The following is a 57,671-nucleotide window of genomic DNA, read 5'->3' as shown; positions in this document are numbered from 1 at the left end:
CAGCAACCGATAATTTTACATTAGGCTTTATAGCATATGTACTAGAAAAATTAAGCATTGTATATTCTTTTACTGGTACTTCTCTGTAATTGTAAGAGTATACTCCTGCATTCTCTTTAGGATTAAAGCGATTACGATTACCCGTATAGATTAAGCGTAATGAGGAGGTTAAGTTTTTAATTGGTTGAATATTAATATAAGCTGTAGTTTTAGGAGGAGAAACAACATCACCACCAATGTAGCTTAAATTATTAGGGTTTTCTGGTGTATGTTTTAATCCTTCAACAATAGAATATGAACCACCAAATTGTAGTTTATCTTCTAAAAAAGTAAAATCAGTAGATATTTCAGCTCCATATATTTTTTGTGGATTTTTAGATTGTTCAAACCTATTTATATCGTCATTAAAAACAAGCCCTAATCCATAATTTGAAGTGCTATAAAAACCTACAGCTTCAAAACGAATATGCTTAAATTTTGATGAAAACCCAAATTCGTAATTGTTTGTTTTGATTGCGTTTATATCTAAATCATTTACGTTATCTGCTTTTGCAGTTCTTAATGTTCTACCTAGATCTGGTAAAGAGAAGCCTTGAGAATAACTTATATAAGGTATAAATTCATCATTTTTAATATACCTAAGACCTAGGTTTATTGAGGTGTTTTTAAAATCTAAATCACCACCAATAACATCAATAGGAGCTGTAAAATTACCATCAGAGAGAGACGAATAAGGTAGTGTTGTAAAGTTTTTAATTTTAAGATTCATTGCATCGTAACGTAAACCAGCCTTAAAAACCCAATCCTGATTATATTTTAACTTAGCTTGTAAGTATGGGGCATAACTAAATAAATCTAAATTAGGAACCCATAAGCGTCCATCTAATAAGCCTTGGTTAGTCTTATCTTTTAAAATATCAATACCATAGGTAAAAGACATGTTCACTGGTGAATTAGTGTTTAAAATAGTGTGGAAATTTGGTCTAAGTCCTAATTTTTCAGAATTTACTACAGATTGTCCACCATCAACAAATTTATCAGAATAGAAAAATATGTTTTTACTTTTCTGATAAAATAAATCAGTATCTAAACTTGTTGTACCGTTAAAAATATCAGATAATTCGTGCTTTAATTGTGCATTTGTGGTTGTTACTCCTGTAGCGCTCCCTAATAAAGGATTAGTAGCAGTTGGTAATACTCCTGTTCCTGGAGTAATTATATAATCTCCAAATTCATTTAATACAGATATTGATCCTAATGTAGGAATAAAAGGAGAGTTTTGACGAGTTTGATAACGATTGACCATTAAGCTTAACTTTTGATTGTCATTAAGTTGATACCCTAATTTTAATAAACCACTAAATATTTTTGTATTATCTAAGCCATATGTTGGTAGCAATACTTCTCCATTAGCATCGTATTTATTACCAGTTTGTTCAAAACTTCCAGAAGCATAGTATGAAAAATCATTAACAACACCTGAAAAAGATTGGTATACTCCCCAGCCTAAAGCATCTTTAACTCTTTTTAAATTTGTTGTTTGCCATAAGTTAGTTCTACCACTTATTTTTTTATATTTATTTGGTTTTTTAGTAATATAGTTTACGATACCACCATCTCCACCATTACCATAAATAGCAGTAGCTCCTTTTATAACTTCAACTCTAGAAATATCATTTGGATTTAAAGATTTTAAACCCACTTTAGCATTTCGTAAAGGAGTAGATTGTGGTATACCGTCTACCATTACCAATAACTGTCTACCACGAAGTGTTTGTCCCCAATTAGAATAGGTTCCTGTGCTAGAGGCTAATCCTGGAACAGAAAATTCTAAAATATCATTAATATTAGTTGTTGTAGTTCCTAATTTCTCTAACTGCTTTGTTCCTACGATTGTTATAGAAGCAGGTACCTCTGATATTTTTTCAGAAGTTCTTCCTGCAGAAATAACAACTTCATCTAATTGACTTAAGTCCTCCTCTAAAATTATATTTAAAGTAGTAATATTAGTGTTGATGTTTATTTTTTTAACCTGTTTTTTATATCCTAAGTATTGAAAAGTAACTAGATAAGTATCTTTTTTTAATTTTTTAAGTTCGTATTTACCATTAAAGTCTGTTGTTGTTCCTCTCTCTATTTTTTTTATAAAAATAGAGCTTCCTACTATTTTCTCTCCATGTTTGTCTGTAATAGTTCCGGTTAATATACTCTGTGAATACGCACTAAATATTGAGAAAAGTGCTATAAATATAATTTTATATAATTTCATTTGGATTATTTTGAGTGCAAAAATATAAATTATTTTTATTTAGAGTTAATAAAAATAAGGTAAATTTAAAAGTTTTAGTATCTATGAAATTACTATAAATAAGTATTCGATTTTTAAAGGATATAAAAAGGTGTAGAAAAGGAGTTAAGATTTAACATCTAAAGCATCACGAAGCGTATTTCCAATCAACATAAAAACCATAACTAAACTCATAATTGCCAAGCCAGGAATTATTGCTAAAAATGGTTTTCCTAAAATAATATAGTTATAATGATTTTTAATCATTGCGCCCCAAGACGGAGTAGGAGGTTGCGCGCCGATTCCTAAAAAGCTCAAGCCACTTTCTATTAAAATTGCTGCAGCAAAATTAGCTGCAGATATTACAATTATAGGTGCCAAAATATTCGGTAAAATATGTTTAAAAATAATTCTGAAATCAGAAAAACCTAACGCTTTTGCTGCTTCAACATATTGTTGCTGTTTGGTGGTAATTACCTGCCCGCGTACCACACGAGCAACTTCTACCCACATGGTTAAACCAACAGCTATAAACACTTGCCAAAAGCCTTTTCCTAATGCTAAAGTGATGGCGATTACTAATAATAACGTAGGTATAGACCAGGTGATATTAATAATCCACATAATAAAATTATCAACCTTTCCACCAAAATAACCCGCGATTGCTCCAATCGGAATTCCGATTAATAGCGAAATAAACACAGCTATAAACCCGATAAAAAATGAAATTCTGGCTCCGATTAATAACCTACTTAATAAATCGCGCCCATATTTATCGGTTCCAAACCAAAAAGTTTTTTGTTGAATATATGCTGTAGGTTGATTTTTAAATAATGATAGTGAATAGGTCTTTGCCAGCCCATCTGAATATTTTAAAACCTCTAATTGACTATCGATTATTTTATATGATTTTATAGGTATTTCGGTAGGCGAATTTTGTTTTCCATCCATAAAAACAGAAAACCAAGATTGATGTGCTGTGGATTTTGACGGAATACTAAGCATCATCACAGAAAATCCTGGTGATTTAGAATGAATTTCTAAATGCATTTGATTAGCAGAATTGGTATTGTCTGGAGCAATGGTATAACAAAAAACAGCTGTTAAACCACAAAAAACGATAAACAAAAAGCTAAAAACACCAATTTTACTTTGCTTAAATTTTTGGATAGCTAATCGCCATAAAGAGGTTGATTTTATCGTTGTCAATGCTTATTTTTTAATGGTTAAAATATCTGTTCCAGTAGGGTTTTCGAAAACCTCTAAGTTAAAATATTTTATGCTCGCTAAAATATGATCAAAAATATCAGCCATGTCTTTTTCGTATGCCAACCAAGATTTGTTTTTGCAAAAAGCATACACTTCTAAAGGAATTCCGTTTGCAGTTGGTTGTAATTGGCGAGACATAAACAATAACTCTTGATTTATTTTAGGATGTTGTTTTAAATATTCATCTAAATATTTTCTAAACAATCCAAAATTAGTCAAATTTCTTCCGTTAATTAAAAGCGATTTATCAATATTGTGTTCTGAATTATGCTGTTTTACATCGTTGTAAGCATTTGTAACATAATCGGTAAGTAACGCTATTTTTTTATAATGCTCAATATCTTTATCTGTTAAAAAGTCAATACTATTTATTTTAATTAAGATTGATCGTTTTATTCTACGTCCGCCAGAATTATCCATGGCCCTCCAATTTTTAAAGGAATCGGAAATCAATGAATAAGTAGGAATGCTAGTTACTGTATTGTCGAAGTTTTTTACAATTACCGAGGCTAAATTAATTGCAGTTATGTTTCCATCGGCATTGTATTTATCCATCGTAATCCAATCATTTAAACGTACCGTATCGTTTACAGATATTTGAATACTAGCAACAAAACCTAATATGGTGTCTTTAAAAATAAGAAGTAACACGGCAGAAAAAGCTCCCAAAGCTGTAAGAAATCTGATAAGTGGCTTACCGGTAAGTATTGAGAATGAAATTATAAAGCTAATAATCCACAAAATCATCATAAAAGTTTGCACATAACTGTCTAAAGGTTTGTCTTTAAAAGCAGTGAAGTTTCTTAAGAAATCTTTTATGGTTAATAGAATACTTTTAATAAACCAGATGATTGAAAATAAAATAGCAATATTAATAATTCGATCTGCGTATTTTAAAAACTCAGGAAAATCTATTAAAATTAAAGATAAGAGCGCGTAAAGAATTACAAAGATTACAATTCTCGAGATATTTAAAAATACGCGGTTCTTAATTAGTAAATCATCAAAGTCGGTTTTTGTTTTTGCAGCTACTTTCTTTATAAAGTTACTACCAAAATAACGAAATGTTTTAAAAAATAGATATCCTAAAAAAGCAATTACAAGTAGGTTTACTATCAAATTAAGATAGATTGCTGTTTGATCTGATAAAGAAAATTGGTTTTTGAAGATGTGATAAAAAAACTTAGTAGTCATAAATTTTGTTTAAAAGGTAAAAATAGGTGTTTTATCGTCAACTTTTAAGTCGAATTTTTCTAAATTCCAGCAGCCAATCTGTAAAATAGAGTTGCCTATAAACAATGTAGTTTGTGCTACATATAAGGATTGTACGATATTTTTAGGTTTTACCTGATTTTGGAAGATAGACTTAGCCCTGATTGTAGCGGCATCCTTTTTTGTTATAAATAAGCTTTTTAACAAAGGAATATGCTATTACGATAATTAGTTACGACATAAAGATTGTAAGGGCAGCAGCAAAAAAGATATAGCGAAAAGCAGGAAAGAGCTTCTAATAAAAATGATTATTTTCGCAACATATTACATCGTTAAACAAATTAACAATTAAATAATTTAGCATGAAAGCATATATTTTTCCAGGTCAGGGAGCGCAGTTTACAGGAATGGGATTAGATTTATATGAAAAATCACCTTTAGCTCAAGAACTTTTTGAGAAAGCAAATGAAATATTAGGTTTTAGTATTACAGATATAATGTTTGAAGGTACGTCAGAAGCATTAAAAGAAACAAAAGTAACGCAGCCAGCAATATTTTTACATTCAGTAATTTTAGCAAAAGTATTGGGTGATGATTTTAAACCTGAAATGGTTGCGGGACATTCATTAGGAGAATTGTCGGCTTTGGTTGCAAACGGAGTTTTGTCTTTTGAAGACGGATTAACATTGGTTTCAAAGAGAGCTTTGGCAATGCAAAAGGCTTGTGAAATTAAGTCGTCTACAATGGCAGCGGTTTTAGGTTTAGAAGATAAAATAGTGGAAGATACATGCGCTGAAATAAACGGCGTAGTAGTTGCTGCAAATTATAACTGCCCAGGGCAATTAGTAATTTCAGGAGAAATTGAGGCTATTGAAAAGGCTTGTGAAGTATTAACTGAAAAAGGAGCACGTAGAGCATTGGTTTTACCTGTTGGAGGCGCGTTTCACTCACCAATGATGGAGCCGGCTCGTGAGGAGTTAGCAAAAGCAATAGCAGAAACTACGTTTAGTGAGCCAACATGCCCAGTATACCAAAATGTAGTTGCAAAAGCTGTTACAAGTCCCGATGAAATTAAAGAAAATTTAATAGCACAATTAACAGCTCCTGTAAAATGGACGCAGTGTATTCAAGCAATGATTGCTGATGGTGGAACTGAATTTATTGAGGTTGGGCCAGGTAAAGTTTTACAAGGGTTAATGCGTAAGATTGATAGAAGTGTAGCAGCGAGTGGTGCTAGTATTGAGGCTTAGAAGTATTTTTAGTATAAAATTAAAATCCCGCTAAATTTTAGCGGGATTTTTTTGTAAAGTTTATTTCTGACTTTCTTGCCATTTCCAAGCAGAGAGCAAAGCGTCTTCTAAACTTCTTTCTGTTTTCCAGTTTAATTCTTTATTAGCTATCGTAGTGTCAGCGTAAGCGGCAGTAATGTCACCAGCGCGACGATCTACAATTTTATAATTTAATTTTTTGCCTGTTACTTTTTCAAAAGAATTGATGACATCTAAAACAGAACTCCCTGTTCCTGTACCTACATTGTAAAACTCAAAATTAGTAGTGTTCTTTTTTTCTAATAAACGATTTAAGGCTGCAATATGTGCTTTTGCTAAATCAACAACGTGAATATAATCACGAATAGCAGTTCCGTCGTGAGTATTATAATCGTTACCAAAAACAGAAAGTTGTTCTCTTATTCCTGCTGCTGTTTGAGTTACAAACGGAATTAAATTTTGTGGAACTCCTAGTGGTAATTCGCCAATTTTAATACTATCGTGAGCTCCTACAGGGTTAAAATAGCGTAATGCTATTGCGTTTAAATTATGAGCGTTACAACTTTCTTTTATAATTTCTTCGCCAATTTGTTTGGTGTTTCCGTAAGGAGACTCTGCTGGTTTTGTTGGTGCATTTTCTGTAATTGGTAATTCATCTGCTTGACCATATACTGTACATGATGAGCTAAAGATAAAATTATCAATTTTTCTGTTTCGTATTTCTTGTAATAAATATACTAAGCTTCCAATGTTATTTTCGTAATAATCTAGCGGATTTGTAACACTTTCTCCAACAGCTTTAAAGGCTGCGAAATGTATAATTCCGTCAACTGTATTGTTTTTAAAGAAATTTATAACATTAGATTTTATACGTAAATCTAGTTGATGAAAAGCTGGTTTTATTCCTGTGATAGAAGTTATCTTATCTAAAACTTCTATTTTAGAATTTGATAAATCATCAATAATAAGAACTTCAAAACCTTTGTTTTGTAACTCAACTACAGTGTGTGAACCTATAAAACCTAAGCCACCGGTTACTACTATTTTTTTCATATTTATAGATTTGAATTCCTTATTCCTAAAAGTTGAAATATTTTATCGTCTTTAGGGGCTAAAAGAATCATATAGAATAAAAGAATAACACCGAAAAGAAGAAAGTCTGGTTTTAAAAAGAGAATTAAAAAACAAGCGCCTTCTAATATTGCCCACTTAATAATTGAAGCGGTTTGATAAATAGCAAATTTTTCATCGTCACTATCACCTTCTTTTATTTTGTTTAAAGTGTTTTTGAAAACAAAATTACTCAAGACATAGGCTACCGCAGGAATAAAAGAATAAACAAGGGATGCATTGTCTATTTCTAAATTCAAAATATTTTTAAAATCACCGATTAAAAAATAAGCCAGAGTTACACCTGCTATTAAAGCTAGGTGAATTATTTTAAGTGTTTTAATTTTTTGATTCATAACTATTTATTATTGCACAAATTCTAAAATTGTTTTGGTAATAAAAGCTAATTGATCTTCGTCTAACTCGGTATGCATTGGTAGTGAAATTACTTCGTCAATTAACTGATTGGTAATTTTAAAATCACCTTCGTTGTAACGCTCATCTTTATATGCTTTTTGGGCATGCAAAGGAACGGGGTAATAAATTGCATTCGGAATATTGTTGTCTAATAAATGTTGATGTAACTCATCTCGTTTTCCATTCGTAATTCTTAAAGTATATTGATGAAAAACATGTGTAGAAAAAACACTAATTGCAGGAGTAATAATATTAGGATTACTTGAAAAAGCTTCTGTATAATTCATTGCGGCTTCTCTACGAGCATCACAAAAACCATCTAATAAAGGTAGTTTTATTTGTAAAACCGCAGCTTGTAAACTATCTAAACGAGAATTTACACCTACAACATCGTGGTAGTAACGTTTGTACATTCCGTGATTTACAATTCCTCTAATGGTATGTGCTAAATCATCATCATTGGTGAAAATTGCGCCACCATCACCATAACAACCTAAGTTTTTAGACGGAAAAAATGAAGTTGTTCCTACATTTCCAATCGTTCCTGATTTCTTTTTTGTTCCGTCAGAAAAAGTGTAATCTGCACCAATTGCTTGTGCATTGTCTTCAATAACAAATAAGTTATGTTCTTTCGCAACTTTCATAATTGCTTCCATATTGGCACATTGACCAAATAAATGAACGGGAACAATCGCTTTGGTTTTTGGTGTAATAGCTTCTTTTAAAGCTTCAATATCAATATTAAATGTATCTGGTTCAACATCAACTAAAACAGGCGTTAATTTTAGTAAAGCAATTACTTCTACAGTTGCTGCAAAAGTAAAATCAGCAGTAATAACTTCATCACCTTGCTCTAAACCTAAGCCCATCATTGCAATTTGCAACGCGTCGGTTCCGTTAGCGCAGGGTATTACGTGTTTTACATCTAAATAATTTTCTAAATCACTTCCAAAGCCTTTAACTTCCGGGCCTCCGATATAATAAGCGGTGTCTAAAATGCTTTCGAAAGCTTTATTTACTTGAGGTTTTATTTTTGCATATTGACCTTGCAAGTCAACCATTTGAATTTTTTTCATCAGATAAATGAATTTTTTTTGAACTCCAAAAATACGAATTATATTTCTGTTATCTTTGAGCAAAATCAATCCCAAATGAAACTATTTAAAAAGCTGTTAAAAATAATTTTTGTTGTCCTTTTATTATTAGTTATTGGTATTTGGATGTTTACGAAAACATTACATCCAACATATAACGGAGAACTAGAATTAATGGCTATATCAGGTAAAGTAACGGTGTATTATGATGAGGTTGGTGTGCCGCATATTAATGCACAAAATCAACAGGATGCCTATACTGCTTTGGGATATGTGCACGCGCAAGATAGATTATGGCAAATGGAATTGATTCGGCGAATTTCGGCAGGAAGGTTAGCGGAGGTTTTTGGGAAAGATTTGGTAAGAACAGATAAGTTTTTCTCTGGCTTAGGAATTGAGGAAGCTGCTGAGAAAACGATACAAAATTTAGATAAGAATTCGGAAGCTTATAAACTAACCGAAGCGTATTTAAACGGAATCAATCAATTTATTGATGAGGGAGCAACTCCGTTAGAATTTTATTTGGTGGGACTTGATAAAGAAAAATATACCGTAAAAGATGTATATAATGTATTCGGATATATGGCTTTTAGTTTTGCGGTTGCACATAAAACAGATCCATTATTAACAGAGATAAAAGAAAAATTAGGAGACACTTATTTTGAGGAATTAAACGGAGCTAATTTTAAAAATCTTACTTTGATTAAGAATGAGAAAAACGCTGAAATTAAAGGGGAGTTTGCGCAAGCAATGAGTACGTTGCTAGAAAAATTACCGATTTCTCCATTTATAGGAAGTAACGCATGGGTTTTAGGACCAGAAAAAACGAAAAACGGAAAAGTAATTTTTGCAAACGATCCACATATTGGGTTTTCACAACCTTCAGTTTGGTATCAATCGCATATTAAAACGCCAGATTATGAAATTTACGGGTTCAATTTAGCATTAACACCATTTCCTTTATTAGGTCATAATAAAGAGTATGCCTACGGATTAACAATGTTTGAGAATGATGATATTGATTTTTATCACGAAAAAAATAACCCGAATAATCCGATGGAATATAAAACTCCAACTGGATATCAGAAGTATAAGTTAATCGATAAAAAAATAAAAATTAAAGGTGATGTTGATACTACTTTTCAAGTAAAAGTTTCTAAGCACGGGCCTGTAATGAATGGTTTAATTGATTTTATTGATGATGAGCGTCCAATTGCAATGCAGTGGATTTATACCAAATTAAACAATCAGTTATTAGAAGTTGGTTACGAAATGTCGCACGCAAAATCATTATCAGAATTTAAAAAAGGTGCTAGTAAATTACACGCACCAGGATTAAATATTATGTATGGTGATGCAAAAGATAATATTGCTTGGTTTGCTTCTGGAAAGTTGTATAAGTACCGAGATAGTTTAAATACAAAATTGATTTTAGACGGAGCTTCTGGTAATGATGAAATTAAAGAATGGATCGATTTTAAAGAGAATCCGCAAGCGATAAATCCGAGTTGGAATTATGTGTATTCAGCAAATAATCAACCAGATTCTATTGCAGGAATTTTATATCCTGGATATTATTTATCAGAAGATAGAGGGCGTAGAATTGTTGATTTAATAGCACCTAAAAATGATTGGATAAAAGAAGATGTAGTAGCAATGATTTATGATGTAACTTCACCAACAGCTCCAGAAATTGCTAAAGACTTAATTAAATCATTAACGATTTCTGATTTTTCGGCAAGCGAAAAAAAAGCAATTAAAATTCTTGAAGATTGGAATGGGTTTTATGGAGAAAATAAAGTTGGGCCTGTAATTTATAATCGAGTGATTTATGAATTTCAAAAAAATACTTTCGAGGATGAAATGGGAAAAGTCTATGCTCAATTTGAAAATACACCATTCATAGAAAAAGTGTTACCAGTTCAGGCTAAAAGAGAAAAATCAGTTTGGTGGGATGATATTTCAACAAAAGAGAAAGTTGAAACTAGAGAAGATATTGTTGCTAAATCGTTTAAAAGCACCTTTTCTTTTTTACAAAATCAGTTAGGAGAAAATGTTGATGATTGGAAGTGGTATAGAGTTGCTTCGGTAGAATATGAGCATCCGATAGGAAAAGCAGGTGGATTATTACGTAAATTATTTAATGTTGGGCCATTTAAAACCCGAGGTGGAGATCAGGTAATTAACAATCAAATTTATAGTCTTGATAGTACTGGGGTGTACAAAATTACCGCTGGGCCTTCTACACGTAGAATTGTTGATTTTTCGGATGTAGAAAATAGTATTGCAATTTTACCAACGGGGCAATCAGGAAATGTGTTTAGTGAGCATTATAAAGATCAAGCTCAGAAATATATAGACGGTAAGTTTGTGAAAATGAAACTGAATCCGTCAGAAATTAAAAAGAGTAAAAATAAATTAGTGTTTTTGCCGAAGTAAAATAAAGATAAGAAGCTGAATTTAATTCAGCTTCTTATCTTTGTTTTGTGTTAATTGAAGTAAACTATCTTGTTTTTTTAAAAGTTGTAATTCTATTTTAATAAGAGAATCTCTTCGTTTACGGGTTTTAATAGCAATGGTATCTGATAATTGAATAACTCCATTTACCCACTTTTTTTGTTGCTCTATAATATTTTCGGTTTTGTTAAATGTAACTTCTTTAAAGCTAGATAAAACTTTATAAGAAACCACCGAGAATACAATTATGGCAACTGTAATTATACTAAGTATAAGTTTCGTTTTATTACGGTTCATTTTAGTTAACTTCTTTATAAACTTCATCAAAAGGAATTCTAAAACGGTCACCATAAACTCCTTTTTCGTCTCTAATTCCGCAACTAATAATCATGTTTATTTCTGCACTTCTCGGAATGTTTAATAAGCGTTTTACGCGCCAAGTATCAGAACCTTCCATTGGGCAAGTATCATAACCTTCTGCCGCCATTGATAGCATAAATGTTTGTGCTGCTAATCCTGTAGTTTTTTGCGCTACGATTCGCATATCACTACTACGAACTTCTCTGTAAATAGGTCTAAATAATCCTGTTATTAAAGTTATTAGATATTTTAAAAAACCAACAATACCTAAAAAATCGAAATAAGCAAAAGGGATGATTTTTTGATAATAATTACGGGCAAATTTTTCTCTGCTAGTTTGCTCGGACTTTGGATTGTCTTTGCCAAAAGTTGTATCCATATAAGATAAATTTGCTTTTGCACGTTTGCGCCATAAATCTTTTCTGGTCACAAAAACAACTAATTGTTGCGCTGTTTTTGCGGCATTTTGATTAAAACACATTGGGCTAATTTTAGCAATTTTTTCTTTAGAGATGATATGATAAAACTCCCACAGCTGCATATTACTACTGGTTGGAGCTAAACTTGCTTGTTCAATACATTTTTTTACGATATTGGTATCAATCGCTTTTTTTGCATCAAATATTCTTACAGAACGACGATGATTTATTGCTTCTGAAACTGTTTTTTCTGTCATCTTTTATATGATTTCTTATTTTAAATAGCGGGTAATTAATTTATCTTCATTAAGAATTTTAGTTGTTTTAGTTTTCCTTTGTAAGGTGCGTAACGTGTAGGAACATCTAGCCAGTTACCTCTTGTAACTACCCCTTTTTTATGAGAAAACGTATCAAATGTTTTTTTACCATGATAACCTCCAATTCCGCTTTCACCAACACCTCCAAACGGTAAACGATGGTTTGCAAAGTGAACAGTGGTGTCGTTAATTGTTCCGCCACCAAAAGAATATTTAGCAATCATTTTTTTAGCGAAATTATTTCGAGTGGTAAAAACATATAAAGCTAACGGTTTGTCGTATTTTGCAATAATAGCATCGAATTCTTCTTCTGTTTCGTAAGAAATTAAAGGAAGTATAGGGCCAAAAATTTCACCCTTCATTACTTCACTATCTAAGCTAGGTTCATCAATTAAAGTAGGAGCAATATAATTTTCGGTTCTGTTAGTTTGTCCACCGATAACACAGTTTTCGTTTTCAAGCATTAAAGCTAGCCTGTCGAAATTTTTGGTGTTTACAATTCTAGGATAATCTGTCGAAGCTTCTGGATTTTCACCATAAGCATTTATGATTTCCTGTTTAAAATAATTTATAAATTTTTCTTTTACAGATGTATGAATCAATAAATAATCAGGAGCAATACAAGTTTGCCCTCCGTTAATAAATTTACCCCAAACTAAACGTTTAGCGGCCAATTTTATATTAGCGGTTTCATCTATAATACAGGGGCTTTTTCCTCCTAATTCTAATGTAACAGGCGTAAGGTATTCTGCGGCAGCTTTAGCTACAATTTTACCTACAGGTACACTTCCTGTAAAAAATATATAATCCCAACGTTGTGCTAATAATTTTTGAGAAACAGCAACGCCGCCTTCTACTATTGCAACATGATTTTTATCAAAAACAGCTTCAATAATTTCTTTGGTTATTTTACTTACATGAGGTGTTAATTCAGATGGTTTTAAAACAACATTGTTTCCTGCTGCAATTGCTCCTAAAAGAGGTGCGAAAGCTAATTGATGTGGATAATTCCATGGTGCAATAATTAATACTGTTCCGTAAGGTTCGCTATGAATTTTTGCAGAAGAAGGAAAGTTTAATAAAGAGGGTAAAACACGTTTTGGTTTGCTCCAAGAATAAATGTTTTTTATAGTCATTTTTAGCTCGGCTAAAACAATAGATGTTTCTGTCATCAACGCCTCGTATTCTGATTTTTTAAAATCATTATAAAGTGCCGAAACGATGTCTTTTTCTCTTTTTATGAGCTCTTTTTGAAGTTTTTTTAAAGCATTCCTTCTAAAAGAAATGTCTTTAGTTTGTTGCGTTTTAAAAAAGTTTTTTTGGGATTTAACCAATTGTGATATATCCATAAATTAAATTTCTTGTAGTTTTTTATGCATTACTAAAAACCATAAAGGCGGAATCAAAGAAAGTAGCATCATACCAGGATAACCAGTTGGCATTTGCGGACTTTCAGGAACTGTTTTTAGTAATTGATAATGTTTAGATCCGTTATAATGATGGTCCGAATGACGCGATAAATTAAATAATAATACTTGCCCGATTACATGATCAGAGTTCCAAGAATGTATTCTTTTTACACGCTCGTATCTTCCGTTTTCAAGTTGTTTCCTTAATAAACCATAATGTTCAATATAATTTATTGTTTCTAGTAATATTATTCCGAAAACGGCAGCGCCTATGAAAGAAAAAAATACAAACGGATTAAAGAGTAAGTATATCAATCCGAGAAATAATAGGTTGCAAATAGTATAAACAACCATTCTGTTTTGGTAATGAAACCAATTCCTATCACTAGCTTTTAAACGTTGGTTTTCGCTTTGCCAAGCTTGGTAATAACTTGTAATGTGTGAGCGCATCCAAAATAAATACAAAACTTCATTTTTTCTAGCAGTTGCAGCATCTTTAGGTGTGGCTACATTTAAGTGATGCCCAGCATTATGGTAAGGTAAAAAATGTGTGTTTAAAGACGTTAATAGTAAGAGTTCTCCTAAAAATTCATCCAAGCGATTATTGCGATGGCCTAATTCATGACCAACATTTATGCCTATAACTCCGCACATAACTCCTAAGGCAAGAATACGACCTGTAATTTCTGTAGTTGTTAAATTTATTTCTTGAATTACATAAAAAAACCATCCAACAAATAGTAATTGAATAGGTATTGTTGCGTATAAAATTAGTGTATATAATTTATTCTCTTTTTCAATTAGCGCTTCTTCTTTGTTTAGGTTTTTTTTATCTGTTTTAAAAAAAAGTTCGGCAAAAGGAACTGCAACAAAAAAAGTGAGTATAGGTAAGAAAGTAATCCACCCTTTATTGGTAAAAGCTAAAAATACCGTAATTGGTAAAATTAATATTGATAAATATTTAAGGGGTTTCATATTTGAAATTTCCCTAAAGATACAACTTACAAACAAGCATCCCAAATAGCTTCTTTTGGGGTTGGGGCGGTAATTTTAACTAACTCTTTGCTTACTGGATGAATGAATTCAATTTTACGAGCATGTAAATGAATACTACCGTCTTTATTGCTTCTTTTAGCACCGTATTTTAAATCACCTTTTATGGTAGCACCAATATTTGATAGCTGTACACGAATTTGGTGATGACGACCCGTTTCTAAATCAATTTCTAATAAAGAATAATTGTCTAGTTTTTTAAGAGTTTTATAATGAAGAATAGCCTTTTTACTACCGTCAATTTCTTTCGGATACGCAGTAGATTTATTATTTTTTGGGTTTTTCTTTAAGAAATTAATAAGGGTGTCTTCACTTTTCTTAGGTTCGTTTTTTACAACAGCCCAATATGTTTTTTTGATTGTTTTTTCACGTAGCATTTTGTTTAAACGCTCTAAAGCTTTTGAAGTACGTGCGTAAATTACAACGCCAGAAGTTGGTCTGTCTAGTCGATGAACTGTTCCTAAATAAACAGCACCAGGCTTGTTGTATTTGTCTTTAATATATTCTTTAACAACGTCAGAAAGTGGTTTGTCACCTGTTTTATCACCCTGAACAATATCGCCAGCTCTTTTGTTGATAACTACCAAATGGTTGTCTTCGTGTAAAACCTGTAAATTGTCTTTGTTAGAATGCATTTTTAAAGTGTCACTTCGAGGATAATCGAGAAATTATTTAAAATCTTTAACTATAGTTTCATTGGTTTCTTCAATGAATTTTAAAAATTCATCACGACCTAATCCGGTTTCAGAAGAGGTAAGAAACGATGTTGGAAGTGTTTCCCAGTGTTGTAATAATTTCTTTTTATAAGAAGCTATTTGTTGATTTATTTTAGAGCTTCCTAGTTTATCGGCTTTTGTGAAAACAATTCCAAAAGGAATTTGATTTTCGCCTAAAAACTGCATGAATTCTAAATCTATTTTTTGTGGATCATGGCGAGAATCTATTAAAACGAAAGTAAAAACAAGTTGTTCTCTTTCCTTAAAATAGTTTTCAATAAAATACTGAAAAATAGTTCTTTTCTTCTTTGAAATTCGAGCGTAACCATAACCAGGTAAATCAACCAAAAACCATTCTTGATTTATTTTAAAATGATTAATCAATTGTGTTTTCCCAGGTTTTCCTGATGTTTTTGCTAAGTCTTTACGCTCCATTAACATGTTGATTAACGAAGATTTTCCAACATTAGAACGACCTATAAAAGCATATTCAGGTATTCTATCCTTAGGTGCTTTCATAACATTACTGTTACTCATCACAAAATCGGCAGATCTTATTTTCATAAATACTAAGTTGTGCTATTATATATTTCGTTTAGAAAGCCAGCTCTCTAATATTTCATTAAATTCTTTAGGAGTCTCCATCATTGCTGCGTGTCCACATTTATCAATCCAAAATAAATCAGAATCTGGTAGTAACTTATGAAAATCATCAGCTACTTCTGGCGGAGTTACACCATCTTGTTTTCCCCAAATAAGACACGTAGGTTGGTGCATGTTGGGCAAGTCATTTGCCATATTATGACGAATGGCACTTTTAGCGATAGAGAGTGTTTTTAAAGCTTTAACTCTGTCATTTACAATTTCGTAAATATCATCTACTAGTTCTTTTGTAGCAACTTTTGGGTCGTAAAAAACTTCTTGTGCTTTTGTTTCAATGTACTCGTAATTACCTCTTTTAGGATAGCTATCTCCCATTGATTTTTCGTACAGACCAGAGCTTCCTGTTAAAACTAAGGCACCAACATCTTTAGGGTAGTGTTTTGTGTAATATAAAGCAATATGGCCACCTAGAGAATTTCCTAAAAGAACAACGTCTTTAAGGTTTTTGTATTCAATGAAGTCATGTAAAAAACTTGCTAAGCTTTTTACATTTGTTTTTAGTAATGGTAACGTGTATAAGGGCAATTCGGGAATTAAAACGTGATAGCCTTTTTTTGAAAAATGTTTAAAAGTTTCATCAAAATTACTAAGAGCTCCCATTAAGCCATGTAGTACGATTAACGTTCTTCCTTCTCCTGCTTCTGCATATGTAAAATCGCCTTCTTTTTTTAAAAAATTAGTCATTAATGTATCGGATTTGACTCAACCACAAATGTAGTCCTTTTTTGTTAAATCTTCATTTTTATTATTTAGTGACCATTCGCGCTGTTAAATGCACTTAGGCTCAGTTTTTTAACGTAAAAATCAAAACTTATCAACAAAGTGGTTAAAAGTGGTAAAAAGTGGTAAATATTCTTTATTTTTGATGCAAACTACGAGTGCTTAACGTGATAAATTTAACAGGAACATACGAATGTAAGGCAGATGCTAAGGGGAGGTTGATGATTTCATCAGCTTTTAAGAAGCAATTGTCTGCTGTGTTACAAGATGGTTTTGTAGTTAAGCGGTCTGTTTTTCAGTCTTGTTTGGAGTTGTATCCAATTGCGGAGTGGAATTTAATGATGCAAAAGATTAATAAATTAAATCGATTTGTAAAGAAGAATAATGATTTTATTAGAAGGTTTACGGCTGGTGTGAAAACAGTAGAAATAGATGCTTCAGGTAGAATATTAATACCTAAAGATTTGTGTCAATTTGCAGGTATAGGGAAGCAAGTGGTGCTTTCTTCGGCTGTGAATATTATTGAAATTTGGGATAAAGAAGAGTACGAAAAAGTAATTGATGATGCTGTTGTTGACTTTGCTGAATTAGCAGAAGAGGTAATGGGTAATACAGATGTAGATGAACTATCATAATCCGGTTTTATTAAAGGAAAGTATAGATGCTCTTAATATAAAAGAGGATGGGGTGTATGTAGATGTAACTTTTGGTGGCGGAGGTCATTCTAGAGAGATCTTAAGTAGGTTGGGTGCGAACGGAAAATTGTTTGCTTTTGATCAGGATCCTGACGCGCAACAAAATACAATTGACGATGAGCGTTTTGTTTTGATTGGAGAGAATTTTAGGTTTATTTCTAGGTTTCTTCGTTTTTATGGAGTTAGAAAAGTGGATGGTGTTTTAGCTGATTTAGGGGTTTCTTCTCATCAATTTGATGAAGCGGAAAGAGGGTTTTCAACGCGGTTTGATGCTGATTTGGATATGAGAATGGATCAAAAATCAGATTTATCAGCAAAAAAAATTATTAATAAATATAGTGAGGAGAGATTAGCGGATGTGTTGTTTTTGTACGGTGAATTGCGAAATGCTCGAGCACTGTCTAAAAAAATCGTTGAAGCTAGGCAGGAAGAGGAGATTGAAACAAGTTTTCAGTTAAAAGAAGTGTTGAAGGAGTTTCTTCCGCAAGCAAAAGAACATAAAATATTAGCGCAAATATTTCAAGCGGTTAGGATAGAGGTTAATCAGGAGTTAGAGGTGTTAAAAGAGTTTTTAGAGCAAATGCCTGGTTTGTTGAGTGAAGAAGGAAGGTTGAGTGTAATTTCTTATCATTCGTTAGAGGATCGATTGGTGAAAAGATTTATAAGAACCGGTTTGTTTAGCGGTGAGCCGGAAAAAGATTTTTACGGAAACATTAGTGTTCCTTTGAAAAAAGTTGGGAAGATGATTATACCAACAAGAGAAGAAATTAAGGTTAATAATAGAGCGCGAAGTGCGAAGTTACGTGCAGCAACACTAAAATAATGTCTAAGGTAAAAGAAGGTATTTACGGTGTTTTGCGAGGGCGTTTTTTAACAGATGATAGCTCTTTTAATAATTGGCGGATATTGATTTTTGTGGTTGTGCTGCTTCTAATAATGATTTCAAGTTCACATAGCTTAGATGCAAAAGTTGTAAAGTTGGCGGAGTTGAACGGTAAGAAAAGAGAGTTGCGAGCTGAGGATTTTGATACGAGTACAACATTAACAAAAATGAGGCTAGAAAGTAGTGTCAGGAAAAAAGTTAAAGATAAAGGGTTGTTTCCAGCAAAAAAACCTCCTCAAAAAATAAAAGTAACAACTAAAAAAGAATAAATAAAAATGGTAATAAAGAAAAGTATATTAAATAAGCTCTATATAGTGGTGGTTTTAATGACGCTTTTCTTTGTGGTTATTGTTTTTAGAGTTTTTAATCTTCAGTATATAGATGGGGATAAATACAGGAAACTTTCTCAAGAAAAAACTGTGAAAAACGATACGATATTCGCAAATAGAGGTAATGTATATGCTGCGGATGGAAATTTATTAGCGACTTCAATGTCTAAATACACCATCCGAATGGATGTAGATGTGGTGAAATCGTCAGTGTTTGAAAAAAATATTCGTGCTCTTTCAGAGGCGTTGTCTGCGATGTTGGGTAAGCCAGTAAGTTATTATCAAAAGAGAATAAGGCAGGCAAAAAAACAAAAAAACCGTTATTTATTAATTGCTCGTAACATAGGTTATAATGACTGTATGAAAATGAGAACGTTTCCTATTTTTAGAGAGGGTATGTATCGCGGTGGTTTTATTGCAGAGCAAAGTACGGTTAGAGTACACCCGATAGGTAAGATTGCGGCAAGAACAATTGGGTATGATAATATAAGAGGTGGTGCTGGTATTGAAGGTGCATTTGCTGATTATATGCAAGGAGAAAATGGTTGGCGCTTAAAACAGAAAATAGCAAAAGGGCAGTGGAGACCTATTAATGATGTAAATGAAAAAGAGCCGATAGATGGTAGTGATGTAATAACGACTATTGATGTGAATATTCAGGATATAACGCATCATGCCTTGTTAAGGCAGTTAGAAGATTTAGAGGCAGATCATGGTTGTGCTGTTGTTATGGAGGTAGAGACTGGAGAGGTAAAAGCGATCGCTAATTTAGGAAGAACATCTAAAGGAAAGTATTACGAAAAAAGAAACTACGCGGTTTGGGAAAGTCATGAGCCTGGGTCTACTTTTAAGTTGGCTAGTTTAATGGCTGCTTTAGAAGATAAAGTGGCGGACACGTCTGATGTTGTTGATTGCGAAAAAGGAAAGATTTTTATAAATAACAGAAAAGTAGAAGATAGTAAAGCTGGCGGACATGGTAAAATCTCTTTAGCACGGGTTTTTGAAGTTTCCTCTAATGTTGGGATTGTAAAAACGATTCGAAAACATTACGATAAAAAGCCGAAGAAATTTATAAAAAGAATTAAATCTTTTGGCTTAGATCAGTTAACGGGAGTTAAAATTAAAGGAGAAGGAAAGCCTTATATTCCAAATCCTTCAGAAAAAAGTTGGAGTCCGATTTCATTAGAATGGATGGCTTGGGGGTACGGAGTTTCTCTTACGCCATTACAAACATTGGCTTTTTATAATGCGGTAGCAAATAATGGACGATTAGTAAAACCATATTTTGTTAAGGAGTTGCGTATTGGAGGAAAAGTAGAAAAACGTTTCGATACAGAGGTTTTAAAAGAAAAAATAGCTTCTCAAAACACCTTAAATAAAGTAAGGAAAGTTATGGAGAATACGGTAGAAAAAGGAACTGCAAAAAACATATATTCCTCTAATTTTTCTATGGCTGGAAAAACAGGAACTGCTAAAAAATGGATTCCGAAGCATAAAGATAAAGATGGTAAAACAGTTTACGGTCATTATTCAAGTAAAAAATATGTGGCTTCTTTTGCTGGTTTTTTTCCTGCAGATAATCCTAAATATTCATGCATTGTAGTTATTCATAGTCCTAAGAAAGAAAAAGGATATTACGGAGCTATTGCCGCAGCGCCAGTATTTAAAGATATTGCTCAGAAAATTTACACAACAACACCAATAAATAATCAATTAGTGTCTGATGAAATTTCATCAGTAAGTATTGATAAAGAATATCAAGATTATTATAAAAAATTAAGAAAATATAAAACGATTATGCCTAAGGTTTTAGGTATGAGTGGAATGGATGCAGTTGCTTTGTTGGAAAATATGGGTTTGAAAGTTGAGTTTTCTGGAATGGGAAAAGTAACAGAACAATCTATAAATAAAGGACTAAAAGTAGCAAAAGGAGCAACAGTTTATTTAAAGTTATCATAATTGAAAAAATTAAAAGACATATTATATAAAGTAGCTGTAAATGAAATTTATGGAAGCACTGATGTTGTAATTAACAATATTCAGTTTGATAGTCGATTAGTGCAAAAAAACGACCTGTTTGTGGCGCAAAAGGGTGGTACTGTAGATGGACATCAGTTTATAGAAAAGGTATTGAATTTAGGTGCTATTGTTATTGTTTGTGAAAGTATTCCTGCGGATAAAAAAGAAGCAGCAACTTATGTTGAGGTAGAGGATTCTAATGTTGCGTTGGCAATTATGGCGGCTAATTTTTATGATAATCCGTCAAGTAAATTGCAGCTAGTAGGTGTTACAGGTACAAACGGAAAAACAACGATTGCTACATTATTGTATCAATTGTTTAAAAAAGCAGGATATAAAGTAGGTTTGTTATCAACAGTTAAAGTAATGGTTGCTGATGAAACGCATAAAGCAACGCATACAACGCCAGATTCTTTAGCTATAAATAAGTACTTGTCGTTAATGATTGATGCAGGTGTAGACTACTGTTTTATGGAAGTTAGTTCTCACGGAATTCATCAAAAAAGAACTGAAGGATTACTTTTTACGGGCGGTGTTTTTACCAATTTATCTCACGATCATTTGGATTATCACGAAACCTTTGCTGAGTATAGAGATGTAAAAAAATCATTTTTTGACTCGTTGCCAAAATCAGCATTTGCATTGGTAAATATTGATGATAAGAACGGGCAGGTAATGCTACAAAATACCAAAGCAAACAAGCAAACATATGCCTTAAAAACACTTGGCGATTTTAAGGCTAAAGTGTTAGAGAAAAGTTTTTCAGGCAGTTTACTAACGATCAATAATATTGAGGTTTGGACTAAGTTAATCGGTGAATTTAATGCATCTAACTTGTTGGCTATTTTCGGAGTTGCAGATCTATTAGGTTTAGAAAAATTAGAAATATTAAGGCTTATAAGTGAGTTAGAAAGTGTAGATGGGCGTTTTCAATATACTGTTTCTGATAATGGAGTAACTGCTGTTGTTGATTATGCGCACACACCAGATGCACTTAAAAACGTATTGCAAACCATAAACGGCATTCGTACGGGTAACGAAAATGTAATTACCGTTGTTGGTTGTGGTGGCGATAGAGATAAAACAAAGCGTCCGAAAATGGCGTTGATTGCTTCTCAGCTAAGTGGTCAGGCAATTTTCACATCAGATAATCCAAGAACAGAAGATGCTCAGGTTATTATTGATGAAATGGAAGCAGGTGTGTCCCCAGAAAACTATAAAAAAACATTGTCGATTTTAAACAGAAAACAAGCAATTAAAACAGCCTGTAAAATAGCGACAACTGGAGATATAATATTAATTGCAGGAAAAGGACACGAAGATTATCAAGAAATAAACGGTGTAAAACATCATTTTGATGATTTGGAAGAGATAGAAAACTGTTTTAATCAATTAAAAAAATCATAGCATGCTGTATTATATATTTCAATATTTAGAAAGTGAATTTAATTTAACAGGAGCAAGTGTGTTTCAGTTTATTACGTTCCGTGCAGCCGTCGCGTTTATTTTGTCTTTGTTGATATCAACAATCTTCGGAAAGAAAATAATTAATTTTTTAAGAAAACAGCAAATAGGAGAAACGGTAAGAGATTTAGGTTTAGTAGGGCAAGTGCAAAAAGCAGGTACACCTACAATGGGAGGACTTATTATAATCCTTGCCACCTTAGTTCCTGTGCTTTTATTAGCGAAATTAGAAAACATTTATATTGTTATCTTGTTGATAACAACTGTTTGGATGGGGTTGATTGGTTTTACAGATGATTACATAAAAGTATTTAAAAAAGATAAAGCAGGTTTAAAAGGGAAATTCAAAGTTTTAGGTCAAGTTGGTTTGGGTATTATTGTTGGGTCGATGTTGTATTTTCATCCAGATGTAACTATAAAAGAACAGTTGCCAAAAGCTGAGCAAGTAGTTCAGGTGAATGGAAAAGTGAAGGTTTTTGGTGAGGCACATAAATCAACAAAAACAACCGTTCCGTTTTTAAAGGATAATGAATTAGATTATGCAAAAGCATTTAACTTTTTAGGAGATGGTTACGAAAAATACGGATGGATTGTTTTCATTTTTGTAGTTGTTTTTATTGTAACGGGAATATCAAATGGTGCAAATTTAACAGATGGTATTGACGGCTTAGCAGCCGGTACATCGGCAATTATGGTGATTGCATTGGCAATATTTGCATGGGTATCAGGAAATATCATTTTTGCAGATTATCTCAACGTAATGTATATCCCAAATTCGGGAGAAATGACAGTATTTATATTCGCTTTTGCAGGAGCTTTAATTGGGTTTTTGTGGTATAATACATTTCCTGCTCAGGTATTTATGGGTGACACGGGTAGTTTAACAATCGGAGGAATCATAGCAGTTATTGCTATTGCTATTCGTAAAGAATTATTGTTGCCAATTTTAGCAGGAATTTTTGTGATTGAAAATTTGTCAGTAATACTTCAGGTATTCTACTTTAAGTACACTAAAAAACGATTTGGAGTAGGAAAGAGAATTTTTAAAATGGCACCATTACATCATCATTATCAAAAATTAAACTATCACGAAAGTAAAATAGTTACCCGTTTTTGGATTGTAGGAATCCTATTAGCGGTATTAACAATTGTAACCTTGAAATTAAGATAAAATGAAAAGGTTGGTAATTCTTGGCGGAGGAGAAAGTGGTGTTGGTACAGCGTTATTAGGAAAACAAAAAGGATTTGAAGTTTTTGTTTCTGATAAAGGGAGTATTGCAGAGAAACACAAAAAAGTTCTTTTACATAACTCAATTGATTTTGAAGAAAATCAGCACACAGAAAGTGAAATTTTTAATGCTGATGTTATAATGAAAAGTCCAGGTATTCCTGATGGCGTGAAGTTAGTTCAAGAATTGATTTCAAAAGGAATAAAAGTAATTTCTGAAATAGAATTTGCAGCTGAATTTACAAATGCAAAAATAATCGGTATTACAGGTTCAAACGGAAAAACAACGACCACTTTATTAACTGGTCATATACTTAATAAAGCTGGATTTAACGTTGGAATAGGAGGTAATATTGGTGATAGTTTTGCAGAGCAAGTAGCGAAGGGTAAACACAGTGAATATGTATTAGAATTAAGTAGTTTTCAGTTAGATGGAATTATAGATTTTAAACCACATATTGCAATTATAACAAATATATCGCCAGATCATTTAGATAGGTATGAGTACAATTTTGATAAATATATAGCTTCAAAATTCCGAATTACGAAAAATCAAACAGCCGATGATTTTTTAATTTATGATGCCGATGATACGGCAATAAAAAATTGGTTAAGTAAAAATAAAATTAACGCAAAAAAGATTCCATTTTCTATCGAAAGAGAATTAGAATACGGAGTTTTTTTAAGACAAAATAAAATAATAATGAAATTAACAACAGAAGAGGTATTAATGAACGTTTCTGAATTAGCATTAAAAGGAAAACACAATACTAAAAATGCAATGGCATCAGCTATGGCAGCAAAATTGTTACAGGCTAGAAAAGAAACAATAGCTGAAAGTTTGTTAGACTTTGAAGGTGTAGAGCATCGTTTAGAATATGTGCAGAAAATTAATGGAGTACAGTTTATTAACGATAGTAAAGCTACCAATATAAATGCTGTTTTTTATGCATTGGAGTGTATGGATAGTCCTACGGTTTGGATAGTTGGTGGTGTTGATAAAGGAAATGATTATGCTGATTTATTACCGTTGGTAAGAGAAAAGGTGAAAGCAATTATTTGTTTAGGTTTAGATAATCAGAAAATCATTGAAACCTTTGGCAATGTAGTAGATGTTTTAGTAGAAACTGCAGGAGCGGAAGAAGCTGTTAAAGTTGCAAATAAAGTAGCGAAAGCAGGAGATGTTGTTTTGTTATCTCCAGCATGTGCTAGTTTCGATTTGTTCGAAAACTATGAAGATAGAGGGCGAAAATTTAAGGAAGCTATTAAAAATTTATAAAATAAATTAATGAAAACTATTTTTCAGCATATAAAAGGAGACAGGGCTATTTGGGCTATTGTTGCTGTGTTGGCAATATTTTCATTTATGCCAATTTATAGTGCTAGTACAAATTTAGTATATGTAGTTGGTAATGGTTCTACCTTAGGGCATTTAATAAAGCATGTAATGTTGTTAATTACAGGTTTTGCTGTAATTTATGGAGTACATAAAATTCCGTATCGTTATTTTAGTGGAGGCTCGGTTTTAATGTTACCAATAGTTGTATTACTATTAATAGTCACGTTGGCACAAGGAACAACAATCGGAGGAGCCAATGCAAGTAGGTGGATTCGAATACCTTTTGTGGGTATCGGTTTTCAAACCTCTACACTAGCAGGTTTGGTGTTAATGGTATATGTATCGAGGTATCTAGCAAAAAACAAAGAGAACGTAATAAGTTTTAGAGATAGTTTATTACAGTTGTGGCTGCCTATAGGGCTTGTATTAGCATTAGTACTTCCTGCAAATTTATCTACCACAGCAATTGTGTTTTTTATGATTTTGGTGTTAACGTTTATCGGTGGATATCCGTTAAAATACATTGGTTATATTTTAGGAATAGGGCTTTTTTCTTTGCTCTTTTTTATTCTGGTAGCAAAGGCTTTTCCTGATGCAATGCCAAACAGGGTAAACACTTGGCAAAGTAGATTAGATGGTTTTTCTAATTCAGATAGAAAAGAAAATTATCAAGTAGAAAAAGCAAAAATAGCAATCGCCACAGGCGGAATACTAGGAAAAGGACCAGGAAAGAGTGTGCAGAAAAATTTTTTACCACAATCATCTTCCGATTTTATATATGCTATTATTATTGAGGAATATGGTCTTGTAGGAGCAATAATAGTTGCATTTATTTATTTTTTATTGTTGTTTAGAATTTTAATTACCGCTAAAAAGGCAACGACAATTTTTGCGACTTTAATGGTGTTGGGAGTAGGGATTCCAATTGTTTTTCAGGCGATGATTAATATGGCAGTAGCCGTAAATATATTACCTGTAACAGGGCAAACATTGCCGTTAATCAGTAGTGGTGGTACCTCTATTTGGATGACGTGTTTTGCTTTAGGAATGATATTAAGTGTTAGTGCTCATAAAAATGAAACAGAGGAAACAATTTTAGATGATAACCCTTTAGATATTTTACATGAAACAATCGATTAATGTTATTATAAGCGGCGGTGGAACTGGAGGGCATATATATCCGGCTATTGCCATTGCAAATGAAATAAAAGTCCGGTATCCGGATGCAAATATTTTATTTGTTGGTGCAAAAGATAAAATGGAAATGGAAAAAGTTCCACAAGCAGGTTATGATATTAAAGGATTGTGGATTTCAGGCATTCAAAGAAAAATAACTGCCAAGAACTTATTATTTCCTGTTAAGTTGTTAAGTAGTTTATGGAATGCGCATAAAATTATCAGAAAATTTAAACCAAATGTGGTAATCGGTACAGGTGGTTTTGCAAGTGGACCAACATTAATGGTTGCTAATAAAAAAGGAATTCCTACAGTTGTACAAGAACAAAATTCATATCCGGGAATTACAAATAAATTACTGAGTAAAAAAGCAGGTAAAATATGTGTTGCTTATGATAATTTAGAACGTTTTTTTCCGAAGGATAAAATTATAAAAACAGGAAATCCTGTTCGTCAAGATTTGTTAAAGATTCATGCAAAAATTAACGTAGGAAAAGAATTTTTTGAGTTAGATAGTTCAAAAAAAACAATACTAGTTTTAGGTGGAAGTTTAGGGGCAAGAAAGATAAATCAATTAATAGAAGAAAATCTTGACTTTTTTAAAAATCAGAATATTCAATTAATTTGGCAATGTGGTAAGTTGTATTTTGAAGAATATAAGAAATATAATGAAGTAGAAAACGTACAGGTACATCAGTTTTTAAATAGAATGGATTTGGCGTATGCGGCAGCTGATTTTATAGTTTCAAGAGCGGGTGCAAGTTCAGTTTCAGAATTGTGTATTGTGGGTAAACCAACTGTTTTTATTCCGTCGCCAAATGTAGCAGAAGATCATCAAACTAAAAATGCAAAATCGATTGTAGATAAACATGGAGCAATTTTAGTGAAAGAAAATGAGTTAGATACTTTTCCGATAGTAATCGAAACATTATTAAAAGATAAAGGCAAGCAGCAGAGTTTAAGTGAAAATATTAATGAATTAGCATTGCCCAATGCAACGAGTGATATCGTTAACGAAATAGAAAAACTAATTAATTAGTGAATTTAAAAACAATACATAACGTTTATTTTATTGGTATCGGAGGAATCGGTATGAGCGCTATTGCTCGTTATTTTGCTGTGAACGGAAAACAGGTATTTGGCTATGATAAAACACCAAGTCCGATTACTAAAAAGTTGGAGGAGATTGGTGTAAAAATTCATTTTGAAGATGCTGTTAAAAACATCGATATTTCTTGTTTAGATAAAGAGCAAACGTTGGTGGTTTATACGCCTGCGATTCCGAATGTACATCAAGAATTAAATTATTTTATAAACAACGGATTTGAAATTTTAAAAAGGGCAGAAGTTTTAGGAGAAATTACTAAAAATACTTTTTGTTTAGGGGTTGCAGGTACACATGGTAAAACCACAACTTCTTCTATTTTAGGACACATAATGCAACCTGAAAAAGCAACGTCTTTTTTAGGAGGAATTGCAGAAAATTATAATTCAAATTTAATTTTAGGAGAAGATAAAATATCAGTTGTAGAAGCAGATGAATTTGATCGGTCATTTTTAAAATTGTCGCCAAATATTGCATGCGTTACTTCTATGGATGCTGATCATTTGGATATTTACGGAGAAAATGAAATGTTACAACAGTCGTTTAGAGAATTTGCAAATAAAGTTTCTGATACATTAATTGTAGCAAAAGGTTTGCCTTTAAAAGGGTTAACATATGCTGTAAATGAATCGGCAGATTATAAGGCGTACAATGTAAAAGTTGAAACAGGAAAGTATGTTTTTGATGTGCAAACACCAACATCAGAAATAAAGAATATTGAATTTCATTTACCAGGAAAACATAACATGATGAATGCCTTGGCTGCTTTAGCAACGGCAGATGTGTATGGTGTTTCTTTAGCGAAAATTAAAGAACAATTAAAAACGTTTAAAGGAGTTCAGCGAAGGTTTTCATATAAAATTAAAACAGAAGATGTGGTATTGATTGATGATTACGCGCATCATCCAACAGAGATAAATGCTGTAGAGCATTCGATACGAGAAATGTATCCGAAGGAAAAAGTGTTGGCCGTTTTTCAACCACATTTATATACGAGAACAAAAGATTTTGTGGAAGATTTTGCAATAGCACTTTCTAAGTTTGATGAAGTATTGTTATTAGATATTTATCCAGCAAGAGAGTTGCCTATAAAAGGAGTTACTTCTTCGTGGTTACTAGCTAAAATAAATTCAGAAAATAAAGCATTGGTTTCTAAAGAAAATTTAGGCGCTGAAATCTTGAAATCTGAGGCAAAAATTATAACAATGTTAGGGGCAGGCGATATCGGTTTATTGGTCGGTGAAGTAAAGAATAGTTTAGAGAAAAAATATAATATTTAAATATGAGAAAAGTAACAACATATCTTTCTTTTTTCGTGTTGCTAGTGTTTTTAGGGTTTTTGTACGGCTTTGCGGCGGGTAAAAATGGCATAAAAAAGGTTGAAAACACCGTAGTTGAATTTGAAGCAGGTGATAATAACTTTTTGACACACAGTATGGTTGATAAATTGTTAATACAAAATAAAATTTTTGTTAAAAATCAACCAAAAAGAGTGGTAGATTTACACCTTTTAGAAACAAATGTTTCAAAGAATCCTTATGTTGAAAAAGCAGCTGTTTTTTTAACAATTAATGGCGTGCTAAAAACACTTATAAAACAGCGCAAACCAATAGCGCGTATTGTTAATAAAAGTGATTCATATTATATTGATAAGTTTGGTGTTGAAATTCCTTTGTCAGCAAATTTCTCAGCAAGAGTACCATTAGTTTCAGGCATAAATAATGCTAAAGATATAAAGGAGTTAATTAGTTTAATAAAAACAATTGGAGCACATGATTTTTTGAATAAAGAAATTATTGCAATCCAAAAAAATGTTCGTGAAGAATATGAATTTACAGTTCGTAGCGGTGAATATAAAATAGTTTTTGGGAAGCTAGTAAATGTAAATGTGAAGTTTAAAAAGCTAATTGCATTTTATAATAAAGCATTGATTGATAAAACAATTAAAAATTATAAGACAATAAATGTAAAATACCACAACCAAGTTGTGTGCACAAAACAAAAGCAAGATGGAGAATAATAAAATTGCCGTTGGTTTAGATATTGGTACTACCAAAATTGTTGCGATGATTGGTCGTAAGAATGAATACGACAAATTAGAAATTTTAGGTATTGGTAAAGCTAAAAGTTTAGGTGTAAAACGTGGAGTGGTAAATAACATAACCCAAACAATTCAATCTATTCAGGAAGCTGTTGATGAGGCACAAAGTGTTTCGGGGCAGAAAATTGAAAGTGTTGTTGTAGGTATTGCGGGGCAACATATAAGAAGTTTGCATCATAGCGATTATATTACGCGCGAAAAATCTGACGAGGTAATTAATGAGATTGATATTGAAAGTTTAGTTAGTCAGGTGCATAAATTAGTAATGCTTCCTGGTGAAGAAATTATTCATGTTTTACCACAAGATTTTAAAGTAGACAGTCAGTCAGAAATAAAAGAGCCAATTGGTATGTATGGCGGACGACTAGAAGCTAATTTTCATGTAGTTGTTGGTCAGGTTTCTTCGATTAGAAACATTGGAAGATGCGTAAAGAGTGCAGGTTTAGGTTTGTCTGATATTACATTAGAACCGTTAGCATCGGCATCCGCAGTTTTAAGTCAAGAAGAAAAAGAAGCAGGAGTTGCTTTGATAGATATCGGTGGGGGTACTACCGATTTAGCAATATTTAAAGATGGTATTATTCGTCATACGGCAGTAATACCTTTTGGGGGAAATGTAATTACTGAAGATATAAAAGAAGGTTGTTCGATAATCGAAAAACAAGCAGAATTACTAAAAGTAAAGTTTGGTTCTGCATGGCCAGGAGAAAATAAAGAAACAGAAATAGTTTCTATTCCAGGATTAAGAGGAAGAGAGCCTAAAGAGATTACACTTAAGAATTTATCAAAAATAATTCATGCCAGAGTACAAGAAATTATAGAGCATGTGTATTTAGAAATTAAAAATTATGGGCACGAAACTCAGAAAGGAAAATTAATTGCTGGAATTGTATTAACCGGAGGAGGATCTGAGTTAAAACATTTACGCCAGTTAGTAGAATATATAACAGGAATGGACGTTCGTATTGGATATCCGAATGAACATTTAGCAGGTGATTCTGACGATGTTTTGTCTAGCCCTTCATACGCAACCGCAGTTGGTTTGTTAATGGAAGGTTTACAGAAAGAATCAAGCGAAGTAGTAGAGAATTATGAAAAAGAAATCATAACTGAAACGAAAGATACTGCTGTGGAAGAAACTCCTGTGGCAGAAATTGTTGAAAAAGAAACGATAAAAAAAGGTAAGTCTAAATCTTTTTTAGATAAGTTTAGAGAAAGATTTACGGAGTTTTTAGACAACGCAGAATAAACGAATATTAAATAAGTCACCCCTTTTTTGTCCCCTGAGAAAGGAGTGTAAAAGTGAATAAAAATTAAAAAAGAAAAGTTATTATGAGCACAGAATTCAATAACATTTCATTCGACATGCCAAAAACACAATCAAATGCTATTAAAGTGATTGGAGTTGGTGGGGGAGGAAGTAATGCAGTAGATCATATGTTTAATAAACAAATTCACGGAGTAGATTTCGTGATTTGTAACACAGATGCACAAGCGCTTGAAAGTAGCCCAATTCCTAATAAAATTCAATTAGGAGCCCATTTAACTTCTGGTTTAGGGGCAGGAGCAAATCCTGATGTTGGTGCACAAGCGGCTGCAGAAAGTATTCAAGAGATTCAACAAATGTTAAGCACGCATACTAAAATGGTATTTATTACCGCAGGTATGGGAGGTGGTACAGGTACTGGTGCAGCACCTATTATCGCTAAAATAGCAAAAGATATGGATATTTTAACGGTAGGTATCGTTACAATGCCATTTCAGTTTGAAGGAAGAATGCGTAGCAAGCAAGCTCAAAAAGGAATAGATGAGTTACGTAAAAACGTAGATTCACTTATTGTCATAAATAATAATAAGCTGCGAGAAGTTTATGGAAACTTAGGTTTTAAAGCTGGTTTCTCTAAAGCAGATGAAGTTTTAGCAACAGCAGCGAAAGGTATTGCAGAAGTAATAACACATCATTATAAGCAAAATATTGATTTACACGATGCTAAAACAGTACTTTCTAATAGCGGAACTGCAATTATGGGATCTGCTAAAGAAACAGGAGATAATCGTGCTAAAAATGCTATTGTAAAAGCATTAGATTCTCCGTTGTTAAATGACAACAAAATTACGGGAGCTAAAAATGTATTATTGTTAATCGTTTCAGGTGCTAACGAAGTTACTTTAGATGAAATAGGTGAGATTAATGACTACATTCAAGATGAAGCAGGTTATGATGCTAATATCATTATGGGAGTTGGAGAAGATGAGTCGTTAGAAGATGGTATTGTAGTAACAATAGTAGCAACAGGTTTTACTGCTGATCAGCAAGGAACAATCACAAATACAGAAGTGAAAAAAATTGTTCATACTTTAGAGGATGAACAAAAGGCAACTTATAATTTTGGTGAACAAAAAGTTCAGGTTGCGCCAGCGATTAACGAACCTCTTACAGTAAGTACGCCTGCAAAAGTTGTACATGTTTTAAAAGAAGAAGTTGCAGCACCTAAGTTTAATTTAATTCCAACAACTGAAGCAATAAGAAATATAAATGTAGTTTGTGATGAGATTGCGATTGAAACAATCTCTGAAGATGATTTTATAATAACAAATATTGCAACAGGAGGTAATGTTGAGAAAGAAGTAAGACAACAACCGGTTCAACAAGATTTATTGTTTGATTTACCAGTGAATTCTTATGAAGAAATAAAGCCAAAATCACCGATAGTAACCACAACAAATGAAATTAAAAACATTAACGTAGTTGCTGAAGAAGTGATGCCGAAAGGCCATCAAATAGAAAAACGTTATGTTTTAGATGATTTTAATGTGCAACCGACTATTGGTAAAAGTTCTACACCGATTATAAAGGAAGAGGTTGAAGAAGAGTTACAGTTTCAAGTAAGAACTAAAACTCAAGAAGAAATTAATAATATTGAAACAACAAGTGAAGAGGTTTCTCCATTAGAGATTACAATTTCTGAATTAAGAAAAAGAACGGAAGAAAGACGTGAAAAAATGAAGGGCTTTAATCATAAATTTAACGATCAGGTAAATCGTAATATTGATGATATAGAGCGTCAGCCAGCGTATAAACGAATGGGAGTTGATATAAATGCAGGAGCAGATATTAGTAAGTCAGATACTGCCTTAAATGCTGATAATAACGGATTGTCACGTTCAAATAATTCTTTTTTACATGACAATGTAGATTAATAAAATAAGAATATACTTTTTTAAAATTCCCGCCTTGTCGGGAATTTTTTAATCATAAAAAAACAAGAAAGATGAGTTTACAAAAACAAGTGATGGATAAGATGAAAGAAGCAATGAAATCGAAAGATACAGTTGCTTTAACAGCACTTAGAGCATTAAAATCGGCTTTTATGTTGGCAAATACTGAAACAGGATCAGGTGAAATTTCTGAAGCAGATGAATTGAAAATTATTCAGAAACAAGTAAAACAACGTAAAGATAGTGCTGTAGTTTTTTCTGAACAAGGTAGGGCAGATTTGGCAGATCCTGAATTGGCAGAAGCAGCTGTTTTAGAACAGTTTTTACCTGAAGCTTTATCAGAAGATGAAATTGAAAAAGTGGTAAAGGAAACTATTGTTAAAGTTGGAGCAGAAGGAATGAAAGATATGGGAAAAGTGATGGGGATGGTTTCAAAACAATTAGCAGGAAAAGCTGATGGTAAAACCATTTCAATGATTGTTAAAAAAAGCTTAGCTTAATATATTAAGGCTGCGTAGTTCAACTGGATAGAATATCAGATTTCGGCTCTGAGGGTTGGGGGTTCGAATCCCTTCGCGGTCACAAAAAAACGATGCTTTTAAAGCATCGTTTTTTTGTTTTAAGAAAGGTTTTGTATAAATTTGAATACAATTATAACTCCAATATTTTTATTTGATTTCTACTCAATTTTATTTTAGATTTCTTTTCTAAAGCTTTTAGTAATCTAGAAATAACAACTCTAGAGGTGTGCAAATCATTGGCTATTTGTAAATGCGTAACATTTAAAACATCGTTTCCAATAACCATAGCTTTATCTTTTAAATATTTATACAAGCGTTCATCCATATTTAAAAAGGCAATAGAATCTACTGCTTCGATGAATTCGTTAAGTCTAGAATGATAGCTTAATAAAATATATTCTTGCCAACTTTTATACTTACTTAACCATTCTGACATTTTGTTTTTCGGAATCATAAATAAAGCAACATCAGTTTCAGCAACAGCTTTTATCTTGCTTTTAGTGTTGCCGATACAACAAGACAATGTCATGGCACAAGTGTCTCCTTTTTCTATATAATATAACACTAATTCGTCACCATCTTTATCTTCTCTTAAAATTTTAATAGCACCACTAATTATTAAGGGTATAGCAACCATATAACTATCAACATCAATAATAATAGCGTCTTCTTTAAATTCTTTATAAGTGGCTATTGAGGCTATTTCATCAAGTAGTTCGGTTTCAAATAAATATCCGTAATGGTTTTGTAATTTTTGTATCAATTTAATAAGCGTTTTCAATTGATAATTTACAAAAAAAATAATGATAAGAGTGTGATTTTAATCAGATTTTTGATTGATTTTATTCCTGAAATTTGTTGTAGTAATTAACTATAAATTGAAAGTAAGATGAAAAAAAGAACGCCAGTATCAGCTATTATGAGTAAAAACGTAATTACATTAAGTAGTTCAGACGATTTAATGTTTGCTGAAAAGTTATTTAAAAAAGAAAAAATAAGACACATTCCTGTAGTAAGTGGTTCTGAAATAAAAGGAATGTTAAGCTATACTGATTTGTTAAGAATAAGTTTTGCTGATGCAGTAGATATTGATGAAATTAATGTAGATACTGTTGTTTATAATATGTTTACCATAGATCAGGTAATGGCTAAAAATTTAGTTACTGTTACTTCTTCATCAACCATAAAAGAAGTTGCTGAAATTTTAGCAAAAAAAGAATTTCATGCATTACCAGTGGTTGATAATAACGAGTTGGTTGGTATTGTTACCACAACAGATTTGATTAACTATTTAATAGCTCAATTCTAAAAAAAAAAGGAGGAAAATTTTTAAGTTTTCCTCCTTTTTTTAGTTGATTAATTCTTTTAAGTTTTTAATCGTTTCTGTAGGGTTGTCACTTTTAAAAACATAACTACCAGCTACTAAAACATCAGCACCTGCTTCGATAAGTTGATTTGCGTTTTTATTGGTTACTCCACCGTCAATTTCTATTTGACAATCAGATTTTGAAAATTCAATAAGGTGTTTAAGTTGACTTATTTTCTTGTAGGTATTTTCAATAAATGATTGTCCGCCAAAACCAGGATTTACACTCATAATACATACCAAATCTAAATCTTGAATAATATCTTCTAAAACAGCAATTGGTGTATGAGGGTTTAAAGCTATTCCTGCTTTCATTCCTGCTGCTTTTATAGCCTGAACTGTTCTGTGTACGTGCGTACAAGCTTCGTAGTGTACTGTTAAAATATCTGCTCCTAAATTAGCAAAGGTTTCAATGTATTGATCTGGATTTACAATCATTAAATGCACATCGATTGTTTTTTTAGCGTGTTTTGTAATCGCTTTTAAAACTGGCATTCCGAAAGATATATTTGGTACAAATACACCATCCATAATATCAATATGAAACCAATCGGCATCACTATTGTTTACCATTTCGATGTCTCTTTGTAGGTTAGCAAAATCTGCTGCTAACACTGAAGGTGCAATTAAATTACTCATTAGTTTGTTGTTGTGTTGTTATTTTATGCAAAGATACTTAATTCGACTTTGCAAGAAACTATGGTAAAGTAATAAAATTTATAAATATGTTTAGCCCTGATTGAACGGTTTGTGTGAGCTCTTTTTTGAAGGATGAGAAAAAAGCGAGTAGTGAAAGCAGGAAAAGGCTTCAAATAAAAAAACTCCCGAAAATTAATTCGAGAGTTTTGTAATTTTATTTAAAAATATTTTTTCGTTAAAAAACCGAATCCATCAAACTAAACTTATTTTAGTTTTGCATTCTTATTTACCGTAGTTCTTAGTTTTATGCGATGCTGAAATAAATTCAGCATGACGTTTAAGTCTAAAAAAACACTTTGTTTAAAATATAAACAGATTTTTATAAGTGAGATACCAGAAGAGGTTTATGATCCCTAGCCTAAGTAAGTCATTAATATTTTACTACGAGATGTATGCTTTAATCTACGGATTGCTTTTTCTTTAATTTGACGCACACGCTCACGAGTTAAATCGAACGTTTCTCCAATTTCTTCTAAAGTCATTGGTTGGTGTTCACCTAAACCGAAGTATAGTTTAACAACATCAGCTTCACGAGGAGTTAATGTTTCTAAGGCACGGTTAATTTCTATACGTAAAGATTCGTGTAATAATGTTTTGTCAGGATTTGGAGATTCACCTGAATTTAATACATCATATAAGTTAGAATCTTCTCCTTCAATTAATGGCGCATCCATTGATACGTGACGACCAGAATTTTTCATAGACTCTTTTACGTCATTAACTGTCATGTCTAACTTTTTAGCAATTTCTTCAGGACTTGGAGGTCTTTCGTTTTCTTGCTCTAAAAAGGCATACATTTTGTTAATTTTATTGATAGAACCAATCTTGTTTAACGGTAAACGTACAATACGAGATTGTTCTGCTAATGCTTGTAATATAGATTGACGAATCCACCATACAGCGTATGAGATAAATTTAAAACCACGAGTTTCATCAAAACGTTTTGCGGCTTTAATTAACCCTAAATTACCTTCATTAATTAAATCAGGCAATGTTAATCCTTGGTTTTGGTATTGCTTTGCTACCGAAACAACGAAACGTAAGTTGGCCTTCGTTAATTTTTCTAAGGCTCTTTGGTCACCAGCTTTAATTCTTTGTGCTAACTCTACTTCTTCATCAGCAGTAATTAAATCTACTTTTCCTATTTCTTGTAAATATTTATCTAATGATGCGGTTTCTCTATTAGTAACCTGCTTGGTAATCTTTAGTTGTCTCATCTAATTAAGTAATATTTTTAATTCATCAATCGGTCTACACTATCTTATACGTATGCTGCTTTAATAATGTTACAAAAAAATAAATCTTTTTTATTTAAATTTTATAATCGTTAAAGAAACGTTAAATTTGTTTTCTTAAAAAGAAGAAATAGTGACCTTTTTTATATAAAGGTGTCTAAATTAATTGCAAGCCAAAACTATAACATAAGAACTATAATTAGTTGTTGAAAAGTACTGAGGATACAAAACTAAGTGATGAAGCGCTGGTTAGTAAAATAGTAGAAAAAAATGATACTCATTTATTCGCTGTTTTATATGACCGTTACGCTAGTGTTGTATATAATAAGTGTTATGGTTTTTCTAAAAACAAGGAAGAAGCACAAGATTTAACACATGATGTATTTATTCGCTTATTTGTAAAACTGAGAACTTTTAAAGGAAAGTCTAAGTTTTCGACCTGGCTGTATTCTTTCACCTATAATTTCTGCGTAAATTATGTGCAAAGAAATAAAGAGAAGAAAAAAGAAAAAGTAACCGTTGTAACTGATACTATTAAAGAAGAAAGTAATGAAGATGAAATTGATGATGCTGCATTATTTGAATTAAAAGCTGATAAATTAGCAAAAGCCTTAGAAGTAATTGCTGTTTCTGAAAAAATGATTCTTTTAATGAAATATCAAGATGATATGAGTATTAAAGAAATATCAGGAGCATTAGAAATAGGGGATAGCGCAGTAAAAATGCGTTTAAAAAGAGCAAAAGAAAAAGTTATAAAAGCATATAACGCACTGTAATAATTATGGAGAATCCATTTAAGAAAATATTACATAATGAAGAGTTGCCAGAGGTACTAAAAGGAAAAGTACTAAATGATGTGGCAATGATAAAGCTATCGATAGATATGGCTGATTTATTTGTGGTGAAATACCCAAGTACAATCGCTGATTTATTTGGAGGTGGTGCGTCTAAAAAAGATTCTAAAGATACCGAATAACCAAATATAAAACTAACACAATACAGTAGTTATGATTGCATTACAAATTGATATTTTAAAACCTTTTAAAGATATTTTTCAAGATATTGTCGATTCGTTACCAACTGCCCTTGGGTTTATTGGCTTTGTGGTTTTCGCTTGGCTAATTATTAAATTTTTCTTATTTATAGTAAGAAAAGCTTTAAGTAAAACAAAGATTGACGAATGGTCTAAAAAATTAAGTAAAACAGAAATTTTTGGAAATTCGACGATTAATATTGTTTTAACAAATGCAATACTGGCAGTATTAAAATGGTTTTTAATACTAACGTTTGTAATGGCTGGTTCGAATATATTCGGATTAGAAGTTGTTTCTGACGGGATAAAAAGTTTCTTTGCTTATTTACCTAAATTATTAACTGCCTTAGGAATTTTTGTTGCTGGTGCTTATTTAGGAACCATGGTTAAAAAAGCGGTTCAAACAATGTTTAAATCTCTAGAAATTTCAGGAGGAAACTTAGTAGGGAATATTGCTTTTTATTTAATCGTAGTCTTTTTATCAATAACAGCATTAGATCAAGCAGGAGTAGATACATCAGTAATAAAAAGTAATTTAACTCTTTTAATAGGTTCTGTTCTTTTAGCATTTACATTGGCATTTGGTTTAGGAGCTAAAGAAGTTGTTGCAAGACTACTTTATGGGTATTATTCAAGAAAAAACGTCAGTATAGGAAAAAAAGTTATCATAGGTGATGTTGAGGGAGTTGTCATTGCAATAGATAATATCTGTTTAACGGTTGCAACAGCTGATGAAAAGGTAGTTTTTCCTATTAAAGACGTGGTAGACAGTAAAATAGTTGTTAAAAACTAATAGATTTCGACTTTTTCTTATATATTTGTCAAGAATCAATAGAAATAACAATAAATGATAGATTTCGGGGGACTTCTATCTTATAGGTAAAGATTTATTTCTTTACTGCTATGACCATCGAAAGATGGTCATTTTTATTTTAAATAATTAGTGACTTATATAAACTATTAGTGTCTATAATAAAGAAGATAGATTCGGGGGGATCTATTTAATCAGTTATTTTAAATGGCTTTCGGAAACGGAAGCCATTTTTGTTTTTTAAAGTGAAGTAAAAGTAAGGCATAAAAAAAGCTACTGTAACAGTAGCTTTTTTATTATTCGAAAGATAAGTGAAGAAATACACCTCTTGTTCCTAAAAAGTCAATAGGGTCTGTCCATTGACTTAAAGGTTTGTTATCGTTTATAGCTTCGTTGTTAATTGCGAAGATTCCTCTAATAGATGGTGAGAACTTAAAGTAACTAAGATAAAAGTCTACACCAATACCAAGTTCATACATAAAGTTACTAGAGCTAGTTCTAAACTGTCCTGCAAAATTATCATTGCTATTATCTTCATTGCTAGAAAAATTATAATCGTAAGATACACCCCCTAATACATAAGGTCTTAGATTATTGACTCTATTAGTACTTAATTTAAATATTAAAGGTAAATGTAAATAGGTTGCACCTACTTCTCTTGTTTTTACATTTTCTGCTCCTGCAATATGCTTAAATCGTAACGTTTTGGTGTTTGAAATTAAACCTGGCTCAAAACGTAAATTAACATTGTTGTGTAATTTTAAATCTGCAATTAGCCCAACATTAAATCCAATAGATGACGAAACTTCTATTTCAGCGTTGCTAAATGTACTCGGTTTATACGCTACTTTGTAGCCATTATTATTTAGTCCTAAATAAAACCCGTAATGAAATATTGGTTTATCAAAACTAGGTAAGTTTAAAATTTTTTCCCTTTGCGCCTGAAAGGTTATTGTGAAAAATCCAAAAAATCCGAAAAGCAACAGTTTTTTTAACATATTATTTTAAAGCGATATAAATTGATGCAACTCCAAAAGTTACAGGTAAATTCTCTGCACTCTTAAACCCATTTTTTTGTAAAATATTGTTAAAGGCTTCTCCAAACGGAAAAGAATTAGCACTTTCTGATAAATAGGAATAAGCTACCTTGTCTTTTGAGAATATTTTACCAATGATTGGTAAAATATAATTGGTGTAAAATTTATAACCTTGTTTAAAAGGAAATTTAGTAGGGTTAGAAGTTTCTAAGACTACAAATTTACCTCCAGGTTTTAAAACACGTAATATTTCAGTTAATCCTTTGTCAAGGTTTTCAAAATTACGAACACCAAAAGAAACAGTAATAGCATCAAAAGTATTGTCTTCAAAAGGCATGTTTTCACTATCTCCAACAATCATTTCAATTTTATCACTTAAGTTAGCCTTTGCTATTTTTTGCTTACCAACTTCTAGCATTCCTGTAGAAATATCTAAACCAGTAATTTTTTTAGGATTTAATTTTGCCATCATTAAAGCCAAATCACCTGTTCCGGTAGCAATGTCTAAAATTTGTTGTGGGTTATTCTCACCAACTAATTTTACTACTTTTTTTCGCCAACTAACATCAATTCCTAATGAGATAACGCGGTTTAATCCGTCATAATCTTCAGAAATATTATCGAACATTTTGGCTACTTGTTCTTTTTTTCCTAATTCAGAATCCTTGTAGGGCTTGATTGTTTTTGACATGTAATTTTAAAATTATCCGTTAATAGCAACTACTTCGTTAATCTGATTTGGTAGCATGTCCTTTAGCATGGTTTCGATACCGTTTTTTAAAGTTACAGTTGATGATGGGCATCCGCTACATGCACCTTGTAAAATTACGCTAACTCTTTTTGTTTCTTTATCGTAAGATTGAAAGGCAATATTTCCTCCATCTGAAGCTACAGCAGGCTTTATGTATTCGTCTAAAATATCAACTATTTTAGCTTCAGTTTCTGTTAAATCTTCCTTCGGAATTTCAACATTTTGCTTTGTTTGTTGTTTCGGAAGTTCTTGTATAATTGTTTTTCCGTCTTGAATGTAGGTTCTAATAAATGAACGAATTTCTTGATGAACTTCATTCCATTCTATCATATCGTATTTTGTAATAGATACGTAGTTTTCAGAAATAAAGATTTCTTTTACAAATGAGAAACCGAATAATTCTTTTGCTAAAGGTGAAGATTTACTAGCCTCTTCAATGTTTTTAAATTCAACATCAGTTTGTGTAAGTGCTTTGTTTGAACCGAATTTCATTACTGCCGGATTCGGAGTAACTTCAGCATATACTTCAACAGCATCTTTCTTCGTTGTTTCTTCTTGTACAAGGGTATTACCTTCTTGTAAATAGTTTTCTATTTGTTCGCGAACTTCTTCTTCAACATCTTCCCACTGAACAATATCAAAACGCTGAATAGCGATGAAATTTGCAGTAATTAGTATTTTCTTTACAAAAGGAAGGTAAAAAAGTTGTTGCGCTAAAGGTGAGTTTTTAGCGTCGTCTATATTGTTAAACTCGTAACTACCACCGTTTACTAAAATTGTGTTACTTACAAATTTAAGAATGGTTTCGTTATTTGTTTCTTGTAATGTTATTTTTAATGTACTCATAGGTCGTGAAAATGAAGTGCAAAATTACGGTAAAAAACTGAGAAATGTGTATATAAAAAATCCTGCAAAAGCAGGATCTTTTATATATTTTGTTACTAGTAGAATTATAAGCTAAAAGTAAGGGTTGCAGAAATTCTAGAAGTATTGTTATTTATGTTTAAGTCATCAGTATTGTAAATACGATAAAACTGTTTGTTTTCATAGTTACTGTATGCTAAATCAAATTTCATATTTCCGAAATTATAACCTAAACCAGCAGAGTATCCTTTAATGTTATCTTTATTAGTGTTGCCTCCTAAAAGTAAGTTGGGATCTTTTTCATAATGATAACCACCGCGAACACTCATCTTATCGAAGCGCCACTCTGTACCAATATTTAAGGCTTGTGTATTTCGATAGTCATTTGCAAAGTTTGTGTTTTCTTGATTAAAATCACCATCGCTAAATTTTGTGTTTTTATAATCTTTGTAAGTATAATCTACACTAATTAAACCTTGCTTACCTAACACATAAGCACCACTTGCTGTAATTCTGCTAGGAGATTTAAATTTATAAGGATAAGCTTCTGAGCCAATAACATTAATATATTCGTTAATACTTAAATTCTTAATTTCATTCATTATTAATTCATCATAGTAATCTTCAATAACTTCTTGATACCAAGTTGGTGTTTCATAAGCCAAACCTACTCGTATGTTTTGATTGAACTTGTAAATAAAACCTAAGCCAAGTGAAAATCCGTTTCCTTGAATATAAGTTTCGGTATAACTTTCTACGTTTAAAATGTTTCCGTCAACATCATCATTAACTTCATTAAAATAACCTTCTCTGTAAAATTCTATATCATGAAAATTTAAAGAAGCTCCTACAAATAATTTGTTTTGATGTACGGCAGAGAACCCCATATTAAAAACACTTGATTGTCCTTTGGTTTTGCTAGAAACATATTGATCTATACTGGCATCAAATTGAGTTCTTGTAACTTTGTTATCGGCAAGATGCTCATTATGAATTAAGCGATTGCTATTTCCTTCAGCGGAATAAAAACCGTTAAAATCTTTTTTAATTCTGTAATTAAAACTCAAAGCAAAACGGTTCCAATCAGAATCATATGCCGTATCAAAAGAAAGAATACCTCCTGCTTGGCTAATGTCGAAGTAATTATCTTGTGAATTTGTTGTGTTTCCGTAATACATAGAAGAGTATTCGGTGTTTCGGTTACTTAAAGTCGCAGAAAACACACTTTTTTTGTTAACAGCTGCACCAGCAGGATTAATCCCGAAGGCAGAAATATCGCCTCCTAAAGCACCAAACGCTCCACTCATACTTTCATATCTGGCTGTTCCGTAATTGTCGTCTTTAGAGAATAAAATTCCTAAATCATTATAGTTTAGTGATTGAGAAAAGGCTGTATACGTACTAGCGATAAATATCGCAAGTGTTAAAATTTTTTTCATTTTTTCTTTAATTAAGTTGAAAATCTATTTGACTTAACGTCTGCTGCTTCTAGAAGATCTGTTAGAATTACTGCTCTTTGAAGGTCTAGCATTACTGCGTGAGCTTCTTGAAGAAGAAGGTGTTGAATAACTTTTTGATTTTCTAGTACTGCTTTTATTCGAAGAGTAACTTTTATTGCTTTTAGAGGGTTTATTATCTCTGCTACTATAGCTAGAAGAACTTCTTCTTGTAGATTTTCTTGATTTACTACTCCCTCTTGATGGTTCGTAGTTTCTTGAAGTGCTACTACGAGTACTTCGATTACCTCTCGTATTTTTTACAGATCTATTTCCGTTAGAGTTGTATCCTCTTGTGTATCTACTATTTGAGTCTCTTGTAGTTCTAATGCCTCTAGTAGAGCGCGTACTGTTTCTTGTATTGGTACTTTTTCTATAGGTTTTTGAAGATCTTCTTGATGAAGAATATTTTCGGTTATTAGTAGTAGTTCCTCTTCTGTAATTAGTTCCGTTTCTTCTAGAAGTTGAAGCTGTTCTGTATTTTCGATAAGAGTTTGCTCCTCTATAAGGTCGGTAATAACGATTGTTGTAATAGTTGTTACGATAGTAGCGAGGATAAGCATTATAAAAACCACCAAAACCTATGTAAAATCCATTATTATAATAATGTCCGTAATTATATGGATGCCAATAGTTGTTGTATCCCCAGCGATAATTATTGTAACGAGAACGCCACCATGGTCTGTTGTAATTGTATCCATAATAAGAATCCCACTCATTGTAATAGCCCCATCGAGGTGAGGTATTTATATTAATAACAACATCACTATTATTGCTATTGTATCCCCAAGGTTCATTGTAATTTGTATTGTTTTCAGGGTAGTCGTCATAAACAACGTCGTCCTCTTCAGTATTATAATCATCATCATTTGATGCATAATTTTCAATATCTGTAAAGATGTCTGTACCATTTAAACTCCCTAAACGTTCAACTTCTTTTATAAAGTAGTTTTCTTCATATTCTTGATGTTTATCTTCATCAACTATTATAACTCTACGTTGAGGCTGTTCTTGGTCATCAGCATAAATACCATCATCACTACCAGCAACGGTTTGCATTGTTCCGCAAGAAACAAATGTTGCTACCATAAATAATGATAGAATATAAAAAGGTAGCTTGATGTTAGTGTAATGTGTTTTCATCGCTTAAATTTTTGGGTTATAAAAACTAATTCCAAAATTGAAATGCAAAATACTATTTCTTTGTTGGGCTTGTAGCCTTTTTAATGTAGTTTTGCAGAGACAATTTACGCATAAAAAATAACAATATTTATGCCAAACTTTTGATTATGGGCAAACACTTAACAAAAAGAGACGAAGATTACTCGAAATGGTATAACGAATTGGTGGTAAAAGCCGATTTAGCTGAGAACTCAGCAGTAAGAGGGTGTATGGTAATTAAGCCCTACGGATTTGCTATTTGGGAAAAAATGCAAGCAGAATTAGACAGAATGTTTAAGGAAACAGGACATGAAAACGCATATTTCCCTTTATTTGTACCTAAAAGTTTATTTGAAGCTGAAGAAAAAAATGCAGAAGGTTTTGCGAAAGAATGTGCTGTTGTAACACATTATCGTTTGCAAGGCGATCCTGATAAACCAGGGAAATTAAGAGTAGATCCTGAAGCTAAGTTAGAAGAAGAGTTAGTGGTTCGTCCTACTTCTGAAGCAATTATATGGAATACCTATAAAGGTTGGATACAGTCATACCGCGATTTGCCTTTATTAATAAATCAATGGGCAAACGTTGTGCGTTGGGAAATGCGTACGCGTTTATTTTTACGTACAGCTGAATTTTTATGGCAAGAAGGGCATACCGCGCATGCAACAAAAGCAGAAGCTATTTCTGAAGCAAAACAAATGCAAGAAGTGTATGCAACATTTGCTGAAGACTTTATGGCGATGCCGGTTGTAAAAGGAGCTAAATCTGAAAGTGAGCGTTTTGCAGGTGCTGATGATACCTTAACTATTGAAGCATTAATGCAAGATGGAAAAGCTTTACAGGCAGGAACATCTCACTTTTTAGGTCAGAATTTTGCAAAAGCTTTTGATGTTAAATACACCTCTAAAGAAGGGAAGAAAGAACATGTTTGGGCAACTTCTTGGGGAGTTTCAACGCGTTTGATCGGTGGATTAATCATGACACATTCTGATGATGCAGGGTTGGTATTGCCTCCGAAATTAGCGCCAATTCAAGTTGTTATTGTTCCTATATACAAAGGAGAAGAGCAATTGAATGCTATTACCGAAAAAGTAGATGTAATCGTTAAAGAGTTGCGTAAAAAAGGGGTTTCTGTTAAGTTTGACAATAGAGATACTTATAGACCAGGAGCAAAATTTGCAGAATACGAATTAAAAGGTGTTCCGGTAAGAATTGCAATGGGTAACCGCGATTTAGAAAACGGTACTGTTGAAGTTGCACGTCGTGATACTTTCGAAAAACAAACGATTGCTATTGATGAAGTGGTGAATGTTGTTGCTAATCTATTAGAAGAGATTCAAGAAAGCCTATTTAAAAAAGCTTTAGATTATAGAGCAGCTCATACTACTGAAGTTACCACTTTTGATGAGTTTAAAGATGTAATAGAGAATAAAGGAGGTTTCGTATCTGCTCACTGGGACGGAACGACTGAGACAGAAGATAAGATTCAGGAATTAACAAAAGCAACCATTAGGTGTATTCCTAATGACGCTAAGGAGGAAGTAGGGAAGTGTATATTTACAGGAAATCCATCCTCTAAGAGAGTTCTTTTTGCGAAAGCATATTAATATAAATAAATAACCCTGCTCTTGCAGGGTTATTTATTTGTAAAAGGTAAGAAAAGCAGTATGTTATTCTCGGTGGTTTTAATAATAGTTTATTGCTTATAGCGTAACTCTGAATAATATATTCGCTATTAATTTTAAATTAGAAAGTTTGTATTAAACAAGATTTTTAAGATTAAATAAAGTGCTTTTATATTTTGATATTTTTTAATAATAGATTTTTACGGTAAAAACAGCATCAATGAATATTGTTTTTATTGTAAATTTACCTTTTGTTTGCTATGATTGTTTTGTTTCTGATGAAATTTAATCCGAAATATATGAGGGTTAATTTTCATGTTTAGAGGATGCTATGAAGCATGTGAAATAAAAAATAAATAAAAAAACAAAAAAGCTTTGTGCAAATAAAAAACTGTTGTTATATTTGCACCCGCAATCAGAAAAACTGATTGTTCTGGTCCGTTCGTCTAGGGGTTAGGACGCATGGTTTTCATCCATGTAACACGGGTTCGATTCCCGTACGGACTACAAGTTTTAATTAGTGTTTTTAAAGAGTTTAAATGTTTTAATAAACTACTAATTAAAAAATAAAATTATTGCAAATATCAAAAAGTATTGTATATTTGCACCCGCAATCAGAATGATTGTTTTGGTCCGTTCGTCTAGGGGTTAGGACGCATGGTTTTCATCCATGTAACACGGGTTCGATTCCCGTACGGACTACAAAGTTTTTTATAAACAATTAAGAATCTAGTATAATGGCAAATCACAAGTCAGCAATAAAAAGAATTAGAAGTAACGACGCAAAACGTTTAAGAAACAAATATCAGCATAAAACAACTCGTAATGCTGTTAGGAGATTAAAAGCGTCTGAAGACAAGAAGGAAGCAGAAGGTATGTTTTCTACTGTTGTATCTATGTTAGATAAATTAGCAAAGAACAATATTATTCATAAGAATAAAGCAGCAAACTTAAAGTCTAAATTAGCTAAACACGTTGCAGCTTTATAAGACCTTTAAATTATTGCATTATCCCAAATAATTGAAATAAATTATAAAAGGATTAAAATTTAAGACCTGAACAATATACTTATTGTTCAGGTTTTTTTGTTTGTAATATGAATGATTATTTATACTCAGATTTGGAATCAGTGCCAAAAAGGGATCATTCTCAAAAGTTGTGTGTGAATTGAAATTAAGAGTACGGTTTTTGTATTTAAAAAGAATTAAGACTAATTGCTGAGGTTAATATAAGAGGGAAAATTCTATGTTTTTTACACCTCTAAACTGTGCTCTGAAGGTTTTTATTTTAATATTGAATGATGCTGATGAAGTATTTATACGATCAGTACCAAAAGTTGTAGGATTTAATAACTATCTATTTTAGGTCCATTTTTTGATTCTTAAAAAGAACTATTATTTCAGCTTTACCAATCGTATTTTCTGTGAGCATCTAGGCGAATAAAAATAAATAGTAGCAGGGTAAATCCCCATAAGGATGAACCTCCGTAACTAAAAAAAGGTAAAGGAATACCAATAGTAGGTAATAAGCCTATAACCATACCAATGTTTACTATTAAATGGAAAAAAATAATAGAAGCGATACCATAGCCGTATATTCTTCCAAACTTATTAGTTTGCCTTTCGGATAAATAAATAATTCGGTATAGTAAAAACATAAAGAGAATTATTACAGAAGAGCTTCCTAAAAATCCCCATTCTTCACCAACGGTACTATAAATATAATCGGTTTCCTGCTCAGGAACAAACTTACCTTGAGTTCTGTCTCCTTGTAAAAAACCTTTACCCAATAAACCTCCTGAGCTAATTGTTAATTCTGATTGGTAGGTGTTGTAACCTTTATTCTTAAGATCTGTTGTTTTTCCTAATAGAATATCAAATCTGTCTTTTTGATGAGGTTCTAATATGTTATCGTAAGTATATCCAATTGCGAAAATAAACAAACTGGTTAGTATATATGTACTTATTATTTTAAACGCATTAAAACGAATAAAACGTTTGTCTTTATAGAATCCGTAAATGATTGCTAGTGTAATAATTGCGAAGCAAATTATAAGAACCGAATTTGCTCCAAAATAGATGGTTCCTATAAACAGAATTATAGATGTTGTCCCAAATACTAAATATACTAAACTTAATCCCTCTCTGTTTAAAACAAAAAAGAAAGCAAAATAAATTAAAACAGAACCCATATCTGGCTGTAAGGCAATGAAAAAAGCAGGTAAAAATATTACGATAAATGTTTTTGCTTGATTTTTAATTAGTTTTAAGTTGTATTTACGATCACTCATTAATTTAGCGAGTGCTAGTGCGGTAAAAGCTTTCGCAAATTCTGATGGCTGTAAGCCGATGCCTCCAAAGTTGTACCAAGATGTTGCTCCGTTAATTTTTTTTCCGAAAACAAAAACTCCTGCTAATAGGACTAAGGAAAATATGTATAAAACACTTGCAAATTGTTCGTAAAACTTAGAGTTGAAAAATAAAATTAAAATAATAACAGGTACTGTTAAGCATATAAATATTAATTGCTTACCGTATTTGGTAGAAAAATCGAATATTTCTCTAGTGTCATCTGTAGATGAGGATGCGTAAATATTCATCCATCCAAAACCAACAAGTATGATGTATATAAAAACAAGCATCCAGTCGATGCCTTCAAAAATGTTATTTCGTTCCTGGCGCAAGGGTATCTTTCTTTTTAATTAATTTGTCATACTCTTTCTGAAGACTCATATTAATCATGCGTTCTTCAAGATATTTTTTAGTAACTGAACCTTTAATATATTTTTCTATCATTAGGCTTGTTATCGGAGCAGCTATTGTTGAGCCATAACCACCGTTTTCAATATAAACAGCCATGGCTATTTGTGGGTTTTCTTTTGGTGCAAAAGCGATTAAGATGGAGTGATCTTGTGCTTGTACTTTTTCGCCATCAATAATTTTAATTTTATTTTCGGCAGTTCCTGTTTTTCCACAGATGTCAATTCCTTTTATTTGATGCCATTTTGCAGTTCCGTATGTAAAAACCTCGTGCATTGCATCAATTGCAATAGGAAAATGCTTCGGATCGATAGTTGTATTTCTCCGGGTTAAATAAGCTGAATCTATAACTGTTTTATTATCAATTTTCTTTACAATATGTGGTGTGTAAAAATAACCTCTGTTTGCAATTGCAGCTGTCATATTTGCTAATTGCATTGGGGTGGTTAATATTTCACCTTGTCCTATTGAGTTTGAAATGGTATAGGTAGAATGCCATCTGTTTTTATACCATTTGTTGTAAAATTCGGCATCAGGAATTTTTCCTTTTCTTCCCGCAGGTAAATCATAGCCTAAATAATTACCCAAACCAAAGCTTTCTATGTGTTTGTTCCAATTATCCATGCCTTCTTTTGGATCACCTGTTTTATCTATAATTTTTTTATAAGTGGTAGCAAAATAACTATTACACGATTTGGCAATTGCTGTTTTTAAACGGATTCGCCTTCCTGTAATTCCACAATGACATTTCATGAATTCATTTTTACGTTTTCCGTAACGATATCCATGATGACAATACACTCCAAAATCTTTATCAATAACTTCTTCCTGTAAACCAATTAAACCATTGAGGATTTTAAAAGGAGAACCAGGAGGGTACATTGCTTGTAATCCACGATCAAAAGTTGGCATATTAATGGTGTCATTAAAAAGTTTTCTTGAATTGGGCGATCTTTTTCGTCCCACTAATAAGTTAGGGTCATAAGAGGGCGCGGTAATAAGTGCAAGAATTTCACCGGTTTTGGGTTCGATTGCGACAATACCACCTCTTTTTCCTTTCATTAATAATTCTCCATATTGTTGTAATTCACTATCAATAGTTAATGTTAAATCTTTACCTGTTACCGCAAGTGTATCGTATTTTCCTTCTTTGTAAGAGCCGGTAATTTTATTTAAATTATTTCTTTTAAAACGTTTTTTACCTTTAACGCCTCTAAGAATTGTTTCATATTGTTTTTCTACGCCAAGTTTTCCAATTAATTCTCCTTGTTCGTAGTAATTATTTGTTCTTGCTTTTCGTTCATTTACTTCAGCAATAAAACCTAAAATATTAGCACCAGTTTTAATTGGGTAATCTCTAATAATACGTTTCTGAATATAAAACCCCTTGTATTTTGGTAACTTTTCTTGCAAATACGCAAAGTCTTCTTTTGCTAATTGCTTAAGGAATTTTGAAGGAAGCCAACGTGCAAATTTTTCAGCTTTTTTAAAACGTTTTTTAAAATCTTCTTTAGTTATTTTTAAAAGTGAGCAAAACTCTGTAGTATCTAAAGGCATTACGTCTTTAGGAACTACCATTACGTCGTATGATAATTGATTTGCTACTAGTAACTTTCCGTTTCTATCGTATACATACCCACGTTCAGGATAATCATATTCAATTTTAATAGCAGAACTTTGTATCGGATTTAGGTTTCCTCCGCGAACAATTTGTAGCTGAAATAATCTAACAATGTAAATTAATCCAACAAGTGTAATTAAAAATATAAGTAAGAAACTTCGTTTCATTTATTATTCTTTGTTGTTTTTAAGGTCGAAAAGCAACAATTATCACCAAACGAGTACTTTAGGTTAGTTTTTTTCTAAAAATAAAACTTCCTAGAAAATACAAGATTAATGTAAATGCACTTGAATAAATTGTGGTTATCAACACTTTTGATAAATTGTAAAAACTAAAATTAATCAAACTAAATAAGATGAAGTGGTGAATGAGTGTTAAAATTACAACATAATTAAAAACTTTTCCAAATGATTCGAGTCTTAAATTGAATAATAAAAAATCGGTTTCGTTTTTTTTAAATATAGCTTTAATAAAAAAGAATCTTATATAGGCAATAAATAGTATTGAAAACGCATGTATTCCGCCTGAGTTTGAAAATGCATCAACACATAATCCAAGTAAAAAAGCAACACTTAAAAAAGGGATTCTATTTGTTTTTAAAGGGTATAAAAAGATAAAAGTAATGTATAAGTATGGATTTATATAGCCTAAAAATAAAATGTTATTTAGCACAAGAACTTGTAGTAGTAACAAGAAAATAAATAGAAATATGATATAAACGGTCTTATTCATTTTGTTTCTCTACTCTTTTTATTTCCTCTTTATTAAGGTTTGTGATTATATAAGTGTTCCTTAGGTTAGACATGTCGTTAAATAATTTAACTTCAATTGTATTAGAGGCTGATAGCTTTTCTGGAATCTCACTAATGGTTCCTATTAAAATTCCTTTAGGAAAAATAGTTGATTTACCTCCAGTGATAATAGTATCTCCAATTTTTAAAACTGCTTGACGTGGTATGTCTGTTAATTGAACAGTGTTATAATTTTCCCCATTCCATTTTAACGTTCCATAATAATTACTGTTTTTAAATCCAGCATTAATATTGCTTTTTGTATTTAAAATAGACTGAACTCTTGCAAATTCCTGGTCAACATTATCCGTTATTCCAATAAGTCCTTTACTGTTAGCAACAGCCATTTCTGTTGTAATTCCATGTTTTTTGCCTCTATTTAAAGTGATGAAATTATTAGGCTTATTGTAAGAGTTGTTTATTATTTGACCATTAATATATAAAAATTTTTGATTAGTACTTGTGATATTAGCACTCGTATTTATGGTATCAATAGCTGTGTAAAGTTGTTCTAATTTATTTTTTAAAGCAGTATTTTCTTCAAAAAGAGCTATGTTTCTTTCTTTTAATTTAAAGTATTCTGAAAGGTTAGAAGATTTTTGGTAGAAACCACCTGTAATAAAATTAGTAGAACTGATGAGTTTGCTTTTGTGAAAAGCATGATTGTTAAAGATTAATGCAACAGCAATAATTTCGAGAAAGAGAAAAAACAAAAAGGTTTTATACCTCCGAAAGAAATAAATAAGCTGTTGCATAAAAAATCATTCAAAATTTATTTGATCAATACAGATTTGTATTTTTCAAGGTTTTTTAAAGCAATACCTGTTCCACGTACAACTGCACGTAAAGGATCTTCAGCAATATAAACAGGTAAATCTGTTTTTCTAGATAAACGTTTGTCTAAACCTCTAAGCATAGAACCTCCACCAGCTAAGTATATACCCGTGTTATAAATATCTGCCGCTAATTCAGGAGGTGTTTTAGATAGTGTTTCCATAACAGCATCTTCAATACGTAATATCGATTTGTCTAATGCTTTTGCAATTTCTCTATAAGATACTTGCACTTGTTTTGGTTTTCCGCTTAATAAATCACGTCCTTGCACCATCATATCTTCAGGTGGATTGTCTAAATCTTCAGTTGCAGAACCTATTTGTATTTTTATTTTTTCAGCAGTAGTTTCTCCTACATGTAAATTATGTTGTGTACGCATGTAATACATAATATCGCTTGTAAATAAATCACCTGCAACTTTTACAGATTGATCACAAACAATACCAGCAAGTGCAATTACAGCAATTTCTGTAGTACCACCACCTATATCAATAATCATGTTTCCTTTAGGTTCCATAATATCAACACCAACACCAATTGCAGCAGCCATTGGTTCAAAAATTAAGTAAATTTCTTTGGCATTCATATGACGACCCGAATCAATAACCGCACGTTTTTCTACCTCTGTAATTCCAGAAGGGATACAAATAACCATTCGTAATGAAGGTGGAAAAAAACGCTTTTTGATAGCCGGAATCTGCTTTACAAATTCTTTAATCATTTCTTCGGATGCCTGAAAATCTGCAATTACTCCATCTTTTAACGGACGAATAGTTTTTATGTTCTCGTGAGTTTTTCCTTGCATTCTATTTGCTTCATGACCGGTAGCAATAATTTTACCAGTCAATCGGTTACGAGCAACAATAGAAGGGTTGTCGATGACAACTTTACCATTGTGGATGATCAGGGTGTTTGCAGTTCCTAAATCTACTGCAATATCTTCTGTCATAAAATCGAAAAATCCCATATAAACGCCGTTGTTTTTACTTATTTTAATGTATTCTCACAAATCTATGAAAAAATATGTGGTATTTTACATTGAATTTAATTAATGTTTAAAATGTCTTGTTCCTGTAAAAACCATAGAAACATTGTTGTTGTTACAATAATCAATACTTAATTGATCTTTGATAGAACCTCCTGGCTGAATTACACTTTGTATTCCTACGTTATTTGCAATTTCTACACAGTCTGGGAAAGGGAAGAAAGCATCACTTGCCATAACCGCGCCTTTTAAATCGAAATTAAAACTAGTTGCCTTTGCGATTGCTTGTGTTAACGCATCAACTCTGCTTGTTTGACCAGTTCCACCAGCAAGTAGTTGTTTGTTTTTTACCAAAATAATCGTATTCGATTTTGTGTTTTTACACAGTTTTGAAGCAAATAATAAATCATCTAACTCACTTTCAGATGGTTTTGTATTTGTTGGGTAAGATAAATCTTCTAATTTATCAGTAATATTATCTTTATCTTGTATTAAAACTCCGTTTAAAGCAGTTCTAACAGTTTGTGTTGGTAATGCTACTTCTTTCTGAATTAATAAAACCCTGTTTTTCTTTCCTTTTAAAATGGCTAAAGCATCTGCATCGTAAGAGGGTGCAATAACTACCTCACAAAATAATTTATGAATTTCTTCGGCAGTAGCTTTATCAATTTTAGTATTTGATATTAAAACGCCTCCAAAAGCAGAAGTAGGATCACCTGCTAAGGCATCTACATAGGCTTGGTGAATTGTTTTTCGCTGTGCAAATCCACAAGCGTTATTGTGCTTTAAAATAGCAAATGTTGGTGCTTCACCCGAAAATTCGTTTATTAAGTTAACTGCGGCATCAACATCTAAAAGATTGTTGTAACTTAATTCTTTACCGTGTAGTTTATCAAACATCGCCTCTAAATCACCAAAGAAATACCCTTTTTGATGTGGGTTTTCACCATATCTTAAAGTTTTAGAATTGGTTTCACTTGCTTTGTATACAACTTCATCTTCATTAAAATAATTAAAGATAGCCGTATCGTAATGAGAAGAAATATTAAAAGCTTTCGCAGCTAATTTTTTTCTATCATTAATTGATGTATTTCCGTTACTCTTTGTAATAAGGCTTAAAAAATCACTGTACTGCTCCATTGAAGAAACAAGTACTGTATCTTTAAAGTTTTTTGCAGCTGCGCGGATTAATGAAATTCCTCCGATATCAATTTTTTCAATAATATCTTGTTCTGGAGCTCCAGAAGCTACTGTTTTTTCAAAAGGATATAAATCTACAATTACTAAATCTAATTGAGGAATATTATACTCTTGCATTTCTGCAACATCACCTTCATGATCTTGTCTATTTAATATTCCTCCAAAAACTTTTGGATGTAATGTTTTTACGCGTCCTCCTAAAATTGAAGGGTATGAAGTTACTTCCTCAACAGGTACTACGTTAATTCCTAATTCTTGAATGAATTTTTCTGTTCCTCCGGTAGAATAAATAGTAACACCTAGCTCGTTAAGTTTTTTTACAATAGGGGCTAATCCGTCTTTATGAAATACCGAAATAAGGGCCGATTTAATAGTTTTTGTATTGCTCATTGTTGTTGTGTTGTTAAGCAAGCAAAGCTACTAAAACAGTAAGGGTTACACAATAATTATTTTGGCTTATTACTAAACAAAAACACCACCAAATCTCTAAGAGGTTTGGTGGTGTTTTTTTATGAAAAATGTAACAATATTATTCCGCGTTTTCTAAGAAATCATGAAACCATAATGTGAATTTTTCTAATAAAGATTTTTGATTTTTTGTACGAGAGTTAGGATTGCCTAACACAGCGTAAGAGGGATATTCTTTGGTACTCATAATTTAGGGGATTATGTTGGGTTAAATAAGAATACAAACCTAAGGATAAAAAACCTAATAATCAAACGTTTACGTGAAATTTATATAAAAGAAGCGACTTTTTTACAAACATACTCTAATAATTCTTCGTCATTTGCCGTAAAAGGGTTAACAGTATGAGAGTCAATATCTATTTGACCAATGTTCTCGTTGTTAACAAAAATTGGTATTACAATTTCAGATTTCACCTTCCAACCACAAGAAATATAATTATCTTGTTCTTTAGTATCTTGTACTACGAAATTTTCATTACTAACCGCAACTTGCCCGCAAATACCTTTTCCGAAAGGGATAATTGTGTGCTCAGTAGGTTCGCCATTAAACTCTGCTAATTTAAGTTCTTCTTTATCGCCATTTTTAAAGTAAAAACCTACCCAATCGTAATATGAAACTTCAGTAGCTAAGTAATCGCAAATTTGCTGTAATTTAGCTCCTTTAACAACGTTGCTTTCAGTTATCTTATCTATATTGTTTTTTAATTCTTGTAAATTCATTGTAAATGAGTTTTATAATCTTATTCGTAATTTGAATTAAGAGCTTACAAAAATAGTTTTAACAATTGTTTTAAAAAACAAATTTTTAATTTTTCGTATCTTTGCATTCAATGAAACAAGTATTTACTAAAATAGTAACCATAACATTAGCCTTTTTGGTGTTGTTTTCTACCTTTTCTTTTACGGTGGCTAAGCATTATTGTGGCGACTTTTTAGTGGATGTTTCGTATGTTGGAGAAGCAGGTAGTTGTAATAAAGATAAGAAAGACGATTGCGGAACTGTAATAAAGAAAAAGAAGTGTTGTAAAGATGAAGTCTCTCAAATTGATGGACAGGATGATTTACGGAAAGTTACTTCAGAAAAAATAAGCTTCAAGGAAGCTAAATTTATTTTATCTTTTTGTGCTTCTTCTAAATTATTGTTTCAAAGTTTAGAGAAACAATCTTTAACTCACCAATATTATTCTCCGCCTGATTTAGTTTTAGATATTCAGGTGCTTCACGAAGTGTTTATCATATGATTTTATAATTCTTTTTAATAAAAATGAATTGTAAAACTTAATATGATATAAAATAATGAAAATAAATATATTCAGTATTTTAATACTGATATCTAGTGTCACCTTTTCACAAGAAAAGTTTAAAGGGATGATTATGGATAAAAACGGGCCTAAAGATAATTTAGGTGTTTACGGCGCAAGTGTTCATTGGTTGAATACAAATGTAGGCGTAACAACAAACGAAAAAGGATGGTTTACAATACCATATCAGCAAAAAAACAAGAAATTAGTTATTAGTTTTGTAGGTTTTAAAACGGATACAATCACGATTAATTCGTTAAAACCAATCCATCATTTTTTAACAGAAAGCAATACTTTAAAAGAGATAACTGTTAAATCTAAAAAAAGTGCTACGCAAAAATCGTATTTACAAGCTCAAAATGTAATGATGATTAATAGTGCCGAATTGTTAAAGGCAGCTTGTTGTAATTTAGCAGAGAGTTTTGAAACCAACCCGTCAATAGACGTTAATTATTCTGATGCATTAACAGGTACAAAGCAAATTCAAATGTTGGGTTTAACGAGTCCGTATTTGTTAATTACGCAAGAAAATATTCCATCTATAAGAGGTGCATCACAAGCATTCGGGCTCTCTTTTACCCCGGGTACTTGGGTAGAAAGTATTCAAATAACAAAAGGAGCAGGTAGTGTTGTAAATGGTTACGAAAGTATTTCTGGACAAATAAATGCCGAATTAGTTAAGCCATATACGAATCACCGATTTTTTGTAAACGCCTACGGTTCAGCTGGAGGTAGAATGGAATTTAACACGCATCTTAACCAAAAAGTAAGTGACAAGTGGCAAACTGGCTTATATGTTCACGGTAATTATAGAGGTGAAAAGTTTGATAAAAATGAGGATAATTTTTTAGATAATCCGCTAGCAAAACAAATTAATATCATGAACCGTTGGCAGTATGTAGATGCGCAAAAAGGATGGGTGAGTTTTATTAATTTTAGATATTTAGATGATCAGAAGCAAGTAGGTGAAGTTGATTTTAACCCTGATACAGATAAAGGGGCTACTACTGTTTGGGGAAGTGAAATTAAAACAAAACGTTTTGATACTTCTGCTAAATTAGGGTATGTTTTTCCTGATTTACCTTTTCAGAGTATGGGAATACAGGCTGCGTATAGTAATCATAAACAAGATTCTTATTTTGGATTAAGTGACTATAATATTCAGCATCAAAGTTTTTTTAGTAGCTTTATTTTTAATTCAATTATCGGTGATACTAGAAATAAATTCAAAACAGGACTTAGTTTTACTTATGATAAATATGACGAGTTTGTAAACGTTACTACGGCAAATAATTATGACCGTAAAGAAAATTCTGTTGGTGCTTTTTTTGAATATGCTTATGATAATGCTGATGATATAAGTATAACTGCGGGATTAAGAATTGATACACATAATATATTAGGAACTTTTGTAACGCCTCGTTTACATATTCGCTATGCGCCTTGGGAACAAGGAGTTTTTAGAACATCGATAGGGAAAGGAAGAAGAAGTGCTAATATTTTTGCTGAAAATCAACAATTTTTTGCATCTTCAAGACAAGTTAATATTGATGGTGTAGGAGGTAAGGTTTATGGCTTAAATCCGGAAACAGCTTGGAATTACGGAGTGTCTTTTTTGCAGGGTTATAAGTTATTTGGCAAAAAAGGTGATATTACTTTTGATTTCTATAGAACAGATTTCGAAAATCAAGTTGTGGTAGATTGGGAAAATCCGCAGGAAATATCTTTTTATAATTTGGACGGAAAAAGTGTTGCTAATAGTTTTCAGTTAGAGGTAAATCAAAATATAGTACCGTATTTTAATACCCGTTTTTCATACAAATACTACGATGTAAACACGGATTTTAAATCAGGGAATTTAGATAAAGCATTACAGGCAAAACATCGATTTTTTGCAAATGTTTCTTATGAGACAGAGAAAAAGGAAAACGATTCACATTGGAAATTTGATGTTACTTATAATTGGATAGGAAAACAACGTTTGCCAAACACGCAATCAAATCCAGCTCAATATAGATTGCCAGAATTTTCAAAAAGTTATAATTTATTAAACACTCAAATAACAAAAGTGTTTTCTAAAAAGTTTGAATTATATGCGGGAGCAGAAAATATAACAAACTATAAACAAAAAAATCCGATATTAGGAAGCGATAATCCTTTTGGTTCAAATTTTGATACCACAATTATATATGCGCCCGTATTTGGAAGTAATTATTATGCAGGTTTAAGATTTAAAATAGATTAAGATGAAAAAAATAGTATTAGTAATAGCGGTTTTGTTGATGAGTATCTCTTTATCAGCACAAAAAAAGAAGAAAAATGCCAAAATATCTATGGATGTTGATGGTGTTTGTATGATGTGTAAAGGACGTATTGAAAAGGCAGCTTTAAATAGTAAAGGTGTAAAATACGCGCAATGGAATGTGCAAACGCATGAGTTAAAATTAATTATTGATGAACGTAAAACGGATGTTAAAACGATTCAGCAAAATGTAGCAAATGTTGGTCATGATACAAAAGCAATAAAAGCAACAAAAGAAGCTTACGATGGTTTGCATCCTTGTTGTAAGTATCGAAGTGAAGAAATACAAGATGATCATAAAAAAGAAAAGAAGTAAATAAAAAAATCCCGAGTTTTAAACGAGGGCACTGAAAAAGTCCTCAAGACTAAATTAAAAGGAGTAGAAAGTAAAAACTTTTTACTCCTTTTTTCGTATCTTAAAAAAGTAAAATAATGCTTTTATAGATGCTGGTTCAACAACAAGAAATTCAATTTAGTCAATA

At 31.9% G+C, this 57,671-nt stretch carries 53 protein-coding genes and 3 tRNA genes (1 of these 56 running past the window's edge); 28 read left to right on the top strand and 28 right to left on the bottom strand.

Translation table 11 applies throughout. The features are described from left to right. The 3 genes from N2251_RS12035 to N2251_RS12025 all read right to left on the bottom strand — a co-directional run. Nucleotides 1-2,269 carry the 5' portion of a TonB-dependent receptor gene (locus tag N2251_RS12035; protein WP_260586972.1) on the bottom strand. It extends 122 nt beyond the left edge of the window, so 2,269 of the gene's 2,391 nt are visible here — the first part of the coding sequence; its start codon is at nt 2,267-2,269; its stop codon lies off the left edge, out of view. Nucleotides 2,270-2,413: 144 nt separating this feature from the next. Continuing rightward, nucleotides 2,414-3,496 carry an ABC transporter permease gene (locus N2251_RS12030; RefSeq protein WP_260586971.1) on the bottom strand — a complete coding sequence of 361 codons (1,083 nt, stop codon included), beginning with the start codon at nt 3,494-3,496 and terminating at the stop codon, nt 2,414-2,416. Between the two features lie 3 nt (nt 3,497-3,499). Next, nucleotides 3,500-4,750 carry a mechanosensitive ion channel family protein gene (locus tag N2251_RS12025; protein ID WP_260586970.1) on the bottom strand — a complete coding sequence of 417 codons (1,251 nt, stop codon included), beginning with the start codon at nt 4,748-4,750 and terminating at the stop codon, nt 3,500-3,502. 380 nt (nt 4,751-5,130) lie between these two features. On the opposite strand from N2251_RS12025, the gene fabD reads away from it, so the two are divergent. After that, entirely contained in the window at nt 5,131-6,018 is an 888-nt protein-coding gene (gene fabD / locus N2251_RS12020; protein WP_260586969.1) for an ACP S-malonyltransferase, read from the top strand. Between the two features lie 60 nt (nt 6,019-6,078). Here the strand turns inward: fabD and galE are convergent, their stop codons facing one another. The 3 genes from galE to N2251_RS12005 are packed head-to-tail and all read right to left on the bottom strand — an operon-like array spanning nt 6,079 to nt 8,639. Beyond that, nucleotides 6,079-7,089 (bottom strand): UDP-glucose 4-epimerase GalE, encoded by a 1,011-nt coding sequence (galE, locus tag N2251_RS12015; protein ID WP_260586968.1) that lies wholly within the window; start codon nt 7,087-7,089, stop codon nt 6,079-6,081. Nucleotides 7,090-7,091: 2 nt separating this feature from the next. Then, complete coding sequence (locus N2251_RS12010) at nt 7,092-7,502, bottom strand: MFS transporter (protein ID WP_260586967.1); 411 nt, start codon at nt 7,500-7,502, stop codon at nt 7,092-7,094. 9 nt (nt 7,503-7,511) lie between these two features. Then, nucleotides 7,512-8,639: a DegT/DnrJ/EryC1/StrS family aminotransferase gene (locus tag N2251_RS12005; protein WP_260586965.1), complete on the bottom strand. Its 1,128-nt coding sequence runs from the start codon at nt 8,637-8,639 to the stop codon at nt 7,512-7,514. A 75-nt stretch (nt 8,640-8,714) separates the two neighbouring features. On the opposite strand from N2251_RS12005, the gene N2251_RS12000 reads away from it, so the two are divergent. Further along, on the top strand, nt 8,715-11,096 hold the full coding sequence (locus tag N2251_RS12000) for a penicillin acylase family protein (RefSeq protein ID WP_260586963.1): 2,382 nt from the start codon (nt 8,715-8,717) through the stop codon (nt 11,094-11,096). A 21-nt stretch (nt 11,097-11,117) separates the two neighbouring features. Here N2251_RS12000 and N2251_RS11995 read toward each other — a convergent pair whose 3' ends face one another. Genes N2251_RS11995 through N2251_RS11965 form a run of 7 tightly spaced genes read right to left on the bottom strand, consistent with a single transcriptional unit; the run spans nt 11,118 to nt 16,735 of the window. Next, complete coding sequence (locus N2251_RS11995) at nt 11,118-11,438, bottom strand: hypothetical protein (protein ID WP_260586962.1); 321 nt, start codon at nt 11,436-11,438, stop codon at nt 11,118-11,120. Next, nucleotides 11,413-12,150 carry a nitroreductase family protein gene (locus N2251_RS11990; protein WP_260586961.1) on the bottom strand — a complete coding sequence of 246 codons (738 nt, stop codon included), beginning with the start codon at nt 12,148-12,150 and terminating at the stop codon, nt 11,413-11,415. The genes N2251_RS11995 and N2251_RS11990 overlap by 26 nt, the downstream gene beginning before the upstream one ends. Nucleotides 12,151-12,185: 35 nt before the next feature. Further along, nucleotides 12,186-13,559 (bottom strand): aldehyde dehydrogenase, encoded by a 1,374-nt coding sequence (locus tag N2251_RS11985; RefSeq protein ID WP_260586960.1) that lies wholly within the window; start codon nt 13,557-13,559, stop codon nt 12,186-12,188. Nucleotides 13,560-13,562: 3 nt separating this feature from the next. Further along, complete coding sequence (locus N2251_RS11980) at nt 13,563-14,594, bottom strand: alkane 1-monooxygenase (protein WP_260586959.1); 1,032 nt, start codon at nt 14,592-14,594, stop codon at nt 13,563-13,565. A 26-nt stretch (nt 14,595-14,620) separates the two neighbouring features. Continuing rightward, nucleotides 14,621-15,307 carry an RluA family pseudouridine synthase gene (locus N2251_RS11975; RefSeq protein ID WP_260586958.1) on the bottom strand — a complete coding sequence of 229 codons (687 nt, stop codon included), beginning with the start codon at nt 15,305-15,307 and terminating at the stop codon, nt 14,621-14,623. Nucleotides 15,308-15,340: 33 nt separating this feature from the next. Then, on the bottom strand, nt 15,341-15,952 hold the full coding sequence (gene yihA, locus N2251_RS11970; RefSeq protein WP_260586957.1) for a ribosome biogenesis GTP-binding protein YihA/YsxC: 612 nt from the start codon (nt 15,950-15,952) through the stop codon (nt 15,341-15,343). Nucleotides 15,953-15,970: 18 nt separating this feature from the next. After that, nucleotides 15,971-16,735: an alpha/beta fold hydrolase gene (locus tag N2251_RS11965; RefSeq protein ID WP_260586955.1), complete on the bottom strand. Its 765-nt coding sequence runs from the start codon at nt 16,733-16,735 to the stop codon at nt 15,971-15,973. A gap of 203 nt (nt 16,736-16,938) precedes the next feature. On the opposite strand from N2251_RS11965, the gene mraZ reads away from it, so the two are divergent. The 15 genes from mraZ to N2251_RS11890 all read left to right on the top strand — a co-directional run bounded on the left by mraZ (nt 16,939) and on the right by N2251_RS11890 (nt 32,911). Next, on the top strand, nt 16,939-17,406 hold the full coding sequence (gene mraZ / locus N2251_RS11960) for a division/cell wall cluster transcriptional repressor MraZ (protein ID WP_260586954.1): 468 nt from the start codon (nt 16,939-16,941) through the stop codon (nt 17,404-17,406). After that, a complete protein-coding gene (rsmH, locus tag N2251_RS11955) occupies nt 17,393-18,289 on the top strand; it encodes a 16S rRNA (cytosine(1402)-N(4))-methyltransferase RsmH (RefSeq protein ID WP_260586952.1) in 897 nt (298 codons plus the stop codon). Before mraZ ends, rsmH begins: the two co-directional genes overlap by 14 nt. Beyond that, nucleotides 18,289-18,618: an FtsL-like putative cell division protein gene (locus N2251_RS11950; protein WP_260586950.1), complete on the top strand. Its 330-nt coding sequence runs from the start codon at nt 18,289-18,291 to the stop codon at nt 18,616-18,618. The genes rsmH and N2251_RS11950 overlap by 1 nt, the downstream gene beginning before the upstream one ends. Nucleotides 18,619-18,624: 6 nt before the next feature. After that, nucleotides 18,625-20,637: a PASTA domain-containing penicillin-binding protein gene (locus N2251_RS11945; protein WP_260586949.1), complete on the top strand. Its 2,013-nt coding sequence runs from the start codon at nt 18,625-18,627 to the stop codon at nt 20,635-20,637. Next, the gene (locus tag N2251_RS11940) at nt 20,638-22,104 is read left to right on the top strand and encodes a UDP-N-acetylmuramoyl-L-alanyl-D-glutamate--2,6-diaminopimelate ligase (protein WP_260586948.1); all 1,467 of its coding nucleotides are present in this window, start codon (nt 20,638-20,640) and stop codon (nt 22,102-22,104) included. Between the two features lies 1 nt (nt 22,105). Beyond that, the gene (mraY, locus tag N2251_RS11935) at nt 22,106-23,332 is read left to right on the top strand and encodes a phospho-N-acetylmuramoyl-pentapeptide-transferase (protein WP_260586947.1); all 1,227 of its coding nucleotides are present in this window, start codon (nt 22,106-22,108) and stop codon (nt 23,330-23,332) included. A gap of 1 nt (nt 23,333) precedes the next feature. Continuing rightward, on the top strand, nt 23,334-24,668 hold the full coding sequence (gene murD / locus N2251_RS11930; protein ID WP_260586945.1) for a UDP-N-acetylmuramoyl-L-alanine--D-glutamate ligase: 1,335 nt from the start codon (nt 23,334-23,336) through the stop codon (nt 24,666-24,668). Between the two features lie 9 nt (nt 24,669-24,677). Further along, nucleotides 24,678-25,868, top strand: coding sequence for an FtsW/RodA/SpoVE family cell cycle protein (locus tag N2251_RS11925; RefSeq protein ID WP_260586943.1), 1,191 nt, complete (start codon nt 24,678-24,680; stop codon nt 25,866-25,868). Then, nucleotides 25,852-26,943: an undecaprenyldiphospho-muramoylpentapeptide beta-N-acetylglucosaminyltransferase gene (gene murG, locus N2251_RS11920; RefSeq protein WP_260586941.1), complete on the top strand. Its 1,092-nt coding sequence runs from the start codon at nt 25,852-25,854 to the stop codon at nt 26,941-26,943. The genes N2251_RS11925 and murG overlap by 17 nt, the downstream gene beginning before the upstream one ends. Further along, nucleotides 26,943-28,289 carry a UDP-N-acetylmuramate--L-alanine ligase gene (murC, locus tag N2251_RS11915; protein WP_260586940.1) on the top strand — a complete coding sequence of 449 codons (1,347 nt, stop codon included), beginning with the start codon at nt 26,943-26,945 and terminating at the stop codon, nt 28,287-28,289. The genes murG and murC overlap by 1 nt, the downstream gene beginning before the upstream one ends. A 2-nt stretch (nt 28,290-28,291) precedes the next feature. Then, complete coding sequence (locus N2251_RS11910; RefSeq protein ID WP_260586938.1) at nt 28,292-29,029, top strand: cell division protein FtsQ/DivIB; 738 nt, start codon at nt 28,292-28,294, stop codon at nt 29,027-29,029. Then, nucleotides 29,019-30,359, top strand: coding sequence for a cell division protein FtsA (gene ftsA / locus N2251_RS11905; protein ID WP_260586937.1), 1,341 nt, complete (start codon nt 29,019-29,021; stop codon nt 30,357-30,359). Before N2251_RS11910 ends, ftsA begins: the two co-directional genes overlap by 11 nt. Nucleotides 30,360-30,442: 83 nt before the next feature. Further along, nucleotides 30,443-32,311 (top strand): cell division protein FtsZ, encoded by a 1,869-nt coding sequence (ftsZ, locus tag N2251_RS11900; protein WP_260586936.1) that lies wholly within the window; start codon nt 30,443-30,445, stop codon nt 32,309-32,311. 71 nt (nt 32,312-32,382) lie between these two features. After that, nucleotides 32,383-32,829 (top strand): GatB/YqeY domain-containing protein, encoded by a 447-nt coding sequence (locus N2251_RS11895; RefSeq protein ID WP_260586934.1) that lies wholly within the window; start codon nt 32,383-32,385, stop codon nt 32,827-32,829. 8 nt (nt 32,830-32,837) lie between these two features. Continuing rightward, nucleotides 32,838-32,911, top strand: a tRNA-Arg gene (locus N2251_RS11890). A 69-nt stretch (nt 32,912-32,980) separates the two neighbouring features. Here N2251_RS11890 and N2251_RS11885 read toward each other — a convergent pair. After that, complete coding sequence (locus N2251_RS11885) at nt 32,981-33,613, bottom strand: Crp/Fnr family transcriptional regulator (protein WP_260586932.1); 633 nt, start codon at nt 33,611-33,613, stop codon at nt 32,981-32,983. 126 nt (nt 33,614-33,739) lie between these two features. Between N2251_RS11885 and N2251_RS11880 the strand changes: the two genes are divergently transcribed. Beyond that, complete coding sequence (locus tag N2251_RS11880; RefSeq protein ID WP_260586931.1) at nt 33,740-34,159, top strand: CBS domain-containing protein; 420 nt, start codon at nt 33,740-33,742, stop codon at nt 34,157-34,159. Between the two features lie 39 nt (nt 34,160-34,198). Here N2251_RS11880 and rpe read toward each other — a convergent pair whose 3' ends face one another. Together rpe and N2251_RS11870 are read right to left on the bottom strand one after the other, a co-directional pair. Continuing rightward, nucleotides 34,199-34,855 (bottom strand): ribulose-phosphate 3-epimerase, encoded by a 657-nt coding sequence (gene rpe, locus N2251_RS11875; protein ID WP_260586929.1) that lies wholly within the window; start codon nt 34,853-34,855, stop codon nt 34,199-34,201. Nucleotides 34,856-35,268: 413 nt separating this feature from the next. Further along, nucleotides 35,269-36,132 (bottom strand): sigma-70 family RNA polymerase sigma factor, encoded by an 864-nt coding sequence (locus tag N2251_RS11870; protein ID WP_028890199.1) that lies wholly within the window; start codon nt 36,130-36,132, stop codon nt 35,269-35,271. A gap of 221 nt (nt 36,133-36,353) precedes the next feature. Between N2251_RS11870 and N2251_RS11865 the strand changes: the two genes are divergently transcribed. Genes N2251_RS11865 through N2251_RS11855 form a run of 3 tightly spaced genes read left to right on the top strand, consistent with a single transcriptional unit; the run spans nt 36,354 to nt 37,976 of the window. Then, complete coding sequence (locus N2251_RS11865; protein ID WP_376741009.1) at nt 36,354-36,926, top strand: RNA polymerase sigma factor; 573 nt, start codon at nt 36,354-36,356, stop codon at nt 36,924-36,926. A 5-nt stretch (nt 36,927-36,931) separates the two neighbouring features. Continuing rightward, nucleotides 36,932-37,126, top strand: a complete 195-nt coding sequence (locus N2251_RS11860) for a hypothetical protein (protein WP_260586922.1) — start codon at nt 36,932-36,934, stop codon at nt 37,124-37,126. A gap of 31 nt (nt 37,127-37,157) precedes the next feature. Further along, complete coding sequence (locus tag N2251_RS11855; RefSeq protein WP_260586920.1) at nt 37,158-37,976, top strand: mechanosensitive ion channel family protein; 819 nt, start codon at nt 37,158-37,160, stop codon at nt 37,974-37,976. Between the two features lie 314 nt (nt 37,977-38,290). Here N2251_RS11855 and porT read toward each other — a convergent pair whose 3' ends face one another. The 5 genes from porT to N2251_RS11830 form a co-directional block, all read right to left on the bottom strand. After that, entirely contained in the window at nt 38,291-38,992 is a 702-nt protein-coding gene (porT, locus tag N2251_RS11850) for a type IX secretion/gliding motility protein PorT/SprT (protein ID WP_260586919.1), read from the bottom strand. A gap of 1 nt (nt 38,993) precedes the next feature. Next, the gene (gene ubiE, locus N2251_RS11845; RefSeq protein WP_260586918.1) at nt 38,994-39,722 is read right to left on the bottom strand and encodes a bifunctional demethylmenaquinone methyltransferase/2-methoxy-6-polyprenyl-1,4-benzoquinol methylase UbiE; all 729 of its coding nucleotides are present in this window, start codon (nt 39,720-39,722) and stop codon (nt 38,994-38,996) included. Nucleotides 39,723-39,734: 12 nt separating this feature from the next. Continuing rightward, nucleotides 39,735-40,628: a NifU family protein gene (locus tag N2251_RS11840; protein ID WP_260586917.1), complete on the bottom strand. Its 894-nt coding sequence runs from the start codon at nt 40,626-40,628 to the stop codon at nt 39,735-39,737. Between the two features lie 104 nt (nt 40,629-40,732). Then, nucleotides 40,733-42,085, bottom strand: a complete 1,353-nt coding sequence (locus N2251_RS11835) for an OmpP1/FadL family transporter (protein WP_260586916.1) — start codon at nt 42,083-42,085, stop codon at nt 40,733-40,735. A gap of 33 nt (nt 42,086-42,118) precedes the next feature. Continuing rightward, nucleotides 42,119-43,285, bottom strand: coding sequence for a hypothetical protein (locus N2251_RS11830; RefSeq protein WP_260586915.1), 1,167 nt, complete (start codon nt 43,283-43,285; stop codon nt 42,119-42,121). A 146-nt stretch (nt 43,286-43,431) separates the two neighbouring features. Here N2251_RS11830 and proS point away from each other — a divergent pair, with 146 nt between their 5' ends. From proS to rpsT, 4 genes are all read left to right on the top strand, one after another. Further along, nucleotides 43,432-44,910: a proline--tRNA ligase gene (gene proS / locus N2251_RS11825; RefSeq protein WP_260586914.1), complete on the top strand. Its 1,479-nt coding sequence runs from the start codon at nt 43,432-43,434 to the stop codon at nt 44,908-44,910. Nucleotides 44,911-45,363: 453 nt separating this feature from the next. Further along, nucleotides 45,364-45,435 (top strand) — tRNA-Glu (locus tag N2251_RS11820). A 123-nt stretch (nt 45,436-45,558) separates the two neighbouring features. Continuing rightward, nucleotides 45,559-45,630 (top strand) — tRNA-Glu (locus tag N2251_RS11815). Nucleotides 45,631-45,665: 35 nt separating this feature from the next. Further along, nucleotides 45,666-45,917 (top strand): 30S ribosomal protein S20, encoded by a 252-nt coding sequence (rpsT, locus tag N2251_RS11810; RefSeq protein ID WP_260586913.1) that lies wholly within the window; start codon nt 45,666-45,668, stop codon nt 45,915-45,917. A gap of 416 nt (nt 45,918-46,333) precedes the next feature. Here rpsT and rodA read toward each other — a convergent pair whose 3' ends face one another. From rodA to N2251_RS11775, 7 genes are all read right to left on the bottom strand, one after another. Beyond that, complete coding sequence (gene rodA / locus N2251_RS11805; RefSeq protein ID WP_260586912.1) at nt 46,334-47,611, bottom strand: rod shape-determining protein RodA; 1,278 nt, start codon at nt 47,609-47,611, stop codon at nt 46,334-46,336. Then, nucleotides 47,592-49,475, bottom strand: a complete 1,884-nt coding sequence (gene mrdA / locus N2251_RS11800) for a penicillin-binding protein 2 (RefSeq protein ID WP_260586911.1) — start codon at nt 49,473-49,475, stop codon at nt 47,592-47,594. Before mrdA ends, rodA begins: the two co-directional genes overlap by 20 nt. Before the next feature lie 58 nt (nt 49,476-49,533). Further along, on the bottom strand, nt 49,534-50,040 hold the full coding sequence (mreD, locus tag N2251_RS11795) for a rod shape-determining protein MreD (protein WP_260586910.1): 507 nt from the start codon (nt 50,038-50,040) through the stop codon (nt 49,534-49,536). Then, complete coding sequence (gene mreC, locus N2251_RS11790; RefSeq protein ID WP_260586908.1) at nt 50,033-50,854, bottom strand: rod shape-determining protein MreC; 822 nt, start codon at nt 50,852-50,854, stop codon at nt 50,033-50,035. Before mreC ends, mreD begins: the two co-directional genes overlap by 8 nt. A 17-nt stretch (nt 50,855-50,871) precedes the next feature. Next, nucleotides 50,872-51,900, bottom strand: coding sequence for a rod shape-determining protein (locus tag N2251_RS11785; RefSeq protein ID WP_260586907.1), 1,029 nt, complete (start codon nt 51,898-51,900; stop codon nt 50,872-50,874). 81 nt (nt 51,901-51,981) lie between these two features. After that, nucleotides 51,982-53,508, bottom strand: coding sequence for a bifunctional phosphoribosylaminoimidazolecarboxamide formyltransferase/IMP cyclohydrolase (purH, locus tag N2251_RS11780; protein WP_260586906.1), 1,527 nt, complete (start codon nt 53,506-53,508; stop codon nt 51,982-51,984). A gap of 345 nt (nt 53,509-53,853) precedes the next feature. Then, nucleotides 53,854-54,306 (bottom strand): XrtF-associated fRMsr-like GAF protein, encoded by a 453-nt coding sequence (locus N2251_RS11775; RefSeq protein ID WP_260586905.1) that lies wholly within the window; start codon nt 54,304-54,306, stop codon nt 53,854-53,856. A 110-nt stretch (nt 54,307-54,416) separates the two neighbouring features. On the opposite strand from N2251_RS11775, the gene N2251_RS11770 reads away from it, so the two are divergent. From N2251_RS11770 to N2251_RS11760, 3 genes are all read left to right on the top strand, one after another. Next, on the top strand, nt 54,417-54,827 hold the full coding sequence (locus N2251_RS11770; RefSeq protein ID WP_260586904.1) for an HYC_CC_PP family protein: 411 nt from the start codon (nt 54,417-54,419) through the stop codon (nt 54,825-54,827). Between the two features lie 133 nt (nt 54,828-54,960). Further along, a complete protein-coding gene (locus tag N2251_RS11765; protein WP_260586903.1) occupies nt 54,961-57,132 on the top strand; it encodes a TonB-dependent receptor in 2,172 nt (723 codons plus the stop codon). A gap of 1 nt (nt 57,133) precedes the next feature. Beyond that, nucleotides 57,134-57,505 carry a heavy-metal-associated domain-containing protein gene (locus tag N2251_RS11760; protein WP_260586902.1) on the top strand — a complete coding sequence of 124 codons (372 nt, stop codon included), beginning with the start codon at nt 57,134-57,136 and terminating at the stop codon, nt 57,503-57,505. Nucleotides 57,506-57,671: the final 166 nt, after the last annotated feature.

Source organism: Tenacibaculum haliotis (assembly GCF_025215075.1).
GTDB lineage: Bacteria > Bacteroidota > Bacteroidia > Flavobacteriales > Flavobacteriaceae > Polaribacter > Polaribacter haliotis_B.
Note: the sequence above shows the minus strand (reverse complement) of the source record. Positions and strands in the feature narration are given on the sequence as shown.

Excerpts from the sequence above, each read along its gene's own strand:
- N2251_RS11835 (WP_260586916.1), bottom strand. The coding sequence starts at position 42,085 with ATGAAAAAAATTTTAACACTTGCGATATTTATCGCTAGTACGTATACA.
- N2251_RS11925 (WP_260586943.1), top strand. The coding sequence starts at position 24,678 with ATGAAAACTATTTTTCAGCATATAAAAGGAGACAGGGCTATTTGGGCT.
- yihA (WP_260586957.1), bottom strand. The coding sequence starts at position 15,952 with ATGAAAATAAGATCTGCCGATTTTGTGATGAGTAACAGTAATGTTATG.
- N2251_RS11775 (WP_260586905.1), bottom strand. The coding sequence starts at position 54,306 with ATGAATTTACAAGAATTAAAAAACAATATAGATAAGATAACTGAAAGC.
- N2251_RS12000 (WP_260586963.1), top strand. The coding sequence starts at position 8,715 with ATGAAACTATTTAAAAAGCTGTTAAAAATAATTTTTGTTGTCCTTTTA.
- N2251_RS11975 (WP_260586958.1), bottom strand. The coding sequence starts at position 15,307 with ATGCATTCTAACAAAGACAATTTACAGGTTTTACACGAAGACAACCAT.
- purH (WP_260586906.1), bottom strand. The coding sequence starts at position 53,508 with ATGAGCAATACAAAAACTATTAAATCGGCCCTTATTTCGGTATTTCAT.
- ubiE (WP_260586918.1), bottom strand. The coding sequence starts at position 39,722 with ATGTCAAAAACAATCAAGCCCTACAAGGATTCTGAATTAGGAAAAAAA.
- N2251_RS11895 (WP_260586934.1), top strand. The coding sequence starts at position 32,383 with ATGAGTTTACAAAAACAAGTGATGGATAAGATGAAAGAAGCAATGAAA.
- ftsA (WP_260586937.1), top strand. The coding sequence starts at position 29,019 with ATGGAGAATAATAAAATTGCCGTTGGTTTAGATATTGGTACTACCAAA.
- N2251_RS11765 (WP_260586903.1), top strand. The coding sequence starts at position 54,961 with ATGGATAAAAACGGGCCTAAAGATAATTTAGGTGTTTACGGCGCAAGT.
- N2251_RS12010 (WP_260586967.1), bottom strand. The coding sequence starts at position 7,502 with ATGAATCAAAAAATTAAAACACTTAAAATAATTCACCTAGCTTTAATA.
- N2251_RS11945 (WP_260586949.1), top strand. The coding sequence starts at position 18,625 with ATGGTAATAAAGAAAAGTATATTAAATAAGCTCTATATAGTGGTGGTT.
- N2251_RS11990 (WP_260586961.1), bottom strand. The coding sequence starts at position 12,150 with ATGACAGAAAAAACAGTTTCAGAAGCAATAAATCATCGTCGTTCTGTA.
- proS (WP_260586914.1), top strand. The coding sequence starts at position 43,432 with ATGGGCAAACACTTAACAAAAAGAGACGAAGATTACTCGAAATGGTAT.
- N2251_RS11950 (WP_260586950.1), top strand. The coding sequence starts at position 18,289 with ATGTCTAAGGTAAAAGAAGGTATTTACGGTGTTTTGCGAGGGCGTTTT.
- rsmH (WP_260586952.1), top strand. The coding sequence starts at position 17,393 with ATGAACTATCATAATCCGGTTTTATTAAAGGAAAGTATAGATGCTCTT.
- mreC (WP_260586908.1), bottom strand. The coding sequence starts at position 50,854 with ATGCAACAGCTTATTTATTTCTTTCGGAGGTATAAAACCTTTTTGTTT.
- N2251_RS11965 (WP_260586955.1), bottom strand. The coding sequence starts at position 16,735 with ATGACTAATTTTTTAAAAAAAGAAGGCGATTTTACATATGCAGAAGCA.
- rpe (WP_260586929.1), bottom strand. The coding sequence starts at position 34,855 with ATGAGTAATTTAATTGCACCTTCAGTGTTAGCAGCAGATTTTGCTAAC.
- N2251_RS11770 (WP_260586904.1), top strand. The coding sequence starts at position 54,417 with ATGAAACAAGTATTTACTAAAATAGTAACCATAACATTAGCCTTTTTG.
- mrdA (WP_260586911.1), bottom strand. The coding sequence starts at position 49,475 with ATGAAACGAAGTTTCTTACTTATATTTTTAATTACACTTGTTGGATTA.
- N2251_RS11830 (WP_260586915.1), bottom strand. The coding sequence starts at position 43,285 with ATGAAAACACATTACACTAACATCAAGCTACCTTTTTATATTCTATCA.
- rpsT (WP_260586913.1), top strand. The coding sequence starts at position 45,666 with ATGGCAAATCACAAGTCAGCAATAAAAAGAATTAGAAGTAACGACGCA.
- N2251_RS11785 (WP_260586907.1), bottom strand. The coding sequence starts at position 51,900 with ATGGGATTTTTCGATTTTATGACAGAAGATATTGCAGTAGATTTAGGA.
- N2251_RS11995 (WP_260586962.1), bottom strand. The coding sequence starts at position 11,438 with ATGAAGTTTATAAAGAAGTTAACTAAAATGAACCGTAATAAAACGAAA.
- galE (WP_260586968.1), bottom strand. The coding sequence starts at position 7,089 with ATGAAAAAAATAGTAGTAACCGGTGGCTTAGGTTTTATAGGTTCACAC.
- mraY (WP_260586947.1), top strand. The coding sequence starts at position 22,106 with ATGCTGTATTATATATTTCAATATTTAGAAAGTGAATTTAATTTAACA.
- mreD (WP_260586910.1), bottom strand. The coding sequence starts at position 50,040 with ATGAATAAGACCGTTTATATCATATTTCTATTTATTTTCTTGTTACTA.
- N2251_RS11870 (WP_028890199.1), bottom strand. The coding sequence starts at position 36,132 with ATGAGACAACTAAAGATTACCAAGCAGGTTACTAATAGAGAAACCGCA.
- ftsZ (WP_260586936.1), top strand. The coding sequence starts at position 30,443 with ATGAGCACAGAATTCAATAACATTTCATTCGACATGCCAAAAACACAA.
- N2251_RS11980 (WP_260586959.1), bottom strand. The coding sequence starts at position 14,594 with ATGAAACCCCTTAAATATTTATCAATATTAATTTTACCAATTACGGTA.
- N2251_RS11760 (WP_260586902.1), top strand. The coding sequence starts at position 57,134 with ATGAAAAAAATAGTATTAGTAATAGCGGTTTTGTTGATGAGTATCTCT.
- N2251_RS11860 (WP_260586922.1), top strand. The coding sequence starts at position 36,932 with ATGGAGAATCCATTTAAGAAAATATTACATAATGAAGAGTTGCCAGAG.
- N2251_RS11985 (WP_260586960.1), bottom strand. The coding sequence starts at position 13,559 with ATGGATATATCACAATTGGTTAAATCCCAAAAAAACTTTTTTAAAACG.
- N2251_RS11910 (WP_260586938.1), top strand. The coding sequence starts at position 28,292 with ATGAGAAAAGTAACAACATATCTTTCTTTTTTCGTGTTGCTAGTGTTT.
- N2251_RS11880 (WP_260586931.1), top strand. The coding sequence starts at position 33,740 with ATGAAAAAAAGAACGCCAGTATCAGCTATTATGAGTAAAAACGTAATT.
- murG (WP_260586941.1), top strand. The coding sequence starts at position 25,852 with ATGAAACAATCGATTAATGTTATTATAAGCGGCGGTGGAACTGGAGGG.
- porT (WP_260586919.1), bottom strand. The coding sequence starts at position 38,992 with ATGTTAAAAAAACTGTTGCTTTTCGGATTTTTTGGATTTTTCACAATA.
- N2251_RS11840 (WP_260586917.1), bottom strand. The coding sequence starts at position 40,628 with ATGAGTACATTAAAAATAACATTACAAGAAACAAATAACGAAACCATT.
- murD (WP_260586945.1), top strand. The coding sequence starts at position 23,334 with ATGAAAAGGTTGGTAATTCTTGGCGGAGGAGAAAGTGGTGTTGGTACA.
- N2251_RS11855 (WP_260586920.1), top strand. The coding sequence starts at position 37,158 with ATGATTGCATTACAAATTGATATTTTAAAACCTTTTAAAGATATTTTT.
- fabD (WP_260586969.1), top strand. The coding sequence starts at position 5,131 with ATGAAAGCATATATTTTTCCAGGTCAGGGAGCGCAGTTTACAGGAATG.
- N2251_RS12005 (WP_260586965.1), bottom strand. The coding sequence starts at position 8,639 with ATGAAAAAAATTCAAATGGTTGACTTGCAAGGTCAATATGCAAAAATA.
- N2251_RS12025 (WP_260586970.1), bottom strand. The coding sequence starts at position 4,750 with ATGACTACTAAGTTTTTTTATCACATCTTCAAAAACCAATTTTCTTTA.